50 protein-coding genes and 1 pseudogene (1 of these 51 only partly in view) are annotated in these 56,466 nt (G+C 60.1%); 33 read left to right on the top strand and 18 right to left on the bottom strand.

The window, feature by feature from the left end:
• From ACQRBT_RS00605 to ACQRBT_RS00590, 4 genes are all read right to left on the bottom strand, one after another.
• A protein-coding gene (locus ACQRBT_RS00605; protein ID WP_104995926.1) for a TetR/AcrR family transcriptional regulator crosses the window boundary here: on the bottom strand, window positions 1-551 show its 5' portion. 55 nt of this gene lie to the left of the window's left edge; 551 of the gene's 606 nt are visible here — the first part of the coding sequence; its start codon is at window positions 549-551; its stop codon lies beyond the left edge, outside the window.
• Between the two features lie 291 nt (window positions 552-842).
• The gene (locus tag ACQRBT_RS00600; protein ID WP_158510691.1) at window positions 843-1,721 is read right to left on the bottom strand and encodes a hypothetical protein; all 879 of its coding nucleotides are present in this window, start codon (window positions 1,719-1,721) and stop codon (window positions 843-845) included.
• A gap of 472 nt (window positions 1,722-2,193) precedes the next feature.
• On the bottom strand, window positions 2,194-2,982 hold the full coding sequence (locus ACQRBT_RS00595; RefSeq protein WP_060754527.1) for an MlaA family lipoprotein: 789 nt from the start codon (window positions 2,980-2,982) through the stop codon (window positions 2,194-2,196).
• Window positions 2,975-4,273, bottom strand: a complete 1,299-nt coding sequence (locus ACQRBT_RS00590) for a serine/threonine protein kinase (RefSeq protein WP_060754526.1) — start codon at window positions 4,271-4,273, stop codon at window positions 2,975-2,977. The genes ACQRBT_RS00595 and ACQRBT_RS00590 overlap by 8 nt, the downstream gene beginning before the upstream one ends.
• Window positions 4,274-4,509: 236 nt before the next feature.
• On the opposite strand from ACQRBT_RS00590, the gene ACQRBT_RS00585 reads away from it, so the two are divergent.
• Window positions 4,510-4,878, top strand: coding sequence for a hypothetical protein (locus tag ACQRBT_RS00585; protein ID WP_090365963.1), 369 nt, complete (start codon window positions 4,510-4,512; stop codon window positions 4,876-4,878).
• A 98-nt stretch (window positions 4,879-4,976) separates the two neighbouring features.
• Here ACQRBT_RS00585 and ACQRBT_RS00580 read toward each other — a convergent pair whose 3' ends face one another.
• On the bottom strand, window positions 4,977-6,530 hold the full coding sequence (locus ACQRBT_RS00580) for a glycosyl hydrolase family 17 protein (protein WP_412047680.1): 1,554 nt from the start codon (window positions 6,528-6,530) through the stop codon (window positions 4,977-4,979).
• Window positions 6,531-6,862: 332 nt separating this feature from the next.
• On the opposite strand from ACQRBT_RS00580, the gene ACQRBT_RS00575 reads away from it, so the two are divergent.
• The 3 genes from ACQRBT_RS00575 (at window position 6,863) to ACQRBT_RS00565 (ending at window position 9,875) form a co-directional block, all read left to right on the top strand.
• On the top strand, window positions 6,863-7,714 hold the full coding sequence (locus ACQRBT_RS00575; protein WP_060754523.1) for a glycine betaine ABC transporter substrate-binding protein: 852 nt from the start codon (window positions 6,863-6,865) through the stop codon (window positions 7,712-7,714).
• Window positions 7,715-7,908: 194 nt separating this feature from the next.
• On the top strand, window positions 7,909-8,220 hold the full coding sequence (locus ACQRBT_RS00570; RefSeq protein ID WP_003190001.1) for a DUF485 domain-containing protein: 312 nt from the start codon (window positions 7,909-7,911) through the stop codon (window positions 8,218-8,220).
• Complete coding sequence (locus ACQRBT_RS00565; RefSeq protein WP_060754522.1) at window positions 8,217-9,875, top strand: cation acetate symporter; 1,659 nt, start codon at window positions 8,217-8,219, stop codon at window positions 9,873-9,875. Before ACQRBT_RS00570 ends, ACQRBT_RS00565 begins: the two co-directional genes overlap by 4 nt.
• Before the next feature lie 546 nt (window positions 9,876-10,421).
• Here the strand turns inward: ACQRBT_RS00565 and gltA are convergent.
• The gene (gene gltA / locus ACQRBT_RS00560; protein ID WP_060754521.1) at window positions 10,422-11,711 is read right to left on the bottom strand and encodes a citrate synthase; all 1,290 of its coding nucleotides are present in this window, start codon (window positions 11,709-11,711) and stop codon (window positions 10,422-10,424) included.
• A gap of 362 nt (window positions 11,712-12,073) precedes the next feature.
• On the opposite strand from gltA, the gene sdhC reads away from it, so the two are divergent.
• From sdhC to ACQRBT_RS00505, 11 genes are all read left to right on the top strand, one after another.
• The gene (gene sdhC, locus ACQRBT_RS00555; protein WP_016979564.1) at window positions 12,074-12,448 is read left to right on the top strand and encodes a succinate dehydrogenase, cytochrome b556 subunit; all 375 of its coding nucleotides are present in this window, start codon (window positions 12,074-12,076) and stop codon (window positions 12,446-12,448) included.
• Window positions 12,442-12,810, top strand: coding sequence for a succinate dehydrogenase, hydrophobic membrane anchor protein (gene sdhD, locus ACQRBT_RS00550; RefSeq protein WP_003172805.1), 369 nt, complete (start codon window positions 12,442-12,444; stop codon window positions 12,808-12,810). The genes sdhC and sdhD overlap by 7 nt, the downstream gene beginning before the upstream one ends.
• Before the next feature lie 3 nt (window positions 12,811-12,813).
• Entirely contained in the window at window positions 12,814-14,586 is a 1,773-nt protein-coding gene (gene sdhA / locus ACQRBT_RS00545; RefSeq protein ID WP_060754520.1) for a succinate dehydrogenase flavoprotein subunit, read from the top strand.
• Between the two features lie 11 nt (window positions 14,587-14,597).
• Entirely contained in the window at window positions 14,598-15,302 is a 705-nt protein-coding gene (locus tag ACQRBT_RS00540; RefSeq protein ID WP_003172807.1) for a succinate dehydrogenase iron-sulfur subunit, read from the top strand.
• A gap of 261 nt (window positions 15,303-15,563) precedes the next feature.
• Window positions 15,564-18,395, top strand: a complete 2,832-nt coding sequence (locus ACQRBT_RS00535; RefSeq protein WP_161548864.1) for a 2-oxoglutarate dehydrogenase E1 component — start codon at window positions 15,564-15,566, stop codon at window positions 18,393-18,395.
• A 44-nt stretch (window positions 18,396-18,439) separates the two neighbouring features.
• Complete coding sequence (gene odhB / locus ACQRBT_RS00530; RefSeq protein ID WP_412047679.1) at window positions 18,440-19,666, top strand: 2-oxoglutarate dehydrogenase complex dihydrolipoyllysine-residue succinyltransferase; 1,227 nt, start codon at window positions 18,440-18,442, stop codon at window positions 19,664-19,666.
• A gap of 98 nt (window positions 19,667-19,764) precedes the next feature.
• Entirely contained in the window at window positions 19,765-21,201 is a 1,437-nt protein-coding gene (gene lpdA, locus ACQRBT_RS00525) for a dihydrolipoyl dehydrogenase (RefSeq protein ID WP_090365957.1), read from the top strand.
• Between the two features lie 204 nt (window positions 21,202-21,405).
• Window positions 21,406-22,572: an ADP-forming succinate--CoA ligase subunit beta gene (gene sucC / locus ACQRBT_RS00520; RefSeq protein ID WP_060754516.1), complete on the top strand. Its 1,167-nt coding sequence runs from the start codon at window positions 21,406-21,408 to the stop codon at window positions 22,570-22,572.
• Window positions 22,572-23,453, top strand: coding sequence for a succinate--CoA ligase subunit alpha (gene sucD, locus ACQRBT_RS00515; protein WP_003172813.1), 882 nt, complete (start codon window positions 22,572-22,574; stop codon window positions 23,451-23,453). The genes sucC and sucD overlap by 1 nt, the downstream gene beginning before the upstream one ends.
• 465 nt (window positions 23,454-23,918) lie before the next feature.
• A complete protein-coding gene (gene brnQ / locus ACQRBT_RS00510; RefSeq protein WP_060754515.1) occupies window positions 23,919-25,232 on the top strand; it encodes a branched-chain amino acid transport system II carrier protein in 1,314 nt (437 codons plus the stop codon).
• A 165-nt stretch (window positions 25,233-25,397) separates the two neighbouring features.
• Window positions 25,398-26,126 carry a DUF599 domain-containing protein gene (locus ACQRBT_RS00505; protein WP_060754514.1) on the top strand — a complete coding sequence of 243 codons (729 nt, stop codon included), beginning with the start codon at window positions 25,398-25,400 and terminating at the stop codon, window positions 26,124-26,126.
• A gap of 108 nt (window positions 26,127-26,234) precedes the next feature.
• Here ACQRBT_RS00505 and ACQRBT_RS00500 read toward each other — a convergent pair whose 3' ends face one another.
• On the bottom strand, window positions 26,235-26,501 hold the full coding sequence (locus tag ACQRBT_RS00500) for a hypothetical protein (RefSeq protein WP_060754513.1): 267 nt from the start codon (window positions 26,499-26,501) through the stop codon (window positions 26,235-26,237).
• Between the two features lie 158 nt (window positions 26,502-26,659).
• Between ACQRBT_RS00500 and ACQRBT_RS00495 the strand changes: the two genes are divergently transcribed.
• The 4 genes from ACQRBT_RS00495 (at window position 26,660) to ACQRBT_RS00480 (ending at window position 30,375) form a co-directional block, all read left to right on the top strand.
• The gene (locus ACQRBT_RS00495; protein WP_244698054.1) at window positions 26,660-27,136 is read left to right on the top strand and encodes a PaaI family thioesterase; all 477 of its coding nucleotides are present in this window, start codon (window positions 26,660-26,662) and stop codon (window positions 27,134-27,136) included.
• Entirely contained in the window at window positions 27,133-27,585 is a 453-nt protein-coding gene (locus ACQRBT_RS00490) for a PaaI family thioesterase (RefSeq protein WP_090365954.1), read from the top strand. Before ACQRBT_RS00495 ends, ACQRBT_RS00490 begins: the two co-directional genes overlap by 4 nt.
• 89 nt (window positions 27,586-27,674) lie before the next feature.
• Entirely contained in the window at window positions 27,675-29,579 is a 1,905-nt protein-coding gene (gene htpG, locus ACQRBT_RS00485; RefSeq protein ID WP_060754543.1) for a molecular chaperone HtpG, read from the top strand.
• Between the two features lie 67 nt (window positions 29,580-29,646).
• Complete coding sequence (locus ACQRBT_RS00480) at window positions 29,647-30,375, top strand: dienelactone hydrolase family protein (RefSeq protein ID WP_244383962.1); 729 nt, start codon at window positions 29,647-29,649, stop codon at window positions 30,373-30,375.
• A 61-nt stretch (window positions 30,376-30,436) separates the two neighbouring features.
• Here ACQRBT_RS00480 and ACQRBT_RS00475 read toward each other — a convergent pair whose 3' ends face one another.
• From ACQRBT_RS00475 to ACQRBT_RS00445, 7 genes are all read right to left on the bottom strand, one after another.
• Complete coding sequence (locus tag ACQRBT_RS00475; RefSeq protein ID WP_412047678.1) at window positions 30,437-31,303, bottom strand: pirin family protein; 867 nt, start codon at window positions 31,301-31,303, stop codon at window positions 30,437-30,439.
• A 64-nt stretch (window positions 31,304-31,367) separates the two neighbouring features.
• Window positions 31,368-31,784, bottom strand: coding sequence for an OsmC family protein (locus ACQRBT_RS00470; protein ID WP_090365950.1), 417 nt, complete (start codon window positions 31,782-31,784; stop codon window positions 31,368-31,370).
• A 202-nt stretch (window positions 31,785-31,986) separates the two neighbouring features.
• On the bottom strand, window positions 31,987-33,207 hold the full coding sequence (gene fabB, locus ACQRBT_RS00465; protein WP_016979549.1) for a beta-ketoacyl-ACP synthase I: 1,221 nt from the start codon (window positions 33,205-33,207) through the stop codon (window positions 31,987-31,989).
• A gap of 11 nt (window positions 33,208-33,218) precedes the next feature.
• On the bottom strand, window positions 33,219-33,734 hold the full coding sequence (fabA, locus tag ACQRBT_RS00460) for a 3-hydroxyacyl-[acyl-carrier-protein] dehydratase FabA (protein ID WP_003210552.1): 516 nt from the start codon (window positions 33,732-33,734) through the stop codon (window positions 33,219-33,221).
• A gap of 249 nt (window positions 33,735-33,983) precedes the next feature.
• Window positions 33,984-35,885 (bottom strand): ATP-binding protein, encoded by a 1,902-nt coding sequence (locus ACQRBT_RS00455; protein WP_090365949.1) that lies wholly within the window; start codon window positions 35,883-35,885, stop codon window positions 33,984-33,986.
• The gene (locus tag ACQRBT_RS00450) at window positions 35,882-36,808 is read right to left on the bottom strand and encodes an ABC transporter substrate-binding protein (RefSeq protein WP_104995934.1); all 927 of its coding nucleotides are present in this window, start codon (window positions 36,806-36,808) and stop codon (window positions 35,882-35,884) included. The genes ACQRBT_RS00455 and ACQRBT_RS00450 overlap by 4 nt, the downstream gene beginning before the upstream one ends.
• Window position 36,809: 1 nt before the next feature.
• Entirely contained in the window at window positions 36,810-38,930 is a 2,121-nt protein-coding gene (locus tag ACQRBT_RS00445) for a TonB-dependent receptor plug domain-containing protein (RefSeq protein ID WP_354001840.1), read from the bottom strand.
• A 195-nt stretch (window positions 38,931-39,125) separates the two neighbouring features.
• Between ACQRBT_RS00445 and ACQRBT_RS00440 the strand changes: the two genes are divergently transcribed.
• The 9 genes from ACQRBT_RS00440 (at window position 39,126) to ACQRBT_RS00400 (ending at window position 46,974) form a co-directional block, all read left to right on the top strand.
• Entirely contained in the window at window positions 39,126-40,151 is a 1,026-nt protein-coding gene (locus ACQRBT_RS00440; protein WP_090365947.1) for an NAD(P)H-dependent glycerol-3-phosphate dehydrogenase, read from the top strand.
• Between the two features lie 10 nt (window positions 40,152-40,161).
• Window positions 40,162-40,509 carry a DUF4389 domain-containing protein gene (locus tag ACQRBT_RS00435; RefSeq protein WP_060754503.1) on the top strand — a complete coding sequence of 116 codons (348 nt, stop codon included), beginning with the start codon at window positions 40,162-40,164 and terminating at the stop codon, window positions 40,507-40,509.
• Window positions 40,506-40,955 carry a phosphohistidine phosphatase SixA gene (sixA, locus tag ACQRBT_RS00430; protein ID WP_412047677.1) on the top strand — a complete coding sequence of 150 codons (450 nt, stop codon included), beginning with the start codon at window positions 40,506-40,508 and terminating at the stop codon, window positions 40,953-40,955. The genes ACQRBT_RS00435 and sixA overlap by 4 nt, the downstream gene beginning before the upstream one ends.
• Window positions 40,956-41,043: 88 nt before the next feature.
• Window positions 41,044-42,693: an AMP-binding protein gene (locus tag ACQRBT_RS00425; RefSeq protein WP_104995937.1), complete on the top strand. Its 1,650-nt coding sequence runs from the start codon at window positions 41,044-41,046 to the stop codon at window positions 42,691-42,693.
• 30 nt (window positions 42,694-42,723) lie between these two features.
• On the top strand, window positions 42,724-43,167 hold the full coding sequence (locus tag ACQRBT_RS00420; RefSeq protein ID WP_060754500.1) for a hotdog fold thioesterase: 444 nt from the start codon (window positions 42,724-42,726) through the stop codon (window positions 43,165-43,167).
• Window positions 43,168-43,264: 97 nt separating this feature from the next.
• The gene (locus ACQRBT_RS00415) at window positions 43,265-44,068 is read left to right on the top strand and encodes an alpha/beta fold hydrolase (RefSeq protein WP_060754499.1); all 804 of its coding nucleotides are present in this window, start codon (window positions 43,265-43,267) and stop codon (window positions 44,066-44,068) included.
• Window positions 44,065-44,919, top strand: a complete 855-nt coding sequence (locus ACQRBT_RS00410) for an alpha/beta hydrolase (RefSeq protein WP_090365938.1) — start codon at window positions 44,065-44,067, stop codon at window positions 44,917-44,919. Before ACQRBT_RS00415 ends, ACQRBT_RS00410 begins: the two co-directional genes overlap by 4 nt.
• Window positions 44,920-45,021: 102 nt before the next feature.
• Window positions 45,022-45,840, top strand: a complete 819-nt coding sequence (locus tag ACQRBT_RS00405; protein ID WP_104995938.1) for a DUF4892 domain-containing protein — start codon at window positions 45,022-45,024, stop codon at window positions 45,838-45,840.
• 72 nt (window positions 45,841-45,912) lie between these two features.
• The gene (locus ACQRBT_RS00400) at window positions 45,913-46,974 is read left to right on the top strand and encodes an AI-2E family transporter (RefSeq protein ID WP_104995939.1); all 1,062 of its coding nucleotides are present in this window, start codon (window positions 45,913-45,915) and stop codon (window positions 46,972-46,974) included.
• Here ACQRBT_RS00400 and ACQRBT_RS00395 read toward each other — a convergent pair.
• Together ACQRBT_RS00395 and ACQRBT_RS00390 are read right to left on the bottom strand one after the other, a co-directional pair.
• A complete protein-coding gene (locus ACQRBT_RS00395; protein ID WP_060754495.1) occupies window positions 46,971-48,005 on the bottom strand; it encodes an ATP-binding protein in 1,035 nt (344 codons plus the stop codon). The genes ACQRBT_RS00400 and ACQRBT_RS00395 overlap by 4 nt on opposite strands.
• Window positions 48,005-48,781, bottom strand: coding sequence for a response regulator (locus ACQRBT_RS00390; RefSeq protein WP_060754494.1), 777 nt, complete (start codon window positions 48,779-48,781; stop codon window positions 48,005-48,007). Before ACQRBT_RS00390 ends, ACQRBT_RS00395 begins: the two co-directional genes overlap by 1 nt.
• A gap of 248 nt (window positions 48,782-49,029) precedes the next feature.
• Between ACQRBT_RS00390 and pyrF the strand changes: the two genes are divergently transcribed.
• Window positions 49,030-49,728, top strand: a complete 699-nt coding sequence (gene pyrF / locus ACQRBT_RS00385) for an orotidine-5'-phosphate decarboxylase (protein ID WP_060754493.1) — start codon at window positions 49,030-49,032, stop codon at window positions 49,726-49,728.
• 31 nt (window positions 49,729-49,759) lie between these two features.
• Here the strand turns inward: pyrF and ACQRBT_RS00380 are convergent, their stop codons facing one another.
• Window positions 49,760-50,764 carry an NADP-dependent oxidoreductase gene (locus ACQRBT_RS00380; RefSeq protein ID WP_411984564.1) on the bottom strand — a complete coding sequence of 335 codons (1,005 nt, stop codon included), beginning with the start codon at window positions 50,762-50,764 and terminating at the stop codon, window positions 49,760-49,762.
• A 228-nt stretch (window positions 50,765-50,992) separates the two neighbouring features.
• Here ACQRBT_RS00380 and ACQRBT_RS00375 point away from each other — a divergent pair, with 228 nt between their 5' ends.
• From ACQRBT_RS00375 to ACQRBT_RS00360, 4 genes and pseudogenes are all read left to right on the top strand, one after another.
• Window positions 50,993-51,754, top strand: a complete 762-nt coding sequence (locus tag ACQRBT_RS00375; protein WP_090365932.1) for an SDR family oxidoreductase — start codon at window positions 50,993-50,995, stop codon at window positions 51,752-51,754.
• A gap of 203 nt (window positions 51,755-51,957) precedes the next feature.
• Window positions 51,958-53,370 (top strand): PLP-dependent aminotransferase family protein, encoded by a 1,413-nt coding sequence (locus tag ACQRBT_RS00370; RefSeq protein WP_104995941.1) that lies wholly within the window; start codon window positions 51,958-51,960, stop codon window positions 53,368-53,370.
• An 80-nt stretch (window positions 53,371-53,450) separates the two neighbouring features.
• Window positions 53,451-54,590, top strand: a pseudogene (locus tag ACQRBT_RS00365) (HAMP domain-containing protein); the annotation flags it as partial.
• The gene (locus ACQRBT_RS00360; protein WP_412047684.1) at window positions 54,570-55,451 is read left to right on the top strand and encodes a methyl-accepting chemotaxis protein; all 882 of its coding nucleotides are present in this window, start codon (window positions 54,570-54,572) and stop codon (window positions 55,449-55,451) included. The pseudogene ACQRBT_RS00365 and the gene ACQRBT_RS00360, both read left to right, overlap by 21 nt.
• A gap of 36 nt (window positions 55,452-55,487) precedes the next feature.
• On the opposite strand, the gene ACQRBT_RS00355 is transcribed toward ACQRBT_RS00360, so the two are convergent.
• Complete coding sequence (locus ACQRBT_RS00355; protein ID WP_411984566.1) at window positions 55,488-56,300, bottom strand: alpha/beta fold hydrolase; 813 nt, start codon at window positions 56,298-56,300, stop codon at window positions 55,488-55,490.
• Window positions 56,301-56,466: the final 166 nt, after the last annotated feature.

Raw genomic sequence — 56,466 nt, 5'->3', positions numbered from 1 at the left:
TCATAATCGGCCTCATCCAGCTTGGCCTTGCCGGTCACTGCCGAGATCTGCCAGTCGAAGTCCGCATAGGTCTGCGTCGCCGCCCAGATGCTGAACATCAGGTGATGGGGGTCGATGGCTGCGATCAGGCCGCGTTCCACCCAGCTCTGGATGCAATCGATATTGTGCTTGGCCTGGGCATTAAGCTGCTCGACCTGGTCGGCACTGAGGTGCGGGGCGCCGTGCATGATTTCGCTGGCGAACACTTTGGAGGCAAAGGGCAGGTCGCGGGAGATGCGGATTTTCGAGCGGATGTAATTGCTCAACACTTCCTTGGGGGTGCCCTGCGGGTTGAACGGCGTGGAAGCGGCCAGGATCGGCTCGATAATGCTTTCGAGCACCTCGCGGTAGAGGTTGTCCTTGGACTTGAAGTAGTAATAGACGTTGGGCTTGGGCAGCCCTGCCTTGGCGGCGATGTCACTGGTTTTGGTCGCGGCGAAGCCTTTGTCGGCGAACTCCTCGCTGGCCGCCCGCAGGATCTTTTCTTTGTTGCGCTCGCGAATGCTGCTCATAAACCAGTTGATTCCTTGCCAAGACAGGCGGTCGGGCATGGTAGCACCGGCCTTGCGCAGGGCTCAAGAAACTCGCCGCGCCCCTGCACGCTGGGCGTTTGCGCTGACTGCGCTGCAGTATACGGGCGATGTGGTCGAGTGGTTGCTCCACGAGTTTAAGCAAGGTGCTCAGTGTTCCCACAACCGTTCGGCTGCCTGGAGGCGGGTGGTAACACTGAACGAGCAGATAAAGCGACCAATGAGGGCTGGCCCCTCACTGGTCGCTTCTGTGTCATGGCGCGTCAGGAGTAACTAACCGGCTTTGCTGACCTGGTCGGATGTCGGTTTTTTTACAGGGAAATCATCGTCGAAGAACGTAGTAGCGTCTTCAATTTGTGATTTGCGTTGTTTGCGCAGGAAGTCATCAAAGTCTTTTTTGATGGCAGGATCCTTCAGTGCTTCATAGTCAAAGACATTGGCACCATATTGGTACGCAAAGTTGATATCGACGAACTCGGCGCTGGCACACGCGGACGAAAACTTCGAGTTGCTTCTGTCGAAATTAACGCGGTACTGTTTGATTTTCGGAATGTACATGATGGTGTTGCCGATCTTGAAGACTTCGACGGAAACACCCACCGTAATGGTTCTATAGAAGTCCTTGTTTTTTTCAACACCAAAGCGCAGGGCGTCACCTTGTTTGGCCAGGAACTTCTGAAAACTGTCCAGGGCGGTGCTTCCTTGCGATGCGACGATGTCCAGTATGAAGTTGACAAAGTCAGTGGCAATACTGACCCCGCGAATATGCCGCGAATAGGTTTGCTCATCGATTTTACTAGGACCCATCAACGGCAGTTTTGACAGCGCAAGGCTCCACAGTTTCACATCGGTTTTATACTGCTCCCCTTCGGCGGCGGCCTTGCGCTGCACATAGTTGGTAACGACGGACGTCATGCCGATCAGGTACTCTTTCAGCTCGGAGATTTTTTTCATCACCTCCGGGTCATTGACCAGTTCGTTGCCGATGATAAATTCAATGAGCCCATCCTTATCAGCGTAGGGATTGTCGTTGTCCTTGAGTTGAATGTCTTTGAGCGCCGGGTCGTCAAAAAAACTGTTGGCTTCTTTCAACTGTTCGGAGAATAAGCGGACATCTTTGACGTAAGGAGGCATTGAAGTAAGCGTTTTCATTTCATCATTTCCTTATGAAATCTGAGATTAACTGTTTTAGTCCGATGCCCTCACGGATGGCTGTCCGTAACGGCCGCGAAAGTTCACCACGGATGAAACGTGCTTATTATTTCTGAGTGACGTTGAAGTGCCTCGATTATTCGAAGCTGTTACCCCCTGGAAAAGAGGTAGGGAATTTATAGAAGTAACGACAAGTAATGGCAATGAGCGAGGCCAACCAATTCGCTTGTTTGGCCTGCGTAGTTATAGCGTTTGGAAGTGAGTGCGCGAGGTTTTTTTTTGACGGCGATCACCCGATGCAACCGAGGATGGCTAAGTGATGGCTTTTGCAGCAGTTTTGCTAGCGGCTGTGCAACTGCTGAAGTGTTACGAAGCGAAGGCGGGATTGGCCGATGCGGGCGGCATTCGACGAGTGGCTGTTTTACGGCGAGATCAAAAGGGGCCCGCCACGGTCGACAGGCCCCTCGGGAGGTTACTCGGCAATCTGCAACTTGCGCGATTCCGTATAGATGTACCGCACCTTCTCGTATTCGAACGGCGAGTTCATCTGCCCATAACGGAAGCTGGTCTGGTAACGCTTGTCGACTGCGCGCAGGGCCCAGATTTCCGGGTGATTTTCGCTGACCTTGGACACGTTGAGGAAGTTGACCTCGGTTTCGGCGCCGTAGTCGACGATCAGGCCGGTGGTGTCGCGCAGGTTCGATGGGCCGAAGATCGGCAGTACCAGGTACGCGCCGCCGGGCACGCCGTAGAAGCCCAGGGTCTGGCCGAAGTCTTCGCTCTGGCGTGGCAGGCCCATGGCGGTGGCCGGGTCCCAGAGGCCGGCGATGCCGATGGTGGTGTTGAGCAGCAGGCGCCCGGTGGTTTCCAGGGAGCGGTGGCCCTTGAGCTGCAGCAGGCTGTTCAACAGGTTGGGCACGTCGCCCAGGTTGTTGAAGAAGTTGCTCACGCCGGTACGCAGGAAGCGTGGGGTGATGTAGGTATAACCGTCGACCACAGGCAGGAACACCCATTGGTCAAACCGGTAGTTGAAGTGGTAGACGCGGCGGTTCCACGATTCCAGCGGGTCGTAGACGTTGAGCGCGGTCAGCGAGGAACGTTCGAACTCACGCTGGTCCAGGCCGGGGTTGAACTTGAGCTTGGACAGCGGCTCCTTGAAGCCATCGGAGTCAACCTTGATCGGCTCGTGGGCCTTGCTGTTGTCGGCGTTGGCCACGCCCGCGCACATCAAGGCGGCGAGCAGCAAAAGATATTTAGCCACGGAAGAACTCCAGCATGGCGTCGGCGTTGACGCGGTAATTGAGGTTGCCGCAGTGGCCGCCCAGCGGGTAGACGGTCAAGCGATCGCCGAAGGTTTGACGCAGGAAACCGAGGTCGCCAGGGCCGAGGATCACGTCGTCAGCGTTGTGCATGACCGCGATTTTCGGGCTGCTGTGCAGGTAGTCCTTGAGGGCGTAAAGGCTGACCTGGTCGACCAGTTGCAACAGGCTGCCGCCGTCGGTGCGCGCGCGCCACATCGGAATGACCTGCTGGGTCAGGTAGCAATCGAAGTCGCATTGCAGCGCACGCCTGAGGAAGGGCGTGAGGCTGGTGCCTTCGCTGATGGGGTATTTCGGCGGGGTGATCAGGCCGCGGCGGTTGATCAGGTCCGAAGTGAACGCAATGTCGGCCGCCGAGAAACGGAACGAGGTGCCGATCAGCATGGCCATCTGTTCGTTGGTCAGGTGTTGCTTGGATTGCTGGAAGTCATAGAGCAGGGCGTCGTTGAGGTCGATGTAGCCCTTCTGCTGGAAGTAGCGGGTCAGCTTGCCCAGCACCAGCTCATAGAAGGTGGTGGTGTTGTTGATGCCCTTGACCTCGGTCTGTACCAGTTTGTCGAGGTTGGTGATCGAGGTGTAGAGGTTGACCGGCGGGTTGAGCAACAGCACTTTCTTGAAGTTGAAGCTGCGCCGGGTTTCGTCGAGTTTGCTGACGAATGCGGCGTCCAGCGCGCCCAGGCTGTAGCCGGACAGGTAGTAGTCAGTGACGGGCAGCGACGCATTCTGCGCGCGCACCGCTTGCATCACCCGGTACATGTCTTCGGCGTCTTCCTGGGTGATGCCCGGGGTGGCGAAGCGCGAGGCGGCCGCGATGAAGTCGAAGCTGGTGGGCGAGGAGAGCTGCACCACGTGGTAGCCGGCCTGGTAGTAGAGCTTTTTCAGGTATTCGTTGAGGCTGCTGTCATACCGTGCGCCGGTGCCGGCAATCAGGAAGATCAGCGGCGCGGCGCGGTCTTGCTTGGCGATACGGTAGGTGAGCTTCTTGACGGCCCAGAAGTTGTCCGGGAGGCTGAACTCACGCTCCGGGCGCATGGTCAGGCTGTAGTCGGACTGGTTGATCTCATCGTTGCTCGGCAGCTTTGGCCGCAGGTCGGGCGGTGTCGTCGCGATGGTCGCTTCAAACGGGTTGGTCAAAGGGTAGCCATAGGTGGCTTGGTCGATATCGACCGCCAGTGCTGACGCACTCAAAAATAGGCTGCCCAACAGGGCCGCACAGCGCAAGGAACGGAGCATGACTTAATCCCTAAGAGGAAACGTGCTGAATGAAGATCGCAGGCTATGACCACCGCCCTGTCGCCGAAGTGCCATCACACGGCACGAAATATCGGAAAATAACGTAGGAATCGGGGGTGTAGCAGCCAGACGATACACTTTGCCAGGCCCTGCTGAACACTAATTGTATGTTTGTACCTTGCCAATGGGCGTCGGAGCATTAAGCTGGGCGCCGTTTTTGTCTATCGGAGTGCCCCATGTCTCGTCGTTTGCCGCTGATCCTGCTGCTTATTGCCCTGCCGTTATGGTTGGCCGCCAGTTATGGCGCTCGCTACGGTTTCATGGAGGATGGCCGGTGGGTGGGTATTTGCGTCGATGAAGCCAGCCGCTGGGAATGCCAGTTGCGCTCCAACCTGGGGTTGATGATTCACTTCAAGGTGCTGGGTTGGGCGGCGTTGGTGGCGTCGGTGCTGGCGTTCTTTGTGCCGGGTCGCGCGGGGTGGGGGCTGGCTGTGTTGGGGATGGTGTTCGGGTTGCCGGCGTTGGCGTTGTACAACACGACGTTTGCGGTATTTGCGGTGGTGATTGCCGGGCTGCGGTTGGTCCGCAAGCCGCGCGGCGTCTGATAGGGCCTCATCGGGAGCAAGCCCCCTCCCACAGTTGAAAGCATTTGCCTGAGGCAATGAAGTCCACTGTGGGAGGGGGCTTGCTCCCGATAGCGGTTTCAGACCTTGCGCACCCGCAAGCAACGCCACAAAGCTGCAACCATCAGCACGCTGACCACCGCCCAACCCCAAGCCTGCTGGTTCAACACCCCTTCGCGGTACAGCTGCGGCGCAATGCCGGCTCCGATGATGAAGGCCAGCAGGGCAATCTCCCGGCGTGGCCCGGTCACCGGGCGTACCAGATACACCAGGGCCGGCAGCACCAGCGCCGCACTCGGAAAGCTGCGATAACGCGGGTCGAACACCAGCGCCAGCATCATCACCGCCCCTGCAAACCCGGCGATTGCGATCAGCCAGCCGGCACGCTGCTCAAGCCAGTCGAAGGCTCGACCGCGCCAGCCCTGACGGGCGCTGAGGGCGAGGGCGGCGTGGGCCAGCACCAGCAGGTTCAACACCACCAGCAAGCCTGCCCATACCCATTCATCATTGAAGCGTGCGGTCACGCGGGTCAGTTCCGCCCAGGTGCCGATGGAGCAGGCGGCGACGGCACCGAGCAATGGCAGCACCAGGGCGCTGCGAGGGCTGCGAACGCGCCCGCCCAGCGTCAGGCTGCCCAGCAGGATGAGGCCACCTACGCCGAGCCACAGCGGCCAGTACGGCACATTGCTCACCGGGCCGGCGAGGATGCCTTTGTCCTGGCGATCGGCATCGAACAAGCCCCAGTAGCCCCCGACGGCGCCTTCACTGGCGCGTTTCCACGGCTGGTCGAAGGCTTCGATCAAGTTGTAGCGCCAGCCATTGGCTTCGGCCATGGCCACGAAACCGCGCATGAACCTGGCTTCGTTGACCCGGCTCGGCACAGCCGTTTCGCGCTGGCGGCCTTCGCTGGGCCAGCCGGTTTCGCCGATCAGTACATCTTTAGGGGCGAACTTGTTGCCAAAGGTCTGGCGTACATCACCGACATGCTTGAGAGCCTGGTCGATGCCGGAAGGATCATCTTCCCAGTACGGCAGCAGGTGAATGGTCAGGAAGTCCACTGCCGGGGCGATTTCCGGGTGTTTCAGCCAGAATTCCCAGACGTCGGCATAGGTGACCGGCTGCTTGATCTGGCTTTTGACTTTATGGATCAGCGTGACCAGTTGCCTGGCCGTGACTTCCTTGCGCAACAGGGCCTCGTTGCCGACGATCACTGAGGTGATCACGTCGGGGTTGGCGTTGGCCGCTGCAATCAGTTCGTCGACTTCTTTTTCAGTCGCAATCGGGTCACTGCTGACCCAGGCGCCGGCCATCAACTTCAGCCCGTGTTTGCGCGCCATGTCCGGCAACGCTTCCAGGCCGGTCATCGAGTAGGTGCGGATGCATTCAAAGCGCGTGGCCAGCAGCGCAAGGTCGGCATCCATGCGCTCGGGGCGCAGCTTGAATGGCTGGTCAAAGGGCGATTGGTCTTTATCGAAGGGCGTGTAGGACGCGCACTGCATCTTGTGTGTGGCGCTGGCGACGTCCGGCAGCACCACGGGCCGGCCGATGCCGTACCAATAGCCGACGATGGCAAGCAAGCCGAGGAACAAAGCGAAAAAGTAGGGCAGGGCAGGAAAGCGGGCAGTCGCGGGCATGGTCAGCTTATCTGGGGAGCAAAGGCGCGCATCTTACCCCGATTTAGCCCGTTTCAGTGGGCTGCATGATTTTGACATGCAAAGTTCGGGCGGGATTTTGACGTCAGGTAAGACAAAGCGTCCTACTGGCTATGTGATGTCGTTTCTTGCTCGTACAAGGTCGCTGACAGAGCAGGTCAAACACCCCGGCAGGTTGATTATCGCAAGGTCAGCACTCCACTGATGCCGCAACATCCGGATCGATGCGCGTGAAGGGCGCGCGGCGCACCCTAAAACAACACAGGTTGATGTCGCCCGGCATCCGTCGGGCGCAGCACTTTCGGGGAAGTATTATGAAGATGCGACGACTCTTGGGCGCAGCTGCCACTCTGGTAGTTGCGATGAGCTCCACACTGGCCAGCGCCGACAGCAAAACCCTGAGCATCGGCTATGTGGACGGTTGGTCCGACAGCGTTGCCACTACCCATGTGGCGGCAGAGGTGATCAAGGAAAAACTCGGTTACGACGTGAAACTGCAAGCCGTCGCCACCGGGATCATGTGGCAGGGCGTCGCCACCGGCAAGCTCGACGCCATGCTCTCCGCGTGGCTGCCTGTGACCCACGGTGAGTACTGGGCCAAGAACAAAGACAAGGTGGTCGACTACGGCCCCAACTTCAAGGACGCGAAGATCGGCCTGATCGTGCCGGAGTACGTCAAGGCCAAATCCATCGAAGACCTCAAGACTGATACGACCTTCAAGAACAAGATCGTCGGCATCGATGCCGGTTCAGGCGTGATGCTCAAGACCGACGAAGCCATCAAGCAATACGGTCTGGACTATAAGCTGCAAGCCAGCTCGGGCGCGGCGATGATCGCCGAACTGACCCGTGCCGAAGACAAGCAGGAATCCATTGCCGTCACCGGTTGGGTGCCGCACTGGATGTTCGCCAAATGGAAACTGCGCTTCCTGGACGATCCAAAGGGCGTTTATGGCGCTGCTGAAACCGTCAACAGCATCGGCAGCAAGGGCCTGGAGAAGAAAGCGCCGGAAGTCGCGGCCTTCCTGAAGAAATTCCAGTGGGCCTCCAAGGACGAAATCGGCGAAGTCATGCTGGCGATCCAGGAGGGTGCCAAGCCTGATGCCGCGGCCAAGGATTGGGTGGCCAAGCACCCTGAGCGCGTCGCTGAGTGGACCGCTAAGTAATATTCTCTGATTTAACCTTGTGGGAGGGGGCTTGCCCTTTCCCACAGGGGTATCCCCCCTCTGCAAATCCTCCTGCATCCTCGAAAACCCTCGCTACACTCCCTCTAATACTAAGGTCGTCTGGAACCTGTTCCAGAGCCGCATACAGTGGATACGTTCCAATAATAAAAAGCTGTGCTGCGAGGATAAAAACAATGAACGACAGCATTTACCTCTCGATTCAAAACAGCCCGCGTTTCAAGGAGCTGGTGAGAAAAAGGGAAAGATTCGCCTGGATTCTCTCGGCGATCATGCTTGGGCTTTACTCCGCTTTCATCCTGTTGATTGCCTATGGACCGCAAGTGCTGGGCGCCAAGATCAGTCCTGGCTCCTCGATTACGTGGGGCATTCCCCTGGGCGTCGGATTGATTGTGTCCGCTTTCATCCTGACCGGCATCTATGTACGCCGGGCCAATGGCGAATTTGACGACCTGAACAATGCGATTCTCAAGGAGGCTGCGCAATGATCCGGCGTCTATTGGCAGTATTCGGCGCTTCGCTGTTGGCTCCAGCTGTTTGGGCAGCGGACGCATTGACCGGCGAAGTGCACAAACAACCGCTGAACATCTCGGCGATCGTGATGTTTATCGCGTTTGTCGGCGCGACCCTGTGCATCACTTACTGGGCGTCCAAGCGCAACAAGTCGGCGGCCGACTACTATGCGGCCGGCGGCAAGATCACCGGGTTCCAGAATGGCCTGGCGATTGCCGGTGACTACATGTCGGCAGCGTCCTTCCTAGGCATTTCCGCACTGGTCTACGCCTCGGGTTATGACGGGTTGATCTACTCGATCGGCTTCCTCGTGGGCTGGCCGATCATCCTGTTCCTGATCGCCGAGCGTCTGCGTAACCTGGGCAAGTACACCTTTGCCGACGTGGCGTCCTATCGCCTGGGTCAAACCCAGATCCGCAGCCTGTCGGCCTGCGGCTCGCTGGTGGTGGTCGCGTTCTACCTGATCGCGCAGATGGTGGGCGCGGGCAAGTTGATCCAGTTGCTGTTCGGCCTGGATTACCACGTTGCGGTGATCCTGGTGGGGATCCTGATGTGCCTGTATGTGCTGTTCGGCGGCATGCTGGCGACCACTTGGGTGCAGATCATCAAGGCGGTGCTGTTGCTGTCCGGTGCCTCGTTCATGGCGCTGATGGTGATGAAGCACGTCAACTTCGACTTCAATACGTTGTTCTCCGAGGCGATCAAGGTCCACCCTAAAGGTGAAGCGATCATGAGCCCCGGCGGCCTGGTCAAAGACCCGATCTCCGCCTTCTCCCTTGGCCTGGCCCTGATGTTCGGGACCGCCGGCCTGCCGCATATCCTGATGCGCTTCTTCACCGTCAGCGACGCGAAGGAAGCGCGTAAGAGCGTGCTGTATGCCACGGGCTTCATCGGCTACTTCTATATCCTGACCTTTATCATCGGCTTCGGCGCGATCCTGCTGGTCAGCACCAACCCGGCGTTCAAGGATGCGGCAGGCGCCTTGTTGGGTGGCAATAACATGGCGGCGGTGCACCTGGCCAATGCGGTGGGTGGCAGTATCTTCCTGGGCTTCATCTCGGCCGTGGCTTTCGCCACCATCCTGGCGGTGGTTGCCGGCCTGACCCTGGCCGGTGCGTCTGCGGTGTCACACGACCTGTATGCCAGCGTGATCAGGAAGGGCAAGGCCAACGAGAAAGATGAGATTCGCGTGTCGAAGATCACCACCGTGGCCTTGGGTGTCTTGGCGATCGGCCTGGGTATTCTGTTCGAAAGCCAGAACATCGCGTTCATGGTCGGCCTGGCGTTCTCGATTGCTGCCAGCTGTAACTTCCCGGTACTGCTGCTTTCCATGTACTGGAAAAAGCTCACGACCCGTGGCGCGATGATCGGCGGCTGGCTGGGGCTGGTCAGTGCTGTCGGCCTGATGATTCTCGGCCCGACCATCTGGGTCTCGATCCTGCACCATGAAAAAGCCATCTTCCCGTATGAATACCCGGCGCTGTTCTCGATGATCATTGCGTTCATCGGCATCTGGTTCTTCTCCATCACCGACAAGTCGGCGGCGGCAGAGAAGGAACGTGCGCTGTTCTTCCCGCAGTTTGTGCGTTCGCAGACTGGCCTGGGGGCGAGCGGGGCGGTCAATCACTAAGGTTGGCGCTGGATAAGAATGCCCCGGTCGAAAGGCCGGGGCATTTTTTTGCCTGGCGTTTGATCGTTCCCACGCTCCGCGTGGGAATGCCTCTTGTGACGCTCTGCGTCACGCCTTGGGACGCAGAGCGCCCCGGTATGTATTCCCACGCGGAGCGTGGGAGCGATCGGCTTAGTTGCGATTTTCCAGCTTCGGAATGTCACGCGACTGGTTTGATCGTTCCCACGCTCCGCCTGGGAATGCCTCTTGTGACGCTCCGCGTCACGCCGTGGGACGCAGAGCGCCCCGGTATGCATTCCCACGCGGAGCGTGGGAACGATCGGCTTGGTTGCGATTTTCCAGCTTCGGAATGTCACGCGACTGGTTTTGATCGTTCCCACGCTCTGCGTGGGAATGCCTCTAGTGACGCTCCGCGTCACGCCTTGGGACGCAGAGCTCCCCGGTATGCATTCCCACGCGGAGCGTGGGAACGAACAGGTCAGCCGACACAAACAAAAACGGCCTCCACGAAGGGAGGCCGTTTTCATTGCAACAAGCAGTCGGTGCTTATTTGCGATCTTCCAGCTTGGTAATGTCACGCGACTCGTAACCGGTGTACAGCTGGCGCGGGCGGCCAATCTTGTACGGGCTGGAGAGCATTTCTTTCCAGTGGGAGATCCAGCCCACGGTCCGCGCCAGAGCGAAGATCACGGTGAACATGCTGGTTGGAATGCCGATCGCCTTGAGGATGATCCCCGAGTAGAAGTCGACGTTCGGGTACAGCGAGCGTTCGATGAAGTAAGGGTCGGTCAGGGCGATCTCTTCCAGGCGCATGGCCAGTTCGAGTTGCGGGTCGTTCTTGATGCCCAGTTCCTTCAACACTTCGTCGCAGGTCTGCTTCATCACGGTGGCACGCGGGTCGCGATTCTTGTAGACGCGGTGACCGAAGCCCATCAACTTGAACGGATCGTTCTTGTCCTTGGCCTTGGCGATGAACTTGTCGATGTTGGAGACATCGCCGATTTCATCGAGCATGGTCAATACGGCTTCGTTCGCACCGCCGTGGGCAGGGCCCCACAGTGCGGCGATACCGGCGGCGATACAGGCGAACGGGTTGGCACCCGAAGAGCCGGCCAGGCGTACGGTAGAAGTGGAGGCGTTTTGCTCGTGGTCGGCGTGGAGGATGAAGATCCGGTCCATCGCCTTGGCCAGTACCGGGCTGATCGGTTTGATCTCGCACGGGGTGTTGAACATCATGTGCAGGAAGTTTTCCGCATACGACAGGTCGTTGCGCGGGTACATCATGGGCTGGCCCATGGAGTACTTGTAAACCATCGCGGCCAGGGTCGGCATCTTGGCAACCAGGCGGATCGCGGAGATTTCGCGATGCTGCGGGTTATTGATGTCCAGGGAGTCGTGATAGAAGGCCGACAGGGCGCCGACCACGCCACACATGACCGCCATCGGGTGGGCATCGCGACGGAAACCGTTGAAGAAGGTCTTCAACTGCTCGTGAACCATGGTGTGGTTCTTGACGTTACTGACAAACTTGGCTTTCTGCTCGGCGGTTGGCAATTCGCCATTTAGCAGCAAATAGCAGGTTTCCAGGTAGTCCGACTTCTCAGCCAGTTGCTCGATCGGGTAGCCCCGATGCAGCAGGATGCCATTATCCCCATCGATATAGGTGATCTTCGACTCGCAAGAGGCGGTCGACATGAAGCCTGGGTCGAATGTGAAACGGCCCGTGGCCGTCAGGCCCCGTACGTCGATTACATCGGGACCAACGGTGCCGGTTAAAATGGGCAGCTCGACGGGGGCTGCGCCCTCGATGATCAACTGCGCTTTTTTGTCAGCCATGTGGCCTCCTATTTATGCTTCAAATCATCAGACAGACCCCCCACGCAGGGCCCGCACCACTATAGTGAGATAAATTCAGATGTCAATTTGCCTAAAGTCTTGCTCCAGAAGGCTTTAACCATACTTTTTCGTCGAAATTGCCTGCCATTTACGCCTTTTATCCGGTTAAAGCAATGCGCTATTCGGGTGAGGAGTGCGCGTTGTCATTAGTAACCTAACTGTCTATACTCGGCCTCCGACCGCCAGGGGCTTTTGGGCCTGATTTGATGGGGGTCGCATCCCTGGGTGGTGGTTACCTGACCAGTGCACTCCCCAACAACTTTGCCCTGATTGTTAGGGGCTCTTCAGTGTGAAAAAAAGCCGTGAATAGCCAACGACCTGTAAACCTAGACCTAAGGACCATCAAACTCCCCATCACCGGCGTTACGTCGTTCCTGCACCGTGTTTCCGGCATCATCCTCTTCCTGGGCTTGGGCATCATGCTTTATGCATTGAGCAAATCCCTGGGTTCCGAGGAAGGATACGCCGAGGTGAAGGCATGCTTGACCAGCCCGCTGGCCAAGTTCGTAGCATGGGGCCTCCTGTCCGCTCTGCTTTATCACCTGGTAGCCGGTGTGCGCCACTTGATCATGGATGCGGGTATCGGTGAGACGCTGGAAGGCGGCCGCCTGGGCTCGAAAATCATCATCGCCATTTCCGTGGTGCTGATCGTTCTGGCAGGAGTTTGGATATGGTAACCAGCGTTACGAACCTTTCGCGTTCGGGCCTCTATGACTGGATGGCACAGCGTGTGTCTGCGGTCGTTCTCGCGGCTTATTTCATTTTCCTGATCGGATACCTCGTCGCAAATCCGGGCATCGGCTATGAGCAATGGCACGGCCTGTTTTCCCATAATGCGATGCGAATCTTCAGTCTGCTGGCCCTTGTAGCCCTGGGCGCTCACGCCTGGGTCGGCATGTGGACCATCGCGACCGACTACCTGACGCCGATGGCGCTGGGCAAGTCCGCGACCGCAGTACGTTTCCTCTTCCAGGCAGTATGCGGCGTCGCGATGTTCGCTTACTTCGTCTGGGGTGTGCAGATTCTTTGGGGTATCTGATTCATGGCTAACATTCCAACTATTTCCTTCGACGCCATCATTATTGGTGGCGGCGGTGCGGGCATGCGCGCAGCGCTGCAACTGGCCCAGGGCGGTCACAAGACTGCCGTGATCACCAAGGTGTTCCCGACCCGTTCCCACACCGTATCGGCCCAGGGTGGCATCACTTGCGCCATCGCCTCCGCCGACCCGAACGATGACTGGCGCTGGCACATGTACGATACCGTCAAGGGTTCCGACTACATCGGTGACCAGGACGCTATCGAATACATGTGTCAGGAAGGTCCGGCCGCGGTGTTCGAGCTGGACCACATGGGTCTGCCGTTTTCCCGTACCGAGCAAGGCCGTATCTACCAGCGTCCATTCGGCGGTCAGTCGAAGGATTACGGCAAGGGCGGGCAGGCTGCCCGTACCTGCGCCGCCTCCGACCGTACCGGTCACGCGCTGCTGCACACCCTTTATCAGGGCAACCTGAAAGCCGGTACCACGTTCCTGAACGAGTACTACGCGGTGGATCTGGTGAAGAACGCCGACGGTGCATTCGTCGGCGTGATCGCCATCTGCATCGAAACCGGTGAAACCACCTACATCCGCGCCAACGCTACCGTTCTGGCGACAGGGGGTGCAGGCCGTATCTACGCTTCGACCACCAACGCCCTGATCAACACTGGTGACGGCGTCGGCATGGCTCTGCGTGCTGGCGTGCCGGTACAAGATATCGAAATGTGGCAGTTCCACCCGACCGGTATTGCCGGCGCCGGTGTACTGGTGACCGAAGGTTGCCGTGGTGAAGGTGGTTACCTGATCAACAAGCATGGTGAGCGTTTCATGGAGCGTTACGCTCCGAACGCCAAAGACCTTGCCGGTCGTGACGTCGTGGCCCGTTCGATGGTCAAGGAAATCATCGCCGGTAACGGCTGTGGCCCGAATGGCGACCACGTACTGCTGAAACTCGATCACCTGGGTGAAGAAGTACTGCACAGCCGCCTGCCAGGTATCTGCGAACTGTCCAAGACTTTCGCCCACGTTGACCCGGTAGTTGCCCCGGTTCCGGTTGTTCCGACTTGCCACTATATGATGGGCGGCGTGCCGACCAACATTCACGGCCAGGCGATCACCCAGAATGCCGACGGCCAGGACGAGATCATCCACGGTCTGTTCGCCGTAGGCGAAGTGGCTTGCGTATCGGTACATGGCGCCAACCGTCTGGGTGGCAACTCGCTGCTCGACCTGGTGGTATTCGGCCGCGCTGCCGGCCTGCACCTGGAAAAGGCGCTGACCGACGGTATCCATTACGACGACGCGACCGAAGCCGACATCAACCGGGCCATGGCGCGCCTGAACGCTCTGAACGAGCGTACCGATGGCGAAGACGTGGCTACCCTGCGTCGCGAGCTGCAAAGCTGCATGCAGAACTACTTCGGTGTATTCCGTACCGGCGAATACATGCAGAAGGGTATTGCTCAGCTGGCTGACCTGCGCAAGCGCATCGCCAACGTCAAGATCAACGATAAGAGCAAGGCGTTCAACACTGCCCGTATCGAAGCCCTTGAGCTGCAAAACCTGCTGGAAGTGGCTGAAGCGACTGCGATCGCCGCCGAGGTTCGTAAAGAATCCCGCGGTGCCCACGCCCGTGAAGACTTTGAAGACCGCGACGACGAAAACTGGTTGTGCCACACCCTGTACTTCCCGGGTGACAAGCGCGTAACCAAGCGTGCCGTGAACTTCTCGCCGAAAACGGTTCCGACGTTTGAACCGAAGATTCGGACTTACTAAGGGTGGCTGCCATGTTGAAAGTCAGTGTTTATCGCTACAACCCTGATCAGGACGCTGCGCCGTTCATGCAGGAGTTCCAGGTCGATACCGGTGGTAAAGACCTGATGGTGCTGGATGTATTGGCACTGATCAAAGAGCAGGACGAAGGTTTCTCCTATCGTCGCTCTTGCCGCGAGGGCGTTTGTGGCTCCGATGGCATGAACATCAACGGCAAGAATGGCCTGGCGTGCATCACGCCACTGTCCGCCGTGGTGAAAGGCAACAAGCTGATCGTTCGTCCTCTGCCAGGTTTGCCGGTTATCCGTGACCTGGTCGTTGATATGAGCATCTTCTACAAGCAATACGAGAAAGTTAAGCCGTTCCTGCAGAACGACACGCCGGCTCCGGCCATCGAGCGTCTGCAGTCCCCGGAAGAACGTGAAAAGCTCGACGGTCTGTACGAGTGCATCCTGTGCGCTTGCTGCTCGACTTCGTGCCCGTCCTTCTGGTGGAACCCGGACAAATTCCTGGGTCCAGCCGCTCTGCTGCAAGCTTATCGCTTCCTGGCAGACAGCCGTGATACCAAGACCTCCGAGCGTCTGGCTTCACTGGATGACCCGTTCAGCGTATTCCGCTGCCGCGGGATCATGAACTGCGTCAACGTATGTCCCAAAGGCCTGAACCCGACTAAGGCCATTGGTCACATCCGTAACATGCTGCTGCAAAGCGGCGTGTAAGCGACGTTGTAGCAAAGCAGGACCGTTGTGCCCGTAGATGCTGCGGCGCAGGCTTCAACCGGCGCCGTAGTTTTAACCTGAGCAGCGACTTACAAGGTCGCGGCTCTTATTTTGAAGAAATGAGACAAGCAGGGGCATCCGGGTTGGTACCCGGACTATCAGCGTGATCCTAAGTGGCTTGTTTTGGTCGCTGCACTCGGCCTTTTGCAAGCAGACTCGGTGTCTTCGCCGGTGGTGTCCCCTAACCGAGGGTGACCAAGCATGCAAGAAAGCGTGATGCAGCGCATGTGGAACAGCGGCTATCTTTCAGGTGGTAACGCTGCCTATGTGGAAGAGCTTTATGAGCTCTACCTGCACGACCCTAACGCTGTGCCAGAAGAATGGCGCACCAAATTTCAGACGTTGTCTTCAGACGGCAACGCTGCCACCGATGTATCGCATGCAACAATTCGCGATCAGTTTGTGCTGCTGGCAAAGAACCAGCGCCGCGCCCAACCGGTTTCCGCCGGCAGCGTGAGCAGTGAGCACGAGAAGAAGCAAGTTGAAGTACTGCGACTGATCCAGGCCTACCGGATGCGTGGCCACCAGGCGGCCCAGCTTGACCCGCTGGGGCTCTGGCAGCGTCCTGCACCTGCTGACCTGTCGATCAATCATTACGGCTTGACCAATGCCGATCTTGATACGACCTTCCGTGCCGGCGACCTGTTCATCGGCAAAGAGGAAGCGAGCCTACGCGAAATTCACGAAGCGTTGCAGCAGACATATTGCCGCACCATCGGCGCTGAGTTTACGCACATCACCGATTCCGAGCAGCGTCACTGGTTCCAGCATCGCCTGGAAGGCGTGCGTGGCCGTCCGGTATTGTCCGCCGATGTGCGCAGCCACTTGCTCGAGCGCGTAACCGCTGCCGAAGGCCTGGAAAAATACCTGGGCACCAAATACCCAGGCACCAAGCGTTTCGGCCTGGAAGGCGGCGAAAGCCTGATTCCGATGCTCGACGAGCTGATCCAGCGTTCCGGTTCCTACGGCACCAAGGAAATCGTGATCGGCATGGCTCACCGTGGTCGCCTGAACGTGTTGGTCAACACCTTCGGCAAGAACCCGCGTGAACTGTTCGACGAGTTCGAAGGCAAGAAGAAGGTCGAGTTGGGTTCCGGTGACGTTAAATACCACCAGGGCTTCTCGTCCAACGTAATGACCACCGGCGGTGAAGTTCACCTGGCCATGGCCTTCAACCCATCCCACCTGGAAATCGTTTCTCCAGTGGTCGAGGGTTCGGTGCGTGCTCGCCAGGACCGTCGTAACGACGCCACCGGTGAGAAGGTTCTGCCGATTTCCATCCACGGTGACGCGGCATTCGCCGGTCAAGGCGTGGTCCTGGAAACCTTCCAGATGTCGCAGACTCGCGGCTTCAAGACCGGCGGTACCGTTCACATCGTCATCAACAACCAGGTGGGCTTCACCATCAGCAACCCGTTGGACGCGCGTTCCACCGAGTACGCCACCGACGTTGCCAAGATGATCCAGGCGCCGATCCTCCATGTGAATGGTGATGATCCGGAAGCCGTGCTGTTCGTGACCCAGCTCGCTGTCGACTACCGCATGCAATTCAAGCGTGACGTGGTGATCGACCTGGTTTGCTACCGCCGTCGCGGTCACAACGAAGCGGACGAGCCAAGCGGCACCCAGCCGTTGATGTACCAGCAGATCACCAAGCAGCGCACCACCCGTGAGCTGTACGCCGACAACCTGATCAAGGCCGGTGTGGTAGACGATGCGCGTGTTCAGGCGAAAGTCGATGAATACCGCAACGCGCTGGACAATGGTCTGCACGTAGTGAAAAGCCTGGTTAAAGAGCCGAACAAAGAGCTGTTCGTGGACTGGCGCCCATACCTGGGCCATGCCTGGACTGCCCGTCACGACACGACGTTCGACCTCAAGACCCTGCAGGAACTGTCCGCCAAACTGCTGGAAATTCCAGAAGGTTTCGTGGTGCAGCGCCAGGTCGCGAAGATCTACGAAGACCGTCAGAAGATGCAAGCCGGCGGCCTGCCGATCAACTGGGGTTACGCCGAAACCATGGCGTACGCGACCCTGGCGTTCGAAGGTCACCCGATCCGCATGACCGGCCAGGACATCGGCCGTGGTACGTTCTCGCACCGTCACGCGGTATTGCACAACCAGAAAGACGCCAGCACCTACATTCCGCTCAAGCACCTGTACGAAGGCCAGCCACGTTTCGACCTGTACGATTCGTTCCTGTCCGAAGAAGCCGTACTGGCGTTCGAATACGGTTACTCCACCACCACGCCAAACGCGCTGGTGATCTGGGAAGCCCAGTTCGGCGACTTCGCCAACGGTGCCCAAGTGGTGATCGACCAGTTCATCACCAGCGGTGAGCACAAGTGGGGCCGCCTGTGCGGTCTGACCATGCTGCTGCCGCACGGTTATGAAGGTCAGGGTCCGGAGCACTCCTCGGCCCGTCTGGAGCGCTACCTGCAACTGTGCGCCGAGCACAACATCCAGGTGTGCGTGCCGACTACCCCGGCCCAGATCTACCACTTGCTGCGTCGCCAGGTGATCCGCCCGCTGCGCAAGCCGCTGGTAGTGCTGACCCCGAAATCGCTGTTGCGTCACAAATTGGCCATCTCGACCCTGGAAGATCTGGCCGATGGTTCGTTCCAGACCGTGATTCCAGAAATCGATACGCTGGACGCAGCCAAGGTCACTCGCCTGATCCTGTGCAGCGGTAAGGTTTACTACGATCTGCTGGAAAAACGCCGTGCCGAAGGCCGCGAAGACATCGCCATCGTGCGTATCGAGCAGCTTTACCCGTTCCCGGAAGACGACCTGATGGAGGCCATCGCGCCTTACACCAACCTCACTAACGTGGTGTGGTGCCAGGAAGAACCGATGAACCAGGGCGCGTGGTACAGCAGCCAGCATCACCTGCGTCGCAGCATCGGTAACCACAACAAGGCCCTGGGCCTGGAGTACGCCGGCCGTGATGCATCTGCTGCACCTGCGTGTGGTTATGCGTCGATGCACGCCGAGCAGCAGGAAAAACTGCTGCAAGATGCTTTCACTGTTTAACGCCTTCGCGCTGACTGAAACCGAATTTTAAGGACCCACAGATAATGGCTATCGAAATCAAAGCCCCGTCATTCCCGGAATCGGTTGCCGATGGCACCGTTGCCACCTGGCACAAGAAACCTGGCGACGCTGTAAAGCGTGACGACCTGATCGTCGACATCGAGACTGACAAAGTCGTACTGGAAGTATTGGCCGAGGCTGACGGCGTGCTGGGCGCGATCGTTGCTGAAGAGGGCGCTACCGTCCTGTCGAACCAGGTCCTGGGCTCGATCGAAGAGGGCGGCGCTGCTGCCGCTCCTGCTCCTGCCGCCGCTGCCGCACCGGCTGCGTCGGCTCCAGCTGCCGCCCCGGCTGCTGGCGCTGAAGACCCGATCGCTGCACCGGCTGCGCGCCAGTTGGCTGAAGAGAACGGCATCAACCTGGCTTCCATCAAAGGCACCGGCAAAGACGGTCGCATCACCAAGGAAGACGTGGTTGCTGCTGTTGAAGCCAAGAAGAACGCTCCGGCCGCCGCACCTGCCAAGGCTGCCGCACCGGCTGCCGCTGCTCCAGTGTTCGCTGCCGGCGACCGCACCGAGAAGCGCGTACCGATGACCCGCGTGCGCGCCACTGTGGCCAAGCGCCTGGTAGAAGCGCAGTCGAACATGGCGATGCTGACCACGTTCAACGAAGTCGACATGACCGAAGTCATGGCACTGCGTTCGAAGTACAAGGATCTGTTCGAGAAGAGCCACAACGGCGTGCGCCTGGGCTTCATGTCGTTTTTCGTGAAAGCGGCCACCGAAGCACTCAAGCGCTTCCCGGCAGTCAACGCGTCGATCGACGGCAGCGACATCGTTTACCACGGCTACGCGGACATCGGCGTTGCCGTTTCCAGCGATCGTGGCCTGGTCGTACCGGTTCTGCGTAACGCCGAGCTGATGAGCCTGGCTGAAATCGAAGGCGGCATTGCCACCTTCGGCAAGAAAGCCCGTGACGGCAAGCTGTCCATCGACGAGATGACCGGTGGTACCTTCACCATCACCAACGGTGGTACCTTCGGTTCGATGATGTCGACTCCGATCGTCAACCCGCCACAAGCTGCGATCCTGGGCATGCACAACATCATCCAGCGTCCGATGGCCATCAACGGCCAAGTCGTGATCCGCCCGATGATGTACCTGGCGCTGTCGTACGATCACCGCCTGATCGATGGTAAAGAAGCCGTGACTTTCCTGGTGACCATCAAGAACCTGCTGGAAGACCCGGCTCGTCTGCTGCTGGATATCTGATAGAAGCAGCTGCAGGCTTCGGGCAGGTTGCCGGATAAGGCGGCCTGGCCTGGAGCTTGCGGCTTGAAAGCTTGCTGCTAAATAGAGGAACTATTTTCATGTCGCAGAAATTTGACGTTGTTGTGATTGGTGCAGGTCCTGGCGGCTATGTTGCCGCCATCAAGGCCGCACAACTGGGCCTCTCGACTGCTTGCATCGAAAAATACACCGACAAGGAAGGCAAACTGGCACTGGGCGGTACTTGCCTGAACGTGGGTTGCATTCCTTCCAAGGCGCTGCTGGACAGCTCCTGGAAATTCCACGAAGCCCAGGATGGTTTCGCGATCCACGGTATCAACCATGCTGGCGTCACCATGGACGTACCCGCAATGGTCGGCCGTAAAGCCAACATCGTTAAAGGCCTGACTTCCGGCGTTGCCACCTTGTTCAAGGCCAACGGCGTGACTTCGATCCAGGGCCACGGCAAGCTGCTGGCCGGCAAGAAAGTCGAAATCACCAAGCCGGACGGTTCGGTGGAAGTCATCGAAGCCGAAAACGTGATCCTGGCACCAGGTTCGCGTCCAATCGACATTCCACCCGCTCCAGTTGACCAGAAGGTGATCGTTGATTCGACCGGCGCCCTGGAATTCCAGGCTGTGCCAAAGCGCCTGGGCGTGATCGGCGCTGGCGTGATCGGCCTGGAACTGGGCTCGGTATGGTCCCGTCTGGGCGCTGAAGTGACTGTGCTGGAAGCCCTGGACACGTTCCTGCTGGCTGCCGACACGGCTGTGTCCAAGGAAGCGCTGAAAACCCTGACCAAGCAAGGTCTGGACATCAAGCTGGGCGCTCGCGTGACCGGTTCGAAAGTCAACGGTGAAGAAGTTGTCGTCAACTACACCGACAAGGATGGTGAAAAGACCATCACTTTCGACAAGCTGATCGTAGCCGTGGGTCGCCGTCCAGTGACCACCGACCTGCTGGCGGCTGACAGCGGCGTGAACATCGACGAGCGTGGCTTCATCCACGTTGACGATCACTGCGCTACCACCGTGCCTGGCGTCTACGCCATTGGCGACGTGGTTCGCGGCATGATGCTCGCGCACAAAGCCTCCGAAGAAGGCATCATGGTTGTCGAGCGCATCAAGGGTCACAAAACCCAGATGAACTACGACCTGATCCCATCGGTTATCTACACCCACCCGGAAATTGCATGGGTCGGCAAGAACGAACAGCAGTTGAAAGCTGAAGGCGTTGAAGTTAACGTCGGCACCTTCCCGTTTGCCGCTTCTGGCCGTGCCATGGCAGCCAACGACACCGGTGGTTTTGTCAAAGTCATCGCTGATGCCAAGACTGACCGCGTATTGGGCGTCCACGTGATTGGCCCAAGCGCTGCAGAACTGGTTCAGCAAGGCGCGATCGGTATGGAATTCGGCACCAGTGCCGAGGACCTGGGTATGATGGTCTTCTCCCATCCGACCCTGTCCGAAGCGCTGCATGAAGCCGCGTTGGCAGTGAATGGCGGCGCCATCCACATCGCCAACAAGAAGAAGCGCTAAGCGAGATAATAAGAAACCACGGCGGAGTTGCCCGTCGTGAGCCTTGTGCGCAAGACTCACCGCGGAATATCCGCCGGACGCAGCCTTGCGCAGCTTTACGGGCCTTGAGCCCTGCAAGTTGTGCAAGCAGCAGTCACAGGTGGCGCGGCACTCATAATGAGCGCAGCGCCGAATGCGCAGTACCTAACGAAGACGGTAAAAAGCATGAATCTTCACGAGTATCAGGGTAAGCAGCTGTTCGCTGAATACGGCCTGCCAGTTTCCAAGGGCTACGCAGTAGACACCCCGGAAGCAGCAGCAGAAGCTTGCGACAAAATTGGCGGCACTGAATGGGTCGTCAAAGCCCAGGTTCACGCCGGTGGTCGCGGTAAAGCGGGCGGCGTCAAGCTGGTTCGCAGCAAAGAAGACGCCAAGGCCTTCGCACAGCAGTGGCTGGGCAAGCGTCTGGTGACTTACCAGACTGATGCCAATGGCCAACCAGTCACCAAGATCCTGGTTGAATCGTGCACTGATATCGCTAAAGAGCTGTACCTGGGCGCTGTCGTTGACCGTTCGAGCCGCCGCATCGTGTTCATGGCCTCCACCGAAGGTGGCGTGGACATCGAGAAGATCGCTCACGAAACCCCAGAAAAAATTCTGAAAGCCACTATCGACCCACTGGTTGGCGCTCAGCCATTCCAGGGTCGCGAGCTGGCTTTCCAGCTGGGCCTGGAAGGCAAGCAAGTTGCCCAGTTCGCCAAGATCTTCGTAGGTCTGGCCAAACTGTTCCAGGATCACGATCTGGCCCTGCTGGAAGTGAACCCGCTGGTGATCAAGGCTGACGGCGATCTGCACTGCCTGGATGCCAAGATCAACATCGACGCCAACGCCATGTACCGTCAGCCTAAGCTGAAGACTTTCCACGATCCGTCGCAAGACGATCCGCGCGAAGCGCACGCTGCCAAGTTCGAACTGAACTACGTAGCCCTGGAAGGTAACATCGGTTGCATGGTCAACGGTGCCGGCCTGGCCATGGGTACCATGGACATCGTCAACCTGCATGGCGGCAAACCAGCCAACTTCCTCGACGTAGGTGGTGGTGCTACCAAAGAACGCGTAACCGAAGCCTTCAAGATCATCCTGTCCGACGCCAATGTCGCTGCAGTACTGGTCAACATCTTCGGCGGCATCGTTCGTTGCGACATGATTGCCGAAGGCATCATCGGTGCAGTGAAAGAAGTCGGCGTTAAAATCCCGGTTGTTGTTCGCCTTGAAGGTAACAACGCTGAACTGGGCGCTAAAGTACTGGCAGAAAGCGGTTTGAACATCATCGCGGCTACCAGCCTGACCGACGCTGCTCAACAAGTTGTCAAAGCTGCGGAGGGCAAATAATGAGCGTCCTGATCAATAAAGACACCAAAGTTATCTGCCAGGGTATTACCGGTTCGCAAGGTAGTTTCCACACCCAGCAAGCCATCGAATACGGCACCAAGATGGTTGGCGGCGTAACTCCGGGCAAAGGCGGCACCGAGCACCTGGGCCTGCCAGTGTTCAACACCGTGAAAGACGCTGTAGCTGCCACTGGCGCCACCGCCAGCGTGATCTACGTTCCAGCTCCTTTCTGCAAGGACTCCATCCTGGAAGCGGCATTCGGCGGCATCAAGCTGATCGTGTGCATCACCGAAGGCATTCCTACCCTGGACATGCTGGACGCTAAAGTTAAGTGCGACGAGCTGGGCGTAGTCCTGATCGGCCCTAACTGCCCAGGCGTGATCACTCCAGGCGAATGCAAGATCGGCATCATGCCGGGTCACATTCACTTGCCAGGTAAAGTCGGTATCGTTTCCCGTTCCGGCACCCTGACCTACGAAGCTGTGAAGCAGACTACTGACGCCGGTTTCGGTCAGTCGACTTGCGTCGGCATCGGTGGTGACCCGATCCCGGGCTCCAACTTCATCGACATCCTGAAGCTGTTCCAGGAAGACCCGAAGACCGAAGCGATCGTGATGATCGGTGAGATCGGCGGTTCGGCTGAAGAAGAAGCGGCTGCCTACATCAAGGCACACGTGACCAAGCCGGTTGTTTCCTACATCGCTGGTGTGACTGCCCCTGCTGGCAAGCGCATGGGCCATGCTGGCGCAATCATCTCCGGCGGCAAAGGCACTGCAGACGAGAAATTCGCTGCACTGCAAGACGCAGGCGTGAAAACCGTGCGTTCGCTGGCGGACATCGGCAAGGCCCTGGCCGAGCTGACCGGTTGGGCTGTCAAGTAAGCTTCGCGCTTAGCTGACGCTTTACCAGGCAAAGGCCACCTTCGGGTGGCCTTTGTGCTTTCTGGATAAGTGCCGTCTGTAGGAGCGAGCTTGCTCGCGAAAAACGTCAACGATTACGCGTGTTGCCTGAATAAACGCGGCGTCTGTGAGTTTTTCGCGAGCAAGCTCGCTCCTACAAAGAGCCTTAACTGACTGGCATTAGGGCAAGCCCGCTCCCACATTTTTTGTGCATGTTTCCAATTAAGTATGAAAACGCGACATTTGAATGTCGCTTATCGGACAGTACGCCCCGCAACAGTGCGTTTGTCAGGTTAATTCTGTACGCTAGCCGCCTCTTTATGCGCCCGCATCCCAAAAGGACGCTGCGCGCTAGACCGGTCGGCTCCCATAAGGGCCGGCAGCATTTCCCTCATCCATAGGGAAGCCCTCTCTAAATTCCGATTCAGCAGTGTGGTATTTCCTCAAATGAAAGTGTTGAAAAGCCAGGACATCCTGGCGCTGGGCTTTATGACCTTTGCCCTGTTCGTGGGCGCCGGCAACATCATCTTCCCGCCTATCGTTGGTCTGCAGTCCGGGCCGAGTGTCTGGATGGCGGCGCTGGGCTTCCTGGTTACCGCTGTGGGCCTGCCGGTGGTTACCGTCATCGCCCTGGCCAAGGTTGGCGGTGGTATGGACGCGTTGAGCAGCCCGATCGGCAAGATCGCCGGTGGCTTGCTTGCGGCGGCGGCGTATCTGGCGGTAGGGCCGCTGTTCGCCACCCCGCGTACCGCGACCGTTTCGTTCGAGGTGGGCCTGGCGCCGCTGACCGGCGAAAGCCCGCTGGCGTTGTTCCTCTACAGCTCGGTGTATTTCCTGGTGGTGTTCTTCGTTTCCCTGTATCCAGGTCGACTGCTGGACACCGTGGGGCGTTTCCTGGCCCCGCTGAAGATCATCGCACTGGCCATCCTTGGCATCGCCGCGTTTGCCTTGCCGGCAGGGGATGTGGGCGTTGCTACCCCGGAATACGTCGCCGCTCCGTTCTCCCAAGGCTTTATCAATGGTTACCTGACCATGGATACCCTGGGTGCGCTGGTGTTCGGGATTGTCATCGTCAATGCCATCCGCTCCCGTGGCGTGGAGTCGCCGCAGTTGATCACCCGTTACGCGATCATTGCCGGGCTGATTGCCGGCGTGGGCCTGGCGCTGGTGTACATCAGCCTGTTCCGCCTGGGTTCGGGCAGCCATGCCATCGCCGCCGGTGCGAGCAACGGCGCGGCGGTCCTGCACGCTTACGTGCAATACACTTTCGGCTCCCTGGGCAGTGGCTTCCTTGCCGTGCTGATTTCCCTGGCGTGCCTGGTCACGGCCGTGGGCCTGACCTGTGCCTGCGCCGAGTACTTCAGCAAAGTCCTGCCTTTGTCCTACAAGACGCTGGTCGTGATCCTGGCGCTGTTCTCGCTGTTCGTATCGAACCTGGGCCTGACCAAGCTGATTGCATTCTCGATCCCCGTACTCACCGCGATCTATCCGCCGTGCATCGTGCTGGTGGCATTGAGCTTCTGCAAAGGCTTCTGGCAGGAGCAGGGGCGTATTGTTGGCCCGGTGATGCTGGTGTCCTTCATCTTTGGCTGCATCGATGCGCTTAAAGGTGCGGGCCTGGCGGATTGGCTGCCTGCCCAGCTGGCACACCTGCCACTGAGCGAGCAAGGCCTGGCCTGGCTGGTGCCGTCGGTGATGATCCTCGCCGTGGCTGTGGTGATTGACCGTATGCTCGGCAAGCGCAGCGAAGCCATCGCCTGATCGACGGGTTTCGTGCTGCACTGAAATGCCCCGTATCAATCGATACGGGGCATTTTTTATACTTGTGAGGCAGCACCTTCTAAAGTTGAAACTCGGTCAGTATGGGGCGGCTTGCGTCCACCCAGTGTCCGGGCTCATCACTTTTTCTTGTGTAATAGGACCCGCATGTCGTTCGTCGAAAACAATCAGATTCACTTGCTGGCTGCCCTCTGGTTCATCCTGTGCTGGGGCGGCTACACCCGATACGCCACTTGGAAAGCCCGCGACACTGCGTGCCTGGCCAGCGTGCTGCATCTGTATCGTGAAGACTGGATGCGCCGCATGCTGCTGCGGGACAACCGCATTGCCGATGCCAGTGTGATCGGCAACCTGGAGCGCAACGCTTCGTTCTTTGCCTCCAGTACCCTGATCATTCTCGCCGGGATTCTCACCGTGCTGGGCGCCTCGGAGCGTGCGGTGTCGCTGCTGGCAGACATTCCCATGGTGCAGCAGGCCTCCCAGGGCATGTCGGAAATCAAGCTGTTGTGCCTGGCGCTGGTGTTTGTCTACGCGTTCTTCACCTTCAGCTGGTGCATGCGTCAATACAACTTTGCGGCGGTATTGGTCGGGTCGGCGCCGATGATCGGTGAGCGCGATGTGTCGGAGCAGGAGCGCAAGGCATTTGCTTTGCGGGCGGCAAGGGTTATTTCCATGGCCGCCAACCAGTTCAACTTCGGCCTGCGCTCTTATTACTTCGGCATGACCATGCTCGCCTGGTTTGTCAGCCCCTGGTTGTTCATGTTGATGAGCAGCGGGGTCGTGCTGGTGTTGTACCGCCGGGAATTTCACTCAGACGTATTGCAGGTGATGGTTTATACCCCGACGCCTGAAGTGCCTAAAGAGGCGGTGTCTTAGTCGGTCGCCGCGACGCCCACTTCGTGTCGGCAGAAAAAACAGCAGACAAAGTAAAGCCCGCTATAAGCGGGCTTTCTTTTTGCAGCGCTGCTAATTCAAACCCGGCGATTACTGCTTGGCAGGTTCTGCAGGGGCGGCAGGTGCAGCAGGTGCGGCTTCTTTTGCAGCGGCGGCGTTCGATTCAGCCTGAGCTTTGGCGGCTTCGGCGTTTTCTTTCGCGGCGTCGTTCACTTTATCCTGTGCTTTAGCCATGTCTTTCTGAGCTTGCTCAGAATGGGCTGCAGCATCTTGGGCTTTGTCTTCGGATTTCTTGTCGCAGGCAGCGAGGCCGAGGGCAGCAGCCAACATCATGGAAATAGCTAAAGTCTTGCGCATGGGGTGTTTCTCCTTATTGAAGATATCTACTGGCCTTTCGAGCCTAAGGGGCCACCATTAGTTCCTTTTATCCTACAGATATATAAAGCTTTTCCTGCAAGGAACTTTCACCACAGAGCTTCATCCGCTGTTTCCACACTAATAAGAGTCTGAAACCAATGACCGAAAACCCTTTGTTGGCACGCGCTACCCGCTTTGTTTCAGCGCTGCGCCATTGCCAAGTGCTCGGTGTGAGCGTGCATGCCGCCAGTGAGGAGGGCATGACCCTGATATTGCCCTACGGCTCACATATCGTCGGCGATCCGCGCACGGGCGTGATACACGGCGGCGCGCTCACATCCCTGATGGACACCGCCTGCGGCATGGCCACGCTGTGCGTATTGCCCGAATTCGAGGTGTGCCCGACGCTGGATCTGCGCGTTGACTATATGCATCCCGCCGAACCGCATAAACCGGTGTATGGCTTTGCCCAATGCTACCGGGTGACGACCGACGTGATTTTTACCCGTGGCTTCGCGTATCAGGATGACCCGCAGCAGCCGATCGCCCATGTGGTCGGTACCTTCATGCGCATGGGCAAACGCCTCAAGGGCACGCAAGGGCTGGGCAGTGCGATCAAGGGAGAGCAGGCATGACACACCGATTCAAGACGCGTATCGAACAGGCCCATGCGCGAGGTGATTACACGGCGTTGCTCGACCTGATCCCCTATGCCAAGTTGATCGGCATCGAGTGCACGCGGTTGGGAGACGAGTTGCTGTTTCGCCTGCCGGCCAGCCAGGACAACATTGGTAACCCGATATTGCCGGCGCTGCACGGCGGGGTGATTGCCGGCTTCATGGAGCTGTCGGCCGCCTTGCATCTGTTGGTGTTCACGGGCGCGCCCGGTGTGCCGAAGATCATCGATTTTTCCCTGGATTACCTGCGTGCCGGCCAGTTTCGCGACACTTACGCCAAATGCCAGGTATGGCGCCAGGGCCGGCGGGTGGCGAATGTGGCGGTCACGGCCTGGCAAAGCACAGCGGCGGAGCCGATTGCCACCGCTCGGGCACATTTCAAGATCGAGGAGGTGGAGCGCTCTTGAAATCCTGGTCTTAGCCCCCAACTTTGATGACAACCCGCCGCCAACCCTCAAGGGCGCGGCCACTGCCATCCAATTGGAGTTTGATGACCATGAGTGTGGAAACTCAAAAGGAAACCCTGGGCTTCCAGACCGAGGTGAAGCAACTGCTGCACCTCATGATCCATTCGCTGTATTCCAACAAGGAAATCTTCCTTCGCGAATTGATCTCGAACGCCTCTGACGCTGTCGACAAATTACGTTTCGAAGCCCTGTCCAAGCCTGAATTGATGGAAGGTGGCGCCGAACTGAAAATCCGTGTGAGCTTCGACAAGGACGCCAAGACCGTCACCCTCGAAGACAACGGCATCGGCATGAGCCGTGACGATGCCATCACCCATCTGGGCACCATCGCCAAATCCGGTACTGCCGACTTCATGAAGAACCTGTCGGGCGACCAGAAGAAGGATTCGCACCTGATCGGTCAGTTCGGCGTGGGCTTCTACTCGGCTTTCATCGTCGCCGACAAGGTTGAAGTGTTCAGCCGTCGCGCCGGTCTCGATGCGAGCGAAGGCGTGCACTGGGCTTCCAAAGGCGAAGGCGAGTTTGAAATCGCCACTATCGATAAAGCGGATCGCGGCACCCGCATTGTCTTGCACCTCAAGTCGGGTGAAGACGAGTTTGCTGACGGCTACCGCCTGCGCAACATCATCAAGAAGTACTCCGACCACATCGCTCTGCCGATCGAGCTGCCGAAAGAACAAGCGGCTGTCGAAGGTGAAGAGAAGCCTGCCCAGGAATGGGAAGTGGTCAACCGTGCCAGCGCCCTGTGGACCCGTCCTCGCACCGAAGTGAAGGACGAGGAATACCAGGAGTTCTACAAGCACATCGCCCACGATTACGAGAACCCGCTGAGCTGGAGCCACAACAAGGTCGAAGGCAAGCTGGAATACAGCTCGTTGCTCTACGTGCCGGCCCGTGCTCCGTTCGACCTGTACCAGCGTGAAGCGCCTAAAGGCCTCAAGCTCTACGTGCAGCGCGTGTTCGTCATGGATCAGGCGGAGTCCTTCCTGCCGCTGTACCTGCGCTTCATCAAAGGCGTGGTCGATTCCAACGACCTGTCGCTGAACGTGTCGCGGGAAATCCTGCAGAAAGACCCGATCATCGACTCCATGAAGTCGGCGCTGACCAAGCGTGTCCTCGACATGCTGGAAAAACTGGCGAAGAACGAGCCTGAGCAATACAAGGGTTTCTGGAAAAACTTCGGCCAGGTCATGAAAGAAGGCCCGGCTGAAGATTTCGCCAACAAGGAAAAAATCGCCGGCCTGCTGCGCTTTGCCTCCACCCAGGGTGAAGACGGCGAGCAGGTGGTGTCCCTGGCCGAGTACCTGGCACGCGCCAAGGAAGGCCAGGACAAGATCTACTACCTGACCGGCGAAACCTACGCCCAGGTCAAGAACAGCCCGCACCTGGAAGTCTTCCGCAAGAAAGGCATCGAAGTGCTGCTGCTGACCGACCGTATCGATGAGTGGCTGATGAGCTACCTCAGCGAGTTCGACGGCAAGACCTTCGTCGACGTCGCCCGTGGTGACCTGGACCTGGGTAACCTGGACTCCGAAGAAGAGAAGAAAGAGGCCGAGGAAGTCGCCAAGGCCAAGGAAGGGCTGGTTGAGCGGATCAAGGCTGCCCTGGGCGATACCGTCAGCGAAGTACGGGTTTCCCATCGTCTGACCGACTCTCCGGCGATTCTGGCCATCGGCGAGCAGGACCTGGGCCTGCAGATGCGTCAGATCCTCGAGGCCAGCGGCCAGAAGGTTCCGGATTCCAAGCCGATCTTCGAATTCAACCCGGCTCACCCGCTGATCGAGAAACTCGACGGCGAGCAGAGCGAAGAGCGCTTTGGCGACTTGTCGCACATCCTCTTCGATCAGGCGGCCCTGGCGGCTGGCGACAGCTTGAAAGACCCGGCGGCCTATGTCCGTCGACTGAACAAGCTGCTGGTTGAACTGTCGGTTTAACACCGTTGTAGAAAAACCCGCTTCGGCGGGTTTTTTCGTTCTACTGCACCTCAAACTGGAGTAAATGATGAGCCAAGTCACTGTGCGTTCCGTGGTCTATCAGATTGATGGCCAGTCTTATGAAAGCCGCCTGGCATTCGATGCCAGCCATAAGGGGCCGCTGCCGGGCCTGCTGATGGCGCCGAACTGGATGGGGGTGAGTGCGGGTGCCGAAGAAATCGCCAAGCGTGTCGCCGGCCAGGGCTACGTGGTGCTGGTTGCCGACCTGTATGGGCAAGGCGTGCGCCCCTCGAACGGCGATGAGGCCGGCGCGGCGATGATGCCTTTGAAAAATGATCGCCCGCTGCTGAACAAGCGCATGCAGGCGGCCCTTGAGCAACTGAAAGGGCAGACCGAAGCCGCGGTGGACACGTCGAAACTGGCGACTTTCGGTTTCTGCTTCGGTGGTTGCTGCTCCCTGGAGCTGGCCCGCACGGGTGCGCCTTTGAAGGCGGCCGTGTCGTTCCATGGCACCCTCGATACGCCGAACCCAGCGGATGCGAAGAACATCAAGGGCTCGGTATTGGTGTTGCACGGTGCATCTGACCCGTTGGTGCCGAAAGAGCAGCTACCCGCGTTCGAAGATGAAATGAACGCGGCCGGCGTGGATTGGCAGCTGTTGAGCTACGGCGGCGCGGTGCATTCTTTCACCGACCCTCACGCCAACGTACCGGGCAAGATGATGTACGACGCGAAGACCGCTGCCCGGGCTTTCCAGTCGATGCATAACTTGCTGGACGAAGTGTTCCAGCGGTAAAGCTGCAGGGCTGTTCCGAACTCATCGGGGGTAAGTCGAGCCATCGCACCGCCCCCGATGCCTACCTCACCGGCAATTCAATTCTCTCCGACTCCCCTGGCACCGTCGGCCAATCCCCGGCCGCCCAGCGCTGTCGAGCTTGTTCGATCCTCAAAGGATCACTCGCCACAAAATTCCAATTGATCCGTCGCGGTCCATCCAGCGGCGCGCCGCCAAACACCACCAGGTGGCAATCGGTTTCGGCGGACAATGTCATCTGCTGACCGCTCGGCAACACCACCAGGCTGTGCACTTCCAGCGGTTCGTCGTCGAGCTTTGCATCACCTTCCAGCACATACACCGCCCGTTCTTCGTGTTCATCCGGGATCAGCAAGGTGGTGGCCGTCTGCATCCGTACTTCGGCATACAGGGTTGGCGACAAGACGGGAACCGGCGAGTCGAGACAGAAGCCGCTGCCGGCGATCAGGCGGATCTGGACGCCGAGGTTATCGCTCAACGGCAGGCTCGCGGCCGGGTGATGGCTGTAATGCCCTGGCCCGGTCTCGTGGTCCTTGGGCGAGGCCAGCCACACTTGCAGGCCATGCAGGCTGAACCCGCTGGCCTTGATTGCCTCGGGCGTACGCTCGACGTGGGCAATTGCGCTGCCGGCGGTCATCCAGCTGACATCGCCGGCCTGTACCACTTGATCCGAGCCCAGGCTGTCCTTGTGCTGCAAGGTGCCTTCAAACAGGTAGGTGAGGGTCGACAGCCCGATATGCGGGTGTTGGCGGATATTCATGCCGCTGCCCGGCGCATAGCGTGTGAGCAGCATATGGTCGAAAAATACAAAAGGCCCGACGCTGCGGCATTCGCGCGATGGCAGTGGACGCAGGATGGGTTGGCCTTCGACATCTTCGGGGCGAGGGTGGATCACGGTGAGGCGAGTCATGGTGCATCCCAGTCTGAGCGGGTTGGATGATGCTGAGCATAACCCGCTCGACGGGAAGTGGGGGCTATTGGCTGAACGCGCCTTCCGATAGCCGGGTGTCAATGCTGATCTCGGCGGTGGTCATCAGCTTGTGCACCGGGCAACGATCGGCCACGCGGTGCAGTTCCTCGCGTTGCGCGTCGGTGAGTACGCCCTTGAGCGTGAGTTTGACGTTGAGCTGGTATTTGCCCTTTTGTTCTTCACTGGCGTCGTGGGTGACTTCCACGGTAACGCCGGTGAGCGGGATGCCTTTTTTCTGCGCGTAAAGCTTGAGGGTCAGGGCTTTGCACGAGGCCAGGGCCGCGTCGAAATAATCATGGGGGGAGGGCGCCGAATCGTCGCCGCCCAGGCTTTTGGGCAAGTCGGTAAATAGCTCGTGGTTGTCGATGTTGAGGCTATGACGGAAGTTGTCGGTGTTCAGTGTGTTTACGATAACGGGCATGGCAAACCTCACAGGGTCGCAGGATGAAGGGCATGCAGTTATAGAACATCCTGGCACTTGAGTGTTCCAGGTTTTTTCGTGGCGGCTGAGTTTTGGTGTGCTGGCGCTGTCATCCGTGTTGGATGCCGAGTCACCCAGCATCCGTCGCGCATAAAAAAGCCCCGAACCAGTCGGGGCTTTTCAGGTGATCAACCTGCGGGGCTTACTGGCCCTGCCAGCGTTTCAGTACCAGGGTGGCGTTGGTGCCACCGAAGCCGAAGCTGTTGCTCATCACGGTGTCGATCTTGGCGTTTTCAACGGTCTTGGTCAGGATCGGCATATCGGCGACGACCGGGTCGATCTCGTCGATGTTGGCCGAACCTGCCATGAAGTTGCCTTCCATCATCAGCAGGCAGTAGATCGCTTCGTGAACGCCGGCGGCGCCCAGGGAGTGACCGGACAGGCTCTTGGTGGAGCTGATGGCCGGAGCCTTGTCGCCGAATACCGCACGTACGCCTTCCATTTCCTTGGCGTCGCCGACCGGAGTCGAAGTGCCGTGGGTGTTCAGGTAGTCGATTGGGGTATCAACGGTGGACATGGCCATCTGCATGCAACGGATGGCGCCTTCACCGCTTGGGGCAACCATGTCGTAGCCGTCGGAAGTGGCGCCGTAACCGACGATTTCCGCGTAGATCTTCGCGCCACGGGCCAGAGCGTGTTCCAGCTCCTCGACCACCACCATGCCGCCACCGCCGGCGATGACGAAACCGTCACGCTTGGCGTCGTAGGCGCGGGAGGCTTTTTCCGGGGTTTCGTTGTACTGCGTGGACAGTGCGCCCATGGCGTCGAACAGGAACGACTGGCTCCAATGTTCTTCTTCACCGCCGCCGGCGAACACGATGTCCTGCTTGCCCAGCTGGATCTGCTCAACGGCAGTACCGATGCAATGAGCACTGGTGGCGCAGGCGGAGGAGATCGAGTAGTTCACGCCCTTGATCTGGAACGGCGTGGCCAGGCAGGCGGAAACGGTGCTGCCCATGGTCCGCGTGACACGGTAAGGGCCAACGCGCTTGACGCCTTTTTCGCGCAGGATATCCAGCGCTTCCATCTGGTTCAGGGTCGATGCGCCGCCGGAGCCGGCGATCAGGCCGGTACGTACGTTGGACACCTGGTCTTCGCTCAGGCCGGAGTCGGCGATCGCGTCTTTCATGGCCAGGTAGGCGTAGGCGGCAGCGTGGCCGACGAAGCGATAGATCTTGCGATCGATCAGTTCTTCGAGGGGCAGGTCGATGGAGCCGGAAACCTGGCTACGCAGACCCATTTCGGCATACTCCGGGTTGAAGCGGATGCCAGGGCGACTTGCACGCAGGTTAGCGGTGACGGTCTCTTTGTCATTGCCCAGGCAAGAAACAATGCCCAGACCAGTGATAACGACGCGGCGCATGCGGATAACCCTTAAAAGTTGTCAGTGGAAGTGAATACGCCGACCCGAAGGCCTTCGGCAGTATAGATCTCGCGACCGTCGACAGTCACCGAACCGTCGGCGATGGCCAGGTTCAGCTTGCCCTTGAGGACGCGCTTGATTTGAATGTTGTAGGTGACTTTCTTGGCGGTCGGCAGGACCTGGCCAAAGAATTTCACTTCGCCCGAACCCAGGGCGCGACCGCGACCTGGCAGGCCTTGCCAGCCAAGGTAAAAACCGACCAGTTGCCACATGGCGTCGAGGCCCAGGCAGCCTGGCATGACCGGGTCACCTTCGAAGTGGCAGGCGAAGAACCAGAGGTCCGGGGTGATATCCAGCTCGGCGACCAATTCACCTTTGCCGTACTTGCCGCCTTCTTCGCTGATATGGGTGATGCGATCCACCATCAGCATGTTCGGGGCGGGCAGTTGCGCGTTACCTGGGCCGAACAGCTCACCGCGACTGCAGCGCAGCAGATCTTCCCGGGTAAAGGCGTTTTGTTTGGTCATGCGAGCTCCTCAATAATCCCATGCGGCAGGGTAGGGTCAATCTTCCCGAACCGAATGAAGCGTTCATGCCTCATAGCGGCAGCCTACACATAGACTATTGCGTTGTAGTGAAAGTCACAGCGTCAAGGCACTCAATGTACACTTGTTCACTGAAATTTTAAACCGGGCCTGTTTATCAGCCCGTTTGGGTGCCTAAGACTGCCGCACTTTCGTGTTTCACGCCAGTCGCAGTTGGCTGATGGCGCGGCGCTATTGCACCCAGCGCTGCAGGATTTGCTGCAAATCCGTGCGTTTGAATGGCTTGGCCAGGTAATCGTTCATTCCAGCTGCCAGGCAGGCTTCGCGGTCACCCTGCAAGGCATTGGCCGTCAGGGCGATGATCGGCAAGTCGGCGCAGCCGGGCAACTGGCGGATTTGTCGGGTCGCTTCGTAACCGTCGATCAGTGGCAGGCGGCAGTCCATCAGGATCGCGGTGAAAATCAGGCTCTCGGCACTGCGGATCGCCTCGGCGCCGTCGGTGGCCAGGCTGACTTCAAAACCCAGGCTGCGCAGCATGGCTTCGACCACGGTGCGATTGACCGGGTTGTCTTCCACCAACAGTACGTGTCGTCCATCACCGGCGCTGGCTTTGCCGTCGGCGTCGGGGGCTAGCGCCGGCAGGCTTTTCTGATCGATGGCCAATGGAATTTCCAGGGTAAACACCGAACCTCGGCCTTCCTCGCTTTGGGCGCGCAAGGTGCCCCCCATGCGTTCGGCCAGCGTGCGGGCGATGGGCAGCCCAAGGCCGGTGCCGCCGTAACGTCTTGAAATGGAACTGTCGGCTTGCTGGAATGCGTTGAACATCATTTCCAGGCGCTCGGGGGAGATCCCAATACCGCTGTCGCGCACGGTGCAGGTGAACCACACCAGTTCATGATCAAGGGTTTGCCAATGCGGCTCGACGGTCACGGTGCCGTGTTCGGTGAATTTCAGCGCGTTGCCGATCAGGTTCACCAGAATTTGCCGGATACGCGTCGGGTCACCCCGCACCTGCAGTGAGTCCATGCCCAGGGGAATGGGCAGTTCCAGGGCCAGGCCGCGTTGCTGGGCGCTGTGCTGGAAAGCTTGGGCGCAGCTGCTGATCAGGTCCGCCAGGTTGAACGAGATATGTTCCAGTTCCAGCGCGGCGCGTTCGATGCGCGAGAAGTCGAGGATGTCGTTGATGACCTTGAGCAGATGTTCGGTGGACTCGGAGGCCAGCGCCGCATACTCGGTCTGCTCCTCGGTCATTTCGGTGGTTTCCAGCAGTTGCAGCATGCCCAGCACGCCGTTCATGGGCGTGCGCAATTCGTGGCTCATCATCGCCAGGAAGTCCGACTTGGCGTTGTTCGCGCGTTCGGCCTCTTCGCGGGTCTGGATCAACTGCGCCATCGCTTGTTCTTGTTCGCGGCTGGCCTGGTTGAGGCCTTCGGCGAGGTTGTTGATATGGCGTGACAGGTCGCCCAGCTCGGAATCATCGACAATCGGCAGGGGCGTCTTGTAGTCGCCTTGCTGGATGGCTTTGACCGCGTGGCCCATCGCGCTGATCGGCTGCGACAGGCTGGCGGCCAGGCGGCGCGCGAGCAGGAAGGTAAACAGCAGGGCGAAGAGGGCGAGGATGCCGGCCTTGAACAGGATCTCCTGCTGGCGCTGGCTGAAGGCATCGTTGGACATGCCGACGATCACCCGGCCAAGGTAATCCGCCCGTGGCGCCTTGGGTTCGTTGAGGTTGTCCTGGAAAAAGTCCGTGCCCAGCTGGATATGCTGCAGGCGGATCGGCGCCTGGAACACCTTCACCGACAGTGAGCGGTCGTGTTTCTCGGTCGGTTGCTCAACGTACACCAGAATGTTTTCGGCGCTGTCCTGGATTTCCAGGAAGCGCACGTGGGGCGTGGCCAAGGTGGCGCGCAGCAGGCTCTCGAGCACGTCATTGTTGCCGGAAATCACCCCGTACTCGGTCGCCGGTGCGAGCTGGTTGGCGATCAGCTGGCCGGTATGGTCCAGTTCCTGGCGCAAGTCCTGGATACGCACGAAGGTAAAGAAACTGATCAACAGCAAGGTCAGCAACAAGGCCGGGCCCAGGGTGATGAGCTGGGTGCGGGTGTTGATATCCCAACGACGACGCAAGGTCATGGGCGTTTTTCTCCTTCGGCCAATCGGGCGGCGACGTCGGCTTCGTCAACCTGTTCGATGCCCAGTGAGCGCGCGACTTGCGGGTTGCCCACGACTTTGAAGTGTTCCGGGTACAACGAGCGTGGCCAGTTGGCCGGTGAATGGTCCAGCAGCCGGTCGAGCACATCGAGCCAGTCGGTCTGGTCGCTGTAGGTGCTGGCCAGGCTGCCGGCCTTGACGAAGCCGGCGTTGGGCCCCACCAGCGGCAGTTGCTGGGCGTAGCTGCTGAGCAACAGGTTCTTCACGGTTTTCGGGTTGTACAGTTGCGGGTCGTCGAGACCCAGCAGGACATCGCTGTTCTTGAACAGGTTTTGCAGTGGCCGGCTGTCATTGATGTTGTCCCAGCGCTGCGGCACGATTTCCAGGCCTATGGGCGCTGCGTATCGGGTCAATTCGGGTAGCAGGAACTCACTGTCGGTGCCGTAGAGCACGCCGATGCGGCGGGCCTGAGGCAAAATCTGTGCGATCAGGTGCAATTGGCGCTCCAGGGGTGGGTCGCTCCACAACAGGCTGATTTTGGCCGGGTGCGTGGTGCCCAGGCGCTGCCGGGCTTGCAGGCGGCTGATACGCAGCACCAGGGTGGGTGGGCCTTGGGTGTCCTGCAGGCGCCAGTCGAGGCCGGGCAGGTCGAGCAGGATCAGGCGAGTGGCGGCGGGCAACTGGTTCGGTGCCGGCATGTCTTTGAGCGGGGTGAAGGTCACGTGGTCTTCGGGGCGTTGCCGGGCCAGGGCCTGGGCGAACGCTTGCACGCCGGCACCGTCTTCGGCGGCGGTGAGCAGGATGTCGGCGCTCCTGGCCTGCGTCGTCAACAGCAGGCACACCAGCAGCAGGCCGCGCCGCCACAGCCTTGAGAAGAAGGCGGTCATCCGTGACTGATCGGCCATGTCAGAATTCCAGCTCCGCGCTGAAGTAGAGGACATGACGACTGTCGTAGTTGTTATCGGCCCAGGTGGTGGGCTGGTTATCCAGGCGTTGTTGCAGCATGCCGGCCAGCTCCACGTTGGCTTTGCCCAGGGCAATGCGCTTGGCCACCCGCAGGTCGACCCGTTCGAAGCGATATTGGTTGAGTGCGTCGTCGCCATAGTAGAACAGCGCACTGGACCAGCCGTGGCCCCATTCACGCAGCCAGCCGGCCGAGCCGCTGTTACGTGCAGTTTGTGCCTTGTCCAACGGGTTGCTGGCGCTGGCATCGACATAAGCATAGGTGAGCCGCAGGCGGTCGGCGTTGCTCATGCGCCAATCGAACTGTGACTCGGCACCGGTGAACCGTGAGCTGTTGGCGTTGCTGGCAATGTATTGGTTGTTGCGCAGCGGTGAGCTGATCATGTCAGTGATTTCGTCGTAGAACAGTTTCACGTCGACATTCAGCCCGAGGTCGGCAAAGAAGCCGTTGTAGCCCAGCTCTCGCGAGCGCATCAACTCTTTATCGAGGTTGCCCGGGCCGCGCGTCACCACAAAATATTGCCCCGAATTCTGCCCGTAGGCCGGGGAGCTGAGGTTGGTGACGCGGTAGCTCCAATTGACGTTGTTCTCGAACATGTCCGGTGAGCGGATCGCTTCGGAATACACTGCTCGCAAGCCATGGCGCGGGTTGATCAGGTAGTTGACTGCTATTCGTGGCGTCAGTGAGTTGCCGCTCAAGTGGGTGTCTTCGTACATCGCCCCACCCTGCACCAGCCAGTGTTCGCTGGCGCGCCACTCCAGATGGCCGAACAGACGCCAGGTGGTGTCGTCCAGGGTGCCATTGAAATAGGTGTCGGAGTCGGCGCGGTCGTAGCGGTAGTTCATACCGCTGACCAGGCGCAGGCTATCGGACAGGCTGAGGGTGTCCTGGATCTCCAGGTCGTAGCGGCTTTCTCGAGTACTTTGATCGATATCGCCGCAGACCGGGTCTTTGCCGCCGCTACCCCATTGCTGCAAGACCTGCTTGGCCAGGGCCTGTTCGGCGTCGCTGCCGGGCGGCAGGTTTTCCGGGGTGTAGGCGTTCATGTGCCGGGCCAGCAACTCGGCATAGTTGGGGTTGATTTGCCAGAGGCGGGTCAGCTCCGGGCTGAACGAGACCTTGGCATCACAGGCTTTCCAGACCTGCTGGCGGTCCCATTGCTGGGCCGAGCCTTGAACATACAAGCTGTGCTCGGGGTTGATATCGATGTTCCAGCGCAGCGAGGTGGCATAGTCCTTGGCGGTAACGTCGGAGTTCGTACCGCCTTCGGTAATCCCGGCAAATACCGGGCTGTAGGTATAAGGACGCTGGTTGGACCCTTCCTTGGCGTTCAATTGCCAGTCGATGCTCTGCTGTGCGTTCAAACTCTGGCTCACGGCCAAGCTGAAGCGACTGAGGCGCCGGCCGTCACGGCGATCGGCGCCGGCGGCATCACTGTCAAACCCATCATCCTGTTGCCCGGACAGCGACAGGCGCAGGTCGCCGGTCTCCCATCCCGCGCCCTGGCTGGCGTAGAAGTCGTTGATCCCGCGTGCGCCACGGATGACCTTGATCCGTGAGCCGTGGCTGTTGGCCGGTGACCGCGTGAGGATATTGACCACCGCCATCAGCGCATTGGCGCCATAGCTGACGGTGTTGGGGCCGCGGAACACCTCGATGCGCTCGATGTCTTCCATGGCCACCGGAATATCGCTCCAGTCCACGGTGGCCAGGCCGGCGCGGTACACCGAGCGCCCGTCGATCAACACCTGCATGCGCCGTGCATCGCTGGCACTGGTGCCGTGATAGTTCACCGCCGCCTGGTTGCCGGTGGTGTAGCCGACCATCATCCCGGGCACCAGGCGCAGCAATTCGGCGATGTCCCGTGCGCCGCTGGCCTTGATCAGTTCGCTGTCGATCACCGTCATGCTGCCGGGTACGGCGGCAGCGGATTGCTTGAGGCGTGTGGCGGTCAATACCTGCGGCAGCGGCTGGCCGTCCAGGAACAGATCGTCGGCCAGCGCGGGGGCACTGCACAACAGCATCAACAACAGCGATGAGCGAGGAGGAGGGCCCAGATACACGGCGCGGCCTTGATAATGACGAATAGCCGCCCATGTTAACTGAGGTGGGGCCATTTGCCAGTCGTCGAACTTGCAATTACTTCACGTATATGTGGCATTTTCCGACAAGCATGGGAATTGACGCGGGGGCTGGCCGCAAGCGGGTCGCCCCGTATAATGCCGCTATCGCCACTGGTATGGATTAACGGATTGCATATGACTGAACAGCGCCCTATTGCGGTCCTGGGAGGCGGAAGTTTTGGTACCGCCGTGGCTAACCTGCTGGCTGAGAACGGCCACGCGGTGCGCCAGTGGATGCGCGACCCGGAGCAGGCCGAGGCCATCCGCGTGCATCGGGAAAACCCCCGTTACCTTAAAGGCATCAAGATTCATCCGGCGGTGGAACCGGTCACGGACCTGCTGGAGACCCTCACTGACTGCGACCTGTGCTTCGTCGCATTGCCGTCCAGCGCCTTGCGCTCGGTGCTGGCGCCCCACGCCGAGCGCCTGGCAGGCAAGCTGCTGGTCAGCTTGACCAAGGGCATCGAGGCGCACACGTTCAAGCTGATGAGCGAAATCCTCGAAGAGATTGCGCCCCAGGCACGTATCGGCGTGCTCTCCGGGCCGAACCTGGCGCGGGAAGTCGCCGAGCACGCGCTGACGGCCACCGTGGTGGCCAGTGAAGATGAAGCGCTGTGCGAGCGCGTGCAGGCGGTCCTGCATGGCCGCACGTTCCGCGTTTACGCCAGTGGCGATCGCTTTGGCGTTGAACTGGGCGGTGCGCTTAAAAACGTTTACGCGATCATCGCCGGCATGGCGGTGGCCCTGGGCATGGGCGAGAACACCAAGAGCATGCTGATTACCCGTGCCCTGGCCGAGATGACCCGCTTTGCGGTGAACCAGGGCGCCAACCCGATGACGTTCCTGGGCCTGGCCGGGGTCGGGGATTTGATCGTCACCTGCTCGTCGCCCAAGAGCCGCAACTATCAAGTCGGTTTTGCCTTGGGCCAGGGTTTGAGCCTGGACGACGCCGTTACGCGCCTGGGCGAAGTGGCCGAGGGCGTCAACACCCTCAAAGTGTTGAAGGCCAAGGCCCAGGAAGTCGGTGTGTACATGCCGCTGGTCGCTGGGCTGCACGCGATCCTGTTTGAAGGGCGCACCTTGAACCAGGTCATCGAATTGCTGATGCGGGCTGAGCCGAAAACCGATGTCGACTTTATTTCCACCAGTGGTTTCAACTGAGGAACGCGTCATGAACGATCCGAAAGCAGCGCCCAAGTACGAATCCATCGTCCTGCGTATTGTGTGGATGCTGGTATTTGCCCTGGTGTGGCAAGTGGCGCAGTTCCTGCTCGGCGCGCTGGTGCTGGTGCAACTGATCTATCGCCTGGTCTACGGCGCGCCGAACCTGGGCCTGATGAACTTCGGTGACAGCCTCAGCCAGTTCCTGGCGCAGATCGGCCGTTTCGGCAGCTTCCACACCGAGCAAAAGCCTTGGCCATTCGCCGATTGGCCGACGCCGCGTGCACCGGAAGGCGAAGCCGCCCACAGCGTGCCGCCGGCGCCGCATCCGGTACGTGATGAAGAGCCAAAACTGTGAAACTGTGGATCTTGCGGCACGGTGAGGCCGAAGGCTATGCGCCCACCGACGCCGAGCGCAACCTCACCGAGCATGGCCGCGCCGAAGTGTTGCGCAGTGCTGCGCACCTGATCGGCCAGCCCCTCGGCGCGATCATCGCCAGCCCATATGTGCGGGCGCAGCAGACCGCGCAGCTGGTTCGCGAGGCGCTGGGTTTCACGCCCGATATCCGCACGGTGCCGTGGCTGACACCCGAAGGCAACCCGCTGCGGGTGCTGGAAAAGCTCGACACCGATGACAATGTGCTGCTGGTCAGTCACCAGCCTTTGGTGGGCTGCCTGATCAGCTTCCTGCAGCATGATCATCAGCGTCAACCGCAACCGATGCACACCGCCAGCCTGGCGGAGCTGGAAGGTGATTTTCCGCTGGCGGGGCTGATGAACCTGATCAGTGTGAAGAACCCGTAGGAAAAGTGATCGCTGCTGTGTGTGCTATATAGCCAACCAAGCAAGTGCTTGGTTGGCTATCATCCAGTCACACAAAGGAGCGCGTCCCATGCCAGTCGCTTTTCGTTTGCCGTTGCAGGTCTTCTTCGAACGTGAAGCGCGGCATCCGCGCAAACCCTTTCTCGTGCAGCCCATCGGCGGGGGCGAGGTGCAAACCCTGACCTGGGGCGACGTCGGCCATCAGGCCCGGTGCGCCGCACACTGGCTGCGTGCTCGGGCGTTGCCGCAAGGCTCGCACATTGCCCTGATCTCGAAAAACTGTGCGCACTGGATCATCGCCGACCTGGCGATCTGGATGGCCGGGCATGTCTCGGTACCGTTGTACCCCAACCTGACGGCCGACTCCGTGGCCCATGTGCTGACCCATTCCGGGGCGGCATTGGTGTTGATCGGCAAGTTGGACGACTGGCCGGCCATGGCGCCCGGTATCCCGGCCGGTTTGTCGACTGTCCGTCTGCCGCTGGCCCCGGCCGGCGACTTCGATTTCACTTGGGCCGATCTGCTGGCCTGTTCACCTATTCAAGATAACCCCGAGCCCGACGCCGAACGCTTGGCCACGATCATTTATACCTCCGGCACCACCGGCTTGCCCAAGGGAGTGATGCAAACCTTCGGCGCCTTGGGCTTTGCCGCCACCCGTGGCACTGAGTTGTTTGGCCTGGGGGAGGACGACCGGCTGCTGTCGTACCTGCCGTTGTGCCACGTGGCGGAGCGCATGTTCGTCGAACTCGCGTCAATTTATACCGGGCAAACGGTATTTTTCGCTGAAAGCCTCGAGACCTTTCTGACCGACCTGCGCCGGGCCCGGCCGACAGCGCTGTTCGGGGTGCCGAGGATCTGGACCAAGCTCCAGATGGGGGTGTACGGCAAGGTTTCACAAAAGCGTCTGGACCGGCTGTTGCGCCTGCCTTTCATCGGGCCATTTGTAGGCCGCAAGGTGTTGTCGGGTCTGGGCCTGGACGCCCTGCGTATTGCGCTGTCCGGTGCGGCGCCGGTGCCTGAGGCGTTGCTGCGTTGGTATCAGCGCCTGGGGCTGGATGTGCTGGAGGTGTACGGCATGACGGAAAGCTGCGGCTATTCCCACGTATGCCGCCCCGGGCAACAGACACTGGGCTGGATCGGCCTGCCATGCCCTGGGGTGGAAGTGCGCATCGACCCGTTGGGCGAAGTGCAGGTGCGCAGCGGCGCGACCATGCTCGGCTACTTCAAGGACGCGCAGAAAACCGCCGAGACTCTCACCAATGACGGTTTTCTGCGCACCGGCGACAAGGGTGAGCAGGACGCGGCTGGCCGCTTGCGCCTGACCGGGCGGCTCAAGGAGATCTTCAAGACCAGCAAGGGTAAGTACGTGGCTCCGGCGCCGATTGAAAACCGCCTGGCGGAACATCCACGTATCGAGCAGGTGTGCGTGGTCGGCGAAGGGCTGAGCGCGCCGATAGGCTTATGCATACTCGCGGCGGCGGGCGAGGAGCGCCAGGCCCTGCGCGATAGCCTGGAACGCTGGCTGGAACAGGTCAACCAGGCGCTGGACAAGCCTGAGCGTCTGCGCCAACTGGTGGTGGTCAAAGACAGTTGGTCCGTCGAAAACGGTTTCCTGACCCCGACCCTGAAGATCAAGCGCAGTGTGATCGAATCGACCTATGGTGCTCAATTGCATGTTTGGAGCGAGCGCGGCGAATCGATTCTGTGGCAGGATTAGGGGCGTAATAAAATCAATAAGGACACTGCTATGAGCTTGTGGCGCACCCAACCCAATATCGAGCAACTCAACAGCCTGCAGAAAAACACCATCGGTGAGTTGCTGGATATTCGTTTCGAAAGCTTCGACGACGAGTCACTCACCGCCAGCATGGTGGTCGACCACCGCACCCATCAGCCTTACGGCCTGCTGCACGGCGGCGCGTCGGTGGTGCTGGCGGAGAGTATCGGCTCCATGGCGGCCTACCTGTGCATCGATCCGAGCAAATTCTATTGCGTGGGCCTTGAGATCAATGCCAACCACTTGCGCGGCGTGCGCAGCGGGCGAGTGACGGCGGTGGCGCGGGCCATCCATATCGGCCGTACGACCCAGGTGTGGGACATCCGCCTGACGGCCGATGATGGCAAGACCAATTGCGTCTCGCGCCTGACCATGGCCGTGGTGCCGCTGGGCGAGAACCCGCCGGTGCGATAGACATGGCGTGAGTGTCATCATTCCTGGCAGTTACAGTCATTGCTGTACGGCTTGGGGCTGGTGACAATCCACTTCTGTTTCTGTAGATGAGTCCGGTATGTCGCAGCACGTGTTTTTTGCCCACGCCAATGGTTTTCCTTCGGCCACCTACGGCAAGTTGTTTGCCGCCCTGGCCCCGGAATATACGGTGGCTCACTTGCCGCAGCACGGCCACGACCCGCGATTTCCAGTGGATGACAACTGGCGCAACCTGGTGGACGAGTTGATCCACCACTTGGAGCAGCAACCGCAGCCGGTGTGGGGTGTCGGGCACTCTCTAGGTGGTGTGTTGCACCTGCACGCGGCCATGCGTTGCCCGCAGTTGTATCGCGGTGTGGTGATGTTGGATTCGCCGGTGCTGACGCGTGCCGACCGCTGGGTGATCCGCGCCGCCAAACGCTTGGGGTTCATCGATCGCCTGACCCCGGCCGGGCGCACCCTGGGCCGGCGTGAAGAGTTCAGCGACCTGGACGCCGCGCGCAGCTACTTCGCCGGTAAAACCCTGTTTCGCGGGTTCGACCCTGACTGTTTTGATGCCTACCTGCAGCATGGCCTGCAACAGGTGGGCGATCGCTTGCGCCTGCGCTTCGACCCCGCCACCGAAATCAGCATTTATCGAGGCGTGCCCCACACCAGCCCGGGTCAGGTGCGCCAGTTGAAGGTGCCGCTGGCGGTGGTGCGTGGACGCCAGAGCCGGGTCGTGATGCGTCACCATGCCAGTGGGGTTGACCGCCTGCCCATGGGCGAAATGCTCACCATGCCCGGCGGGCACATGTTTCCCCTGGAGCGGCCGCAGGACACAGCGGCCTTGATCAAGAACCTGTTCTCCCGCTGGGAAGCCCGTGAGCGCAGCTGCGCATGAGTACGCCGGTCGAAGAGGTTCGCCTCAGCTTGCCGCATATCGAGTTGGCGGCGCATCTATTCGGCCCCGAAGACGGTCTGCCGGTGATTGCCCTGCATGGCTGGCTGGACAACGCCAACAGCTTTGCGCGGCTGGCGCCGAAACTGCAGGGCTTGCGCATCGTCGCGCTGGATATGGCGGGGCACGGTCATTCGGCGCACCGTCCTGCGGGGGCCGGCTATGCCTTGTGGGATTACGTGTTTGACGTGCTGCAAGTCGCCGAACAGTTGGGTTGGAAACGTTTTGCATTACTTGGCCATTCCCTCGGCGCCATCGTCTCCTTGGTGCTCGCAGGCGCCTTGCCGGAGCGGGTGACGCACCTGGGATTGATCGACGGCGTGATCCCGCCGACCGCCACCGGTGAAAACGCGGCCGAGCGATTGGGCATGGCGTTGCAGGCGCAATTGAACCTGCAGGGCAAGCGCAAGCCGGTCTACAGCACCCTGGACCGGGCGGTTGAAGCGCGGATGAAAGGTTTGGTCGCAGTCAGTCGCGAGGCCGCCGAATGGCTGGCCCAGCGCGGTTTGATGCCCGTGCCGGGCGGCTACACCTGGCGCACCGACAGCCGATTGACCCTGGCTTCGCCGATACGACTGACCAATGAGCAGGCGATGGCTTTCGTGCAACGTGTGGCTTGTCCTGCACAGTTGGTGGTCGCGGCTGACGGCATGTTGGCGAAACATTCCGAATTGCTTTCTCAGCTACCCTTTACGGTGACCACGCTGCCGGGGGGCCATCATTTGCACCTGAACGATGAGCCCGGTGCGGCTCTTGTTGCAGACTGTTTCAATCGGTTCTTCTCCACGCCTTGACTTGGCGGGGTCAACTGCCGAGGCTGGGCGGATTGAAAGGGAGTCAACCATGAACCAACTTGAAACTGCTGCGACCTCCAATGGCCAGGGCTCAATCATCCGATGAGCCTGCGTGAAGGATGTATACGTGCCCTCGGGCTGTGCTGCTTCAGCCCCTTGGTGTTCGCCGCCGATGTGCCGGGCAGCCAGGATCTGCCGGCAGTGTCCCGCCAGGTCGACGCGCAGATCGTCGATTACCGCCCCGCTGAAGCCAGGGAGCGCATCTACCCCATGGGGGCGATCCGCAAGATCAGCGGCCAGTTGCGCTACGAGGGCCAAGCCACCGCGCGTGGCCAAGCCACTGCGATTACCTATGAACTGCCCGCCGAGCACACCTCCAGCGCCGCCTTTACCGCGACCCGCGAAGCGTTGCAGGCCAAGGGCGCGCAGCTGTTGTTCTGGTGCCAGGCCCGCGATTGCGGTGAAAGCAGCCTGTGGGCCAATGAAGTGTTCGGCAATGCCAAGCTGGTCGGCGCCGATGGCCAGCAGGAATACCTGCTGTTACGGTTGGCGGCGCCGCAGGACAACTCCCTGGTGGCGCTGTACGGCATCACTCGGGGCAACCGTCGTGCCTATCTGCATGTGGAACAGCTGGACGCCAGTGCGCCCCTGGGTGACTTGCTGCCCACTTCGGCAACCTTGCTTCGTGAACTGAAAAGCACCGGCGAGCTGGAATTCCCTGCACTGGGGAGCGAACCCGATCCGGCCTGGATCACCTTGATCTCCCGTGGCTTGAACCTGGACGCCACCTTGCGTGTCAGTTTGACCGGGCCAACGGCCGAAGCCTGGCGCCAGGGCCTGATCGACAGCGGTGTGCGTGCCGCGCGCATGGAAACCGGCACCGGTGACGCTAAGGGTTTGCACCTGCATCTGATACGCTGACCGTCACCAGGCGAACGGACCCGCGCCGTTCGCCTAAGCTCTCCTCCTACAGCCTTATTCTCGAGATACCCGATGCTCAATAACGATCGCATGCTGGTGCAAATCCTGCTGCTGGTGCTGTTTGGTGCCAGCTTCTGGGTGATGGCGCCATTCTGGTCGGCGCTGTTCTGGGGCGCAGTGCTGGCGTTCGCCAGCTGGCCGCTGATGCGTTTGCTCACCCGCTGGCTGGGGGGCCGCGAATCCCTGGCTGCCGGCATCCTGACCCTGTGCTGGATGCTGTTGGTGGCGGTGCCGCTGGTGTGGCTGGGCTTCAACCTGGCCGACCATGTGCGTGATGCGGTGGGCCTGATCAAGGATATTCAGGTCGACGGCCTGCCGGCAGCACCCGCTTGGCTGAACTCAATCCCCTTTGTCGGCGAGCGCCTGGTAGCGACCTGGGACAGCATCGACCAGCAGGGCGCGGCGCTGATGGTCAGCATCAAGCCTTATCTGGGCCAGGTCGGCAATTGGCTGCTGGCGCGCAGCGCGCAGATCGGCGGCGGCATCCTTGAGTTGACCCTCAGCCTGGTGTTCGTGTTCTTCTTCTACCGGGACGGGCCTCGACTGGCGGTGTTTGTGCACCGTCTGCTGGAGCGTTTGATCGGCGAGCGGGCCGGTTACTACATCGAGCTGGTGGCGGGCACCGTGCAACGGGTGGTCAACGGCGTGATCGGCACCGCCGCGGCTCAAGCCTTGCTGGCGCTGATCGGTTTCCTGATCGCCGGCGTGCCTGGCGCGCTGGTGCTGGGCATCGTCACGTTCCTGCTCAGCCTGATTCCCATGGGGCCACCGCTGGTGTGGATTCCGGCGACCGCGTGGCTGGCCTGGAAAGGGGATTACACCTACGCGGTGTTCCTCGGGGTGTGGGGCACGTTCATCATCAGCGGCGTGGACAACGTGCTCAAGCCGTATCTGATCAGTCGAGGCGGCAACCTGCCACTGGTGATTGTGCTGCTGGGGGTGTTCGGCGGCTTGATTGCGTTTGGTTTCATCGGCCTGTTTATCGGCCCGACCTTGCTGGCGGTGGCCTACAGCCTGCTGACGGATTGGAGTGCGACCCAGGCGCAGGGGCGTCGCGAAGACAACCCCCGTTAAATCCTCGGCAACCACATCACGGCGGTCAAGCCACCGCCTGGCGTGTCTTCCAGGCTGAGGTGGCCGCCGAGACGCTCCACCGCTTCCTTGGCAATCGTCATGCCCAGGCCGACCCCGCCGGAGTTGCGGTTGCGCGAGCCCTCCAGGCGAAAAAACGGTTCGAAGACCGCCTCGCGCTTGTCGGCCGCGATCCCGGGGCCGTGGTCGATCACACGGATCACCAGGGCCTCGCGGCTGTCCGCCAACTCCACGCGTGCGGTGCCGGCATAGCGCAGGGCGTTGTCGATCAGGTTGTTCAGGCAAGAACGCAGGGCCATCGGCTGTACCTGCAACGGCGCACAGGTGCCGGCGAACTGCACGTCGGAGCCTTGGTCCTGGGCATTTTCGCTGAGGGACTCGACCAGCGCCTGTACGTCGAGCCAGTGCCGGGTTTCGCTGGTGCGCTGTTCGTGCAGGTAGCTTAAGGTCGCGTCGAGCATGCCGATCATGTCGTCCAGGTCCTGGCGCATCTGGCCTTGCAATTTGGTGTCTTCGATCTGCTCCAGGCGCAGCTTGAGGCGTGACAGCGGGGTACGCAGGTCGTGGGAGACCGCACCGAGCATGCGTGCGCGCTGGCTGACCTGCTCGCGGATGCGCTTTTGCATCATGTTGAAGGTGGATGCGGCCTGGCGTGCCTCTCGTGGCCCGGACTCGTTGAGAGGCGGGCTGTCGAGGTCGACGCTCAAGCGCTCAGCCGCCGCACTCAGGCGCTGGATCGGCCGGCTCAGCAGCTTCGCGCCGTACCAGGCGGCGATGATCAGCGAGATGAACTGGAAGGTCAGCGGCACCACCGGGCCACCGAACCAGGGGCGATGGTGCTTGCGCAGGGGCTTCATCGTACCGTCCGGCTGCTCGACGAAGGTCTCCTGGGGCGGCGGTGGCGGCGGGCCGTAGTGGTGAAACCAAAAGAACGCCAGCACATGCGCCAACACAATAGCCACCAGCAATACACCGAACAACCTGCCGAACAACGTATTGAAGGTGGCACGCATCAACCGATGTCCCGGGCGTCGAAAAGGTAGCCTTCGCCACGTACGGTTTTGATCAGTTGCGGGGCTTTCGGATCATCCCCGAGTTTTTGCCGCAGGCGCGAGACCAGCAAGTCGATGCTGCGATCGAAGGCTTCGATGGACCGGCCGCGGGCCGCGTCCAGCAATTGTTCGCGGCTCAGCACCCGGCGGGGGCGTTCGATAAACACCCACAGCAGGCGGAACTCGGCGTTGGACAGCGGCACCACCAGGCCGTCGTCGGCCACCAGTTGGCGCAACACGCTGTTCAGGCGCCAGTTGTCGAAGCGGATATTGGCGCGTTGCTCGGTGCGGTCATCGCGTACACGGCGCAAAATGGTCTGGATGCGTGCCACCAGTTCACGCGGCTCGAACGGCTTGGCCATATAGTCGTCGGCGCCCAGTTCCAGGCCGATGATGCGGTCGGTCGGTTCGCAGCGGGCGGTGAGCATCAGGATCGGGATGTCCGATTCGGCGCGCAGCCAGCGGCACAGCGACAGGCCATCTTCGCCCGGCAGCATCAGGTCGAGCACCACCACGTCAAACGTTTCGGCTTGCATGGCCTGGCGCATGGCGCCGCCGTCGGTCACGCCGGTGGCGAGAATATTGAAGCGTGCCAGGTAGTCGATCAGCAGTTCACGAATCGGCACGTCATCATCGACGATCAGCGCACGGGTGCTCCAGCGCTTGTCTTCGGCGATCACCGCGCCTTTTGGCTCTTCGTTTACAGAGACGGTAGGGGTATGCATAGGTGCGATCATCTGCCTGGTCATTGCTGTCAGCATAGGCGCCCAGCCCCATGGCTGGAAGTGCTGGACGGGCGGTCATGTGCGCGAGGCTAGTCGTGGGGCGTGTAGGGCGCATGTCGGGAATGTATCGTGCTGGATACAATCACCCGAAACGCCGTGAAATGGACGGCTGAACAGTATTTACCGATCATCGGATCCCGCAACGGTGCTGCTTGCGCTACAATCCGCGCCGATTTCGACTTGCCTGAGAGCCCATTCCAATGTCCGCCTGCCAGACTCCTATCATCGTCGCCCTGGATTACCCCACTCGTGACGCCGCACTGAAGCTGGCTGACCAGTTGGACCCCAAGCTTTGCCGGGTCAAGGTCGGCAAGGAACTGTTCACCAGTTGCGCGGCGGAAATCGTCGGCACACTGCGTGACAAAGGCTTCGAAGTATTCCTCGACCTGAAATTCCACGATATTCCCAACACTACCGCGATGGCCGTCAAAGCCGCTGCTGAAATGGGCGTATGGATGGTCAATGTGCACTGCTCCGGCGGCCTGCGCATGATGACGGCCTGCCGTGAAGTGTTGGAGCAGCGCAGTGGTCCCAAGCCGCTGTTGATCGGTGTGACCGTGCTGACCAGCATGGAGCGCGAGGACCTGGCCGGCATCGGCCTGGATATCGAGCCTCAGGAGCAGGTGCTGCGCCTGGCCGCCCTGGCGCAGAAGGCCGGCCTGGACGGCCTGGTCTGTTCGGCGCTGGAAGCCCAGGCCCTGAAGACCGCGCACCCATCGCTGCAACTGGTCACTCCGGGCATTCGCCCGGCGGGCAGTGCCCAGGATGACCAGCGCCGTATCCTGACCCCGCGCCAGGCTCTGGATGCGGGCTCCGATTACCTGGTGATCGGTCGCCCGATCAGCCAGGCGGCTGATCCGGCGAAGGCGTTGGCGGCGGTGGTTGCCGAAATCGCCTGATACATCCGTGTAGGAGCGAGCCAGCTCGCTCCTACACCTTCAGTACCAACTTCCCAAAGTTCTCGCCATTGAACAGCTTCATCAGCGTCTCCGGGAACGTCTCCAGCCCCTCTACGATGTCCTCCTTGCTCTTGAGCTTGCCTTGGGCCATCCAGCCGCCCATCTCTTGTCCAGCGGCGGCAAAGCTGGCCACGTGATCCATCACCACGAAGCCCTCCATGCGTGCGCGATTGACCAGCAATGACAGGTAGTTGGCCGGGCCTTTCACCGCTTCCTTGTTGTTGTACTGGCTGATTGCACCGCAAATCACCACGCGTGCCCTCAAGGCCAGGCGGCTGAGCACCGCGTCGAGAATGTCGCCGCCGACGTTATCAAAATACACATCCACCCCGTTGGGGCACTCGCGCTTGAGCGCCGCGGGGACGTCTTCGTTTTTGTAGTCGATGGCCGCGTCGAAACCCAGCTCATCCACCAGGAATTTGCACTTGTCGGCACCGCCGGCGATACCCACCACGCGACAGCCTTTGAGCTTGGCGATCTGCCCGGCAATGCTGCCCACCGCACCGGCCGCGCCGGAGATCACCACGGTTTCGCCGGCCTTGGGCGCGCCAGTGTCGAGCAAGGCGAAGTAGGCGGTCATGCCGGTCATGCCCAGGGCTGACAGGTAACGGGGCAGGGGAGCCAGTTTCGGATCGACTTTGTAGAACCCACGCGGTTCTCCCAGGAAGTAATCCTGCACCCCTAGCGCGCCATTCACGTAGTCCCCCACCGCAAACTTCGGATTGTTCGACGCAATCACCTTGCCCACGCCCAGCGCTCGCATCACTTCGCCGATTCCCACGGGTGGAATGTAGGACTTGCCTTCGTTCATCCAGCCACGCATCGCCGGGTCCAGGGACAGGTATTCATTGCGCACCAGCACTTGTCCTTCTCCAGGTGTGCCCACCGGCACTTGCTGGTAGGTAAAAGTGTCCCGCGTGGCGGCGCCGACCGGACGTTTGGCAAGCAGGAATTGGCGATTAGTCAGGGCAGTCATGGCAAGGACTCTTTAGAAATGAACCTTGAGTGATAGACCCTCAATGGCCGGTGAGCAAGGTTGTCCGGGTGGCGCGAATGCACCGCGATAGGCTGGATTGATAGTCAGGCTGGGGCAGTTATCACTGGGATTCATGCAGCGCCAACCGGCCTTCTGATAGTGCTGACGCGCCGTACAGGCGGTTGGCTAGACTCACACCACCGCCATTTCTTGCAAAAGGATATTCCCATGAGCATGACGTTTTCCGGCCAGGTCGCCCTGGTGACCGGCGCCGCCGCCGGTATTGGCCGCGCCACCGCACTGGCGTTCGCTGCCGAAGGCTTGAAAGTCGTGGTCGCGGACCTCGACGTCGACGGCGGTGAGGGCACCGTCGCGCTGATCCGCCAAGCCGGCGGCGAGGCATTGTTCGTGCGTTGCAACGTCACGCTGGAAACTGATGTGCAGCAGTTGATGGCACAGACCGTTGCCGCCTATGGCCGCCTGGATTATGCCTTCAACAACGCCGGGATCGAGATCGAGAAGGGCAAGCTGGCGGACGGCAGCCTGGATGAGTTCGACGCCATCATGGGGGTCAACGTCAAAGGTGTGTGGCTGTGCATGAAGTACCAATTGCCGCTGTTGCTGGCCCAGGGCGGTGGGGCGATCGTCAACACGGCATCGGTCGCGGGGTTGGGGGCGGCGCCGAAGATGAGCATCTATGCCGCGTCCAAGCACGCGGTCATCGGCCTGACCAAGTCGGCCGCCATCGAATATGCGAAAAAGAAAATCCGCGTCAACGCCGTGTGCCCGGCCGTGATCGATACCGATATGTTCCGCCGTGCCTACGAAGCGGACCCGCGTAAGGCGGAATTTGCCGCCGCCATGCATCCGGTCGGGCGCATTGGCAAGGTCGAGGAAATTGCCAGCGCGGTGTTATACCTGTGCAGCGATGGTGCGGCTTTCACCACGGGCCACGCGCTGGCGGTAGACGGTGGCGCGACGGCAATCTAGGAATCCATGCAGGCCGTTATTTGAAAAGGTTTGATGGGATGTGAGGTTTTTCCAGAGCTGGCAATTGGCCTTGGCTGAATGTGTGTCATAAGGTAAATAAGTCAATAAAATCAATACTTTAATAACAATGTAGAGCGGGGCGACAAGGGCTTCTGTGCTTAACTGTTTTGGGTTGAATAACAGACAGTTGAAGTGAGTGGCGCATGGATTTAGGGATCGATCGACAAGCCCTTGTACCGGTGGTGCAGCAAATCGTCTGCGCGGTGACGCAATGGATTCGCACAAGTGGGATTACGCCCGGCACTCGACTGCCCTCTGTCCGGCAACTGGCGCTGGATAACCTGCTGAGCCAGTCCAGTGTGGTCGAGGCATTTGATCGGCTGGTGGCCCAGGGGCTGCTGGTCTCGAAGCAGGGCTCGGGGTTTGTCGTGGCCCAGCCTTCGGTCCTGCATGAAAACCACTGGTATGAAGGTGCGGAGCGGGGTTGGGGGGCTTATACCGATGGGCCGCTGGGTGAGTTGAAACTGGGATGTGGCTGGTTACCGGATGCCTGGCGCGAGAGCGATGACCTCATTTATGCGGTACGTGAAGTCAGCCGTACCGATACCCGTGGCCTGTTCAATTACACTCCGCCCCTGGGGCTGCCGGCGCTGCGTGAACAACTGCTCAAACGCCTGACCCGGATCAAGGTCGCCACCAGCCTCGACCGTATCCTCACCACCGATGGCGCCAGCCATGCCCAGGACCTGCTGATACGTACCTTGCTGAAGGCGGGTGATACGGTGGTGGTCGAAACACCGGGGTATGGCAACCTCTATCGCCAGCTGGCGTTCCATGGCGTCACGCTGCTGGAGGTGCCGCGTACACAGGGTGGCCCGGATATCCCGGTGCTGGAAGCGCTGCTGCGCACCCATCGGCCCAAGTGCCTGTTCATCCACAGCCTGTATCACAACCCTACCGGTACCAGCCTGTGCCGTGAGGTCGCCGAACGCTTGCTGCAATTGGCGCGCAGCGACGATTTCCTGATCATCGAGGAAGACGTTTATGGCGACCTGCAGCACGCCAGCTGCACACGGCTTGCGGCGCTGCCCCATGATGACCGGGTGATCTACATTTCCAGTTTTTCCAAGACCCTGAGCAGTGCCCTGCGGGTGGGCTACCTCAGTGCCAGTGCTTCTGTCATTGCACAATTGGCGAGCCTCAAGACCCTGACCGGCCTCGGTACTTCGCGTTTTGCTGAAACGGTGGTTGCCACGTTGCTGGCCAACGGCACGTACCGTAAGTGGGTGCAACGCCTGCGCAAGCGCCTGAATACACAGATGGCCTCGACCTTGCAGGTATTGGAAGACGAAGAATGGCAGGTGTTTGCCGTACCTTCCGGCGGTATGTTCCTGTGGGCACGCCCAGGCTGGGCGGATCATTCCCATCTGCAGGCCTGCGCACGACGGCTCGGTGTGCTTCTGTCGCCGGGAGCGTTGTTCAACCCGGGCGGTGAACACAGTGACTGGCTGCGCATCAATGTGGCCTATGCTGCTGATCAGCGGGCGTTGGCGCTGTTCCGCGCCATGGGGCCTGCCAGATCGACCTCGACCATCCTGAAAACGACGGGCATGTAGCTTTTTGCCATTATTCCGACGCCAGCATCTTGTGTCGTTGGCGTGTGGTTGCGAATCTCGCTGCATGGAAACCACGCTTGATGGCATCTGCCATTGCAAGAGGATCAAGTGCAATGATTTCGGCCGTGCAACGACGTTTCGCCAACCTCGGTATGGCAAAAAAACTGGGCCTGGGTTTCGCCTTGGTGCTACTGCTGACGGCCGTCGTGGCGGCCATTGGTGTGTGGTCCCTGCAAACGGTTGGTCAGCGCTTCGAGGGCCTCAAGGCGATGTCTTCGCTCAATAGCGGCTTGTTCAAGGTGCGCCTGATCGAGCAGGACTACGCCCTGCACGCCGACCCCAAGGCCGTCGACGCCTTGCATGAAAGTGTCGATGCCCTGGCGGCCCAGGCCGCCGCCCTCAAAGCCGGGTCCGCCGCCAATGTGCCGGTGATGACCGAGGTCGAGCAGGCGCTGGCGGCCTATCGCAAGGCGTTCGACGAATTTGTCGAGCTGACCCAGGCCAAGGACCTGGCCCTGGAAATGGCCACTTGGTCGGTCTCCAGCGTGGCCAACAACCTTGACGTGTTGCAGTCGGGGCTGGCGGATGACGGTACTTATGGCCTCAAGGAAAGCCAAGGCAAGGAAGGCGCGGAGTTTATCGAGCAGGCGGGTCAGGTCGGCCAGGTGTCCAGGCTGATGTTGCAAGCCATGAACGAAGCACGCGTACGCCTGGATCAGAGCCGCAAGGCCGAGGCCGACGATGCCGAACAGGGCAAGATCGAGCAGGCGGACCAGGCCCTGGCCCAGGTCGAACAACTGAAAACCTCGGTCAAGGATGCGGGTTACCAGACCGTACTCAATGAAGTGTCCGGGCATATTGCCGCGTTCAGCGAAAAGCTCGGCGAGTACACGGGCCTGCTGGCTCAGGAAAAACAGGTCTATAAGCAGTTGCATGACCGGGCCGAGCAAGTGGTCAGCCGGGTCAACCAGGCCTATGCCGCCGAAGACCAGTCGATGCAGGAGCAACTCAAGAAAAGCGCAATGCTGATTATCGGATCGTCAGCCCTGGCGTTGCTGGTGGGCTTGATTGCGGCCTGGGTCATCACGCGGCTGATTGTGGCTCCACTGCGCAGCGTGATCGCGGTGGCCCAGCAGATTGCCGCGGGCGATCTGAGCGGGCGCATGGAGGTCAGTCGCCGTGATGAAATGGGCCAGCTGATGCAAGCCATGCAGCAGATGGGCAGCGGCTTGAGCCATATGGTCAGTGGCCTGCAGGCGGGCATCGAACAGTTGGCCAGCTCGGCGCATTCGCTGTCCAGCGTGACGGAGCAGACCAACGTCGAAGTCAGCAGTCAGAAGGAGGAAACCGAGCAGGTGGCCACGGCCATGAACCAGATGACGGCCACGGTACACGATGTGGCGCGCAACGCCGAAGAGGCGGCTCAAGCCGCGCAGACAGCGGATGACAAGGTCGACAGCGGCCAGCAGGTGGTCCGCCAGAGCTTGCAGCGTATCGAGTCGCTCGCCGCCTCCAGCAACAGTGCCAGCGCCAGTATCGAAAGCCTGAGCGCGGAAATCCAGAATATCGGCACCGTGTTGAGTGTGATCAAAAGCGTTGCCGAGCAAACCAATCTGCTAGCTCTCAACGCCGCCATCGAAGCGGCCCGCGCGGGTGAGCAAGGCCGTGGTTTTGCGGTGGTGGCCGATGAAGTGCGGGCGCTGGCCAAGCGCACGCAGCAATCGACTGAGGAAATCGAGCGGCTGGTCAGCACCCTGCGCCACGCGGCGCAGGCGTCGGTGCAGCAGATCCAGCAAAGTGGTGAGCTGGTGAAGCTGGCTGTTAGTGATGCCCTGGAAACCGAAAGTGCGCTGGGCAGTATCGCCGTAGCGGTGTCACTGATTCAGCAGATGAACCAGCAGATCGCCGCCGCCGCCGAGGAGCAGAGCTCTGTTGCTGAAGAGATCAACCGTAGCGTCACCAGCATCCGCGCCAGTGCCGATCAGTCGGCGCTGAGCATGCAGGGTAACGCGGCGTCGAGCATTGAGCTGGCGCAGCTGGGCGCGGAGCTCAAGGGGATGGTCGGGCATTTCCGCCTTTGATCGCAGCGCGAAGGCCGCGATCAAGGAGGAGGGCGATCAGGCGTTGTTGGCGAGGAAGGTCAGCAGGGCTTCGTTGACGAAGTCCGGATTCTCCCGGCAAGAGATATGCCCGGCCTCCGGAATCAGGATCAGATCGCAGCCGATCAGCCTGGCCATTTCCTGGGACTCGGCAGGTGGTCGGGGTTTGTCCTGCTCGCCGCACAGGATCAAGGTCGTGTCCGCGTCCAGCTTTGGCAGTTGGTCCAGCAGGTCGGCGCGACTGAAGATCTGCCGGCCCAGGGGCACGATGCTTTGCAGCAGGCGCTCTTTGGAAAAACCCTGCAGTGCCTGGCGAAAATCCTGATACAGCGCCGATTCCCGGTCGATACCCGGGCGGAAGAAGATCGGTGCGATCACATCCAGCAATGGCTCGGGAATGGCGCCGGCGTCTTCGATCATCTTGAACAGCGAGAAATAATACTGGCGCGTGGCCTCGGGCTCTGCGCCCAGGTAGGTGTCCATCAGCATCAGGCTGTTGATCCGTTCAGGTGCGCTCAATGCCAGGCGCGCACCCCACATGCCGCCGACCGACAGGCCCACCAGGTTGACCTGGGCAATGTCCAACTGGTCGAGCAGGGCCAGGGCCTGGCGCGCCAGGTCGTCCAGACTGCGGGTCTGGGCGGGCAACGGCCCCGATTCACCGTGGCCCCACAGCTCGGGGACGATGACTCGGTACTGTTGCGACAGGGCCTCGATCTGCGGCGCCCACATGTGGAGGTCCCACAGGTAACTGGAGCCCAGCAGGACGGCTGGGCCGGTGCCTTCGTCGAGATAGTGCAGCGGTTGTCCATCAATCACGGCAACGGGCATAGCGGGCCTCTAACTTCATTGAGTGAGGGGGACTTTTTTACGCTAGTCGAGGGAAGGGGGATAGGTGCAAATTGATGGCACGTTGTGCTGGGCTTGTGTAGTGAGCGGGCTTGCCCTAATGCCAGTCAGTTAAGCGATAGAGCGGACGATGGATAACCTGTGGGAG

This window comes from Pseudomonas sp. R19M, assembly GCF_050312585.1.
GTDB lineage: Bacteria > Pseudomonadota > Gammaproteobacteria > Pseudomonadales > Pseudomonadaceae > Aquipseudomonas > Aquipseudomonas palleroniana.
The sequence above is the reverse complement of the archived record's forward strand: the minus strand, read 5'-3'. Positions and strand labels throughout refer to the sequence as shown.

Excerpts from the sequence above, each read along its gene's own strand:
- ACQRBT_RS00600 (WP_158510691.1), bottom strand. The coding sequence starts at position 1,721 with ATGAAAACGCTTACTTCAATGCCTCCTTACGTCAAAGATGTCCGCTTA.
- ACQRBT_RS00590 (WP_060754526.1), bottom strand. The coding sequence starts at position 4,273 with ATGCTCCGTTCCTTGCGCTGTGCGGCCCTGTTGGGCAGCCTATTTTTG.
- ACQRBT_RS00585 (WP_090365963.1), top strand. The coding sequence starts at position 4,510 with ATGTCTCGTCGTTTGCCGCTGATCCTGCTGCTTATTGCCCTGCCGTTA.
- ACQRBT_RS00580 (WP_412047680.1), bottom strand. The coding sequence starts at position 6,530 with ATGCCCGCGACTGCCCGCTTTCCTGCCCTGCCCTACTTTTTCGCTTTG.
- ACQRBT_RS00575 (WP_060754523.1), top strand. The coding sequence starts at position 6,863 with ATGAAGATGCGACGACTCTTGGGCGCAGCTGCCACTCTGGTAGTTGCG.
- ACQRBT_RS00570 (WP_003190001.1), top strand. The coding sequence starts at position 7,909 with ATGAACGACAGCATTTACCTCTCGATTCAAAACAGCCCGCGTTTCAAG.
- ACQRBT_RS00565 (WP_060754522.1), top strand. The coding sequence starts at position 8,217 with ATGATCCGGCGTCTATTGGCAGTATTCGGCGCTTCGCTGTTGGCTCCA.
- gltA (WP_060754521.1), bottom strand. The coding sequence starts at position 11,711 with ATGGCTGACAAAAAAGCGCAGTTGATCATCGAGGGCGCAGCCCCCGTC.
- sdhD (WP_003172805.1), top strand. The coding sequence starts at position 12,442 with ATGGTAACCAGCGTTACGAACCTTTCGCGTTCGGGCCTCTATGACTGG.
- sdhA (WP_060754520.1), top strand. The coding sequence starts at position 12,814 with ATGGCTAACATTCCAACTATTTCCTTCGACGCCATCATTATTGGTGGC.
- ACQRBT_RS00540 (WP_003172807.1), top strand. The coding sequence starts at position 14,598 with ATGTTGAAAGTCAGTGTTTATCGCTACAACCCTGATCAGGACGCTGCG.
- ACQRBT_RS00535 (WP_161548864.1), top strand. The coding sequence starts at position 15,564 with ATGCAAGAAAGCGTGATGCAGCGCATGTGGAACAGCGGCTATCTTTCA.
- odhB (WP_412047679.1), top strand. The coding sequence starts at position 18,440 with ATGGCTATCGAAATCAAAGCCCCGTCATTCCCGGAATCGGTTGCCGAT.
- lpdA (WP_090365957.1), top strand. The coding sequence starts at position 19,765 with ATGTCGCAGAAATTTGACGTTGTTGTGATTGGTGCAGGTCCTGGCGGC.
- sucC (WP_060754516.1), top strand. The coding sequence starts at position 21,406 with ATGAATCTTCACGAGTATCAGGGTAAGCAGCTGTTCGCTGAATACGGC.
- sucD (WP_003172813.1), top strand. The coding sequence starts at position 22,572 with ATGAGCGTCCTGATCAATAAAGACACCAAAGTTATCTGCCAGGGTATT.
- brnQ (WP_060754515.1), top strand. The coding sequence starts at position 23,919 with ATGAAAGTGTTGAAAAGCCAGGACATCCTGGCGCTGGGCTTTATGACC.
- ACQRBT_RS00505 (WP_060754514.1), top strand. The coding sequence starts at position 25,398 with ATGTCGTTCGTCGAAAACAATCAGATTCACTTGCTGGCTGCCCTCTGG.
- ACQRBT_RS00500 (WP_060754513.1), bottom strand. The coding sequence starts at position 26,501 with ATGCGCAAGACTTTAGCTATTTCCATGATGTTGGCTGCTGCCCTCGGC.
- ACQRBT_RS00495 (WP_244698054.1), top strand. The coding sequence starts at position 26,660 with ATGACCGAAAACCCTTTGTTGGCACGCGCTACCCGCTTTGTTTCAGCG.
- ACQRBT_RS00490 (WP_090365954.1), top strand. The coding sequence starts at position 27,133 with ATGACACACCGATTCAAGACGCGTATCGAACAGGCCCATGCGCGAGGT.
- htpG (WP_060754543.1), top strand. The coding sequence starts at position 27,675 with ATGAGTGTGGAAACTCAAAAGGAAACCCTGGGCTTCCAGACCGAGGTG.
- ACQRBT_RS00480 (WP_244383962.1), top strand. The coding sequence starts at position 29,647 with ATGAGCCAAGTCACTGTGCGTTCCGTGGTCTATCAGATTGATGGCCAG.
- ACQRBT_RS00475 (WP_412047678.1), bottom strand. The coding sequence starts at position 31,303 with ATGACTCGCCTCACCGTGATCCACCCTCGCCCCGAAGATGTCGAAGGC.
- ACQRBT_RS00470 (WP_090365950.1), bottom strand. The coding sequence starts at position 31,784 with ATGCCCGTTATCGTAAACACACTGAACACCGACAACTTCCGTCATAGC.
- fabB (WP_016979549.1), bottom strand. The coding sequence starts at position 33,207 with ATGCGCCGCGTCGTTATCACTGGTCTGGGCATTGTTTCTTGCCTGGGC.
- fabA (WP_003210552.1), bottom strand. The coding sequence starts at position 33,734 with ATGACCAAACAAAACGCCTTTACCCGGGAAGATCTGCTGCGCTGCAGT.
- ACQRBT_RS00455 (WP_090365949.1), bottom strand. The coding sequence starts at position 35,885 with ATGACCTTGCGTCGTCGTTGGGATATCAACACCCGCACCCAGCTCATC.
- ACQRBT_RS00450 (WP_104995934.1), bottom strand. The coding sequence starts at position 36,808 with ATGGCCGATCAGTCACGGATGACCGCCTTCTTCTCAAGGCTGTGGCGG.
- ACQRBT_RS00440 (WP_090365947.1), top strand. The coding sequence starts at position 39,126 with ATGACTGAACAGCGCCCTATTGCGGTCCTGGGAGGCGGAAGTTTTGGT.
- ACQRBT_RS00435 (WP_060754503.1), top strand. The coding sequence starts at position 40,162 with ATGAACGATCCGAAAGCAGCGCCCAAGTACGAATCCATCGTCCTGCGT.
- ACQRBT_RS00425 (WP_104995937.1), top strand. The coding sequence starts at position 41,044 with ATGCCAGTCGCTTTTCGTTTGCCGTTGCAGGTCTTCTTCGAACGTGAA.
- ACQRBT_RS00420 (WP_060754500.1), top strand. The coding sequence starts at position 42,724 with ATGAGCTTGTGGCGCACCCAACCCAATATCGAGCAACTCAACAGCCTG.
- ACQRBT_RS00415 (WP_060754499.1), top strand. The coding sequence starts at position 43,265 with ATGTCGCAGCACGTGTTTTTTGCCCACGCCAATGGTTTTCCTTCGGCC.
- ACQRBT_RS00410 (WP_090365938.1), top strand. The coding sequence starts at position 44,065 with ATGAGTACGCCGGTCGAAGAGGTTCGCCTCAGCTTGCCGCATATCGAG.
- ACQRBT_RS00405 (WP_104995938.1), top strand. The coding sequence starts at position 45,022 with ATGAGCCTGCGTGAAGGATGTATACGTGCCCTCGGGCTGTGCTGCTTC.
- ACQRBT_RS00400 (WP_104995939.1), top strand. The coding sequence starts at position 45,913 with ATGCTCAATAACGATCGCATGCTGGTGCAAATCCTGCTGCTGGTGCTG.
- ACQRBT_RS00395 (WP_060754495.1), bottom strand. The coding sequence starts at position 48,005 with ATGCGTGCCACCTTCAATACGTTGTTCGGCAGGTTGTTCGGTGTATTG.
- ACQRBT_RS00390 (WP_060754494.1), bottom strand. The coding sequence starts at position 48,781 with ATGATCGCACCTATGCATACCCCTACCGTCTCTGTAAACGAAGAGCCA.
- pyrF (WP_060754493.1), top strand. The coding sequence starts at position 49,030 with ATGTCCGCCTGCCAGACTCCTATCATCGTCGCCCTGGATTACCCCACT.
- ACQRBT_RS00380 (WP_411984564.1), bottom strand. The coding sequence starts at position 50,764 with ATGACTGCCCTGACTAATCGCCAATTCCTGCTTGCCAAACGTCCGGTC.
- ACQRBT_RS00375 (WP_090365932.1), top strand. The coding sequence starts at position 50,993 with ATGAGCATGACGTTTTCCGGCCAGGTCGCCCTGGTGACCGGCGCCGCC.
- ACQRBT_RS00370 (WP_104995941.1), top strand. The coding sequence starts at position 51,958 with ATGGATTTAGGGATCGATCGACAAGCCCTTGTACCGGTGGTGCAGCAA.
- ACQRBT_RS00360 (WP_412047684.1), top strand. The coding sequence starts at position 54,570 with ATGCAAGCCATGCAGCAGATGGGCAGCGGCTTGAGCCATATGGTCAGT.
- ACQRBT_RS00355 (WP_411984566.1), bottom strand. The coding sequence starts at position 56,300 with ATGCCCGTTGCCGTGATTGATGGACAACCGCTGCACTATCTCGACGAA.